Here is a 57,671-nt window from a genome sequence, read left to right on the forward strand (position 1 = left end):
TCCTGAGCCAAGATCAAACTCTCCAAAAAAAGTTTGTTTATCATAATTGATCGAGTCAATTACATTCTTAGCTACTAAAAGCACGCTAGCTTTTAGATTATTAATAGAAAAAACAGGGTATGTTTTTCCTTACATACTGGTTGTTTTGTTCAGTTTTCAAGGAGCAAATCTTGTTAACTTTTAATTTAGCGTCAACTCTTATATTATATCGTATCAACAGTTCATTGTCAACACTTTTTTATAAAAGTTTTTAAGTTAACTTGCTGTTGTTAAATCAGCGACTTTACTAATATATCATGCTGAGCTATTAGAGTCAAGTCTTTTTTTCGTTTGCTGTCTTCTTTCGTTTTTAGCAACGAAATATAATTTACCATGGTTTTAACCATTAATCAAGCTTTTAATGTTACCACATTATGGAAATTGAGTGTGCGTATTATTTATAGAACTAATAGTTATCAAATAGCTTCTATATATTAATACTTTAGTCCCCTAGCTTTAATACCAAATTGCATTCACAAATGTATGGTTATCGCCGAATAAAGCTTCCATACATACAATCTATTAAAAAAGGGCGCTCCCTTATGGGAACACCCTAAACATTACTTATTTCTCATTTGTGGAAACAACAAGACATCACGTATAGACGGAGAGTTAGTTAAAAGCATCACTAGGCGGTCAATTCCAATACCTAAGCCACCAGTTGGAGCCATTCCGTATTCAAGAGCTTCTACGAAATCCTCATCCATCATATGAGCTTCATCATTACCTTCTTCTCTTTCCTTCAACTGTGATTCGAATCTTTCTCGTTGATCGATTGGGTCATTCAATTCACTAAAGGCATTGGCATGCTCCCTAGCAACAATAAATAACTCAAATCGATCTGTAAAACGCTCATCTTCTTTATTTTTCTTTGCCAGTGGTGAAATTTCAACTGGATGTCCATAAACAAAGGTAGGTTGAATCAATTTCTCTTCAACTCTTTGCTCAAAAAATTCATTTACAACATGGCCAAATGTCATGGTCTCTTTAATTTCAATGCCATTTTCTTTAGCTAGTTGTCGAGCTTCCTCATCACTCATATGTTTCCAAAAATCCACCCCAGTATATTGCTTTACAGCATCTACCATATGAAGTCTTTGCCATTTTGGCTTTAAGTCTACTTCATATTCTCCGTAAGTAACCGTAGTTGTACCAAGTACTTCCTCGGCAATATGTGCAATCATATTCTCCGTAAGCTCCATAATATCATGGTAGTCTGCATATGCCTCATATAGCTCGAGCATCGTAAACTCCGGATTATGCCTAGTAGATACACCTTCGTTACGGAAAACTCTGCCAATCTCATATACCTTCTCTAGTCCACCAACAATCAAACGTTTTAAATGAAGCTCGATAGCAATACGCATATATAAAGGAATATCTAGTGCATTATGATGTGTAATAAATGGTCTTGCTGCTGCACCACCAGGAATACTATGCATCATTGGCGTTTCTACTTCTAAATAGCCCTGTGAATCTAAATAATTCCGGATTGCACGTATTATTTTACTGCGGGTAACAAAGGTTTCCCTGCTATCCATGTTGGTGATTAAATCCAAATATCGTTGGCGGTAGCGCTGCTCAACATCCTTTAAACCATGATATTTTTCTGGTAATGGTCTGAGTGATTTAGTAAGCAGGTGAAAATCTGTTACCTTAACAGAAAGCTCACCAACATTTGTTTTAAACATGACACCAGAAACACCTACAATATCACCAAGATCTGTTGAATTAAAAATTTCATATGCATCTTCTCCAATTGCATCCTTACGTACATACAACTGAATTTGTCCACTTAAATCTTGCATATGTGCAAAGCCCGCTTTTCCTTTTCCACGCTTTGTCATCATTCTTCCAGCAATCGTTACATGATGCTCTGTTTCCTCTAACTCTTCTTTTGAAAACTCGCCATATTGATCATGTAACTCTTGTGCTAGATTTGTTCTTACAAATTTACCTCCAAATGGGTCAAGCCCCTTTGTACGATATGTATCTAATTTTTCTCGCCGAACCCGCATATGTTCATTTAATTCTTCCGACATGAACGATCACTCCATTGTATTATTTTATATAAGTATAAGTTCAGATAAGTTAACAACATTATCATCATTATGTCAATATAAACCCCATTTTACACCTTGTAAGGCTTCCTCTTCAACTAATCAAACAACAGCTAATTGAAAAAGTAAATAAACCCTGCATTTTTCCAGGTTAAAGCGTCACGGTTTCGCTTTTTACGTTTTGAAAATTACATGCATCCCCTTTACCTTAATATAGAGAATGCCATCATTAACTTATTATGATAGAAGGTTTATAGCAAAACAATCTGCCAGTCATTAACCAGCAGATTGTTGCTTTAACCTTCTATAGGATGAATCCTTCCTTTATCCGTAGAGCTCGTTTTTATCGATATGTAACGTTGCCGCAATATCGTCTAGTAGCTCCTCTGGAACTTGACTTGTACCTCGTTCCCATGCACCGACACGGTTAACACTTATCCCTAATGCATCAGCAAATTCAATTTGCGTGTATCCCTTTAGTTTTCGAAAGGCCTTCATACGCCGTCCTATTCTACCGTTCCATACCCTAATTTCACTTTTGTCTTTAGCTGGGAGATTGGATAAAAGCTCTGCAACCGTTTTATGTAAGGATGGAATTTGTAAATTTGAAGCTATTTCATGAAGAGGAATTAAGACAAATCCCCGTTCATGCATTCTAGGATGCGGAATAATTAGCCGTTCTGAATGCCTGCTCTCTTTATTGTAAAGCAAAATATCAACATCAATTGTTCGCGGTCCAAAGCGAATCACTCGTTTTCTACCTAATTCTTGTTCAATATGTTGGCACACTGTCAATAAGTCATCAGCTGACAGGTCCGTATATATTTCCAAAACCATATTTAAAAAATCATCCTGATCCGTATAGCCAACAGGTGCCGTTTCATAAATGGAAGATTTTTTGATAATTTCTATCGTATCTTGCCCCTCAAGCAAACGGATAGCGTCATCTAAATAGGTTAGTCTTGGTTCAATATTGGTTCCTAATGCAAGGTAAGCTTTATTCATGGCTTTTCTCCCGATAAATCTCAACTGCTACCGATTCGTAATGACCTGGAATGGGAGGGTCAGGCTTTATAAGCTTCACCGTACACGCCTCTAACAAAGAAAAGGAATGTAATAGATCGGAAGCAATTGTTTCCGCAACCGCTTCAAGCAAATTTTTTGCCTTACCCTCTACTATTTTTTTTACATGTAAAAAAACCTCGCCGTAATCAATCGATTTGTTCATATCATCTGTTTTTCCTGCTTGCTCTGTCGATAAAAATAATTCAACATCGACATGAAAACGTTGACCTAATTTATTTTCTTCTGGTAAAAGTCCATGATAACCATAAAACTGCATATTTTTTAATATAATTTTATCCATCATTATTCCTCCACCCGTAACATGGCATCCATCATTTTAGCCAGTTCTACATGTAATTTTACATTATGAACACGGACCATCTGTGCTCCCTTCATAATCCCAAGACATGTGGTTGCCCCTGTACCATTATCTCGTTCCACAGGTGGCAAATCCAAAACACTTCCTATAAACCGCTTCCTAGAAGTCGCCAATAATAGAGGATATCCCATTTTGGTTAGCTTTTCCAGATTATTCATAACTACTAAATTGTGATGAGCATTTTTCGCAAAACCAATACCAGGATCAAGAATAATATTTTCTTTTGGAACTCCTGCTTTTATTGCAATACGAATACTCTCTTCTAAGTCGCGCTTCATATCTTCCATAATAGAGATGTAATCTTCATTCGTGCGATTATGCATGAGGATAATTGGAACATTATATTCTGCAGCAACTTTTGCTATTTCTGGCTCCCTTTTTGCACCCCATACATCATTAATAATATCTGCACCCGCTTCTACTGCTTGCCTTGCTGTTTCTGCCTTATACGTATCAATAGAGATAGGGATCTTCACCGCTTCTTTTACTGCCTTAATCATTGGAAGTACTCGCCGAAGCTCTTCTTCTACAGATATTGGATCATGATCCGGTCGTGTAGATTCTCCGCCAATATCAATAATATCTGCACCATACCGTTCCATTTCTACTGCCTGCTCAACTGCCTTTTCCACTGTTGTATAATTTCCTCCATCAGAAAAAGAATCAGGAGTAACATTTAATATTCCCATAACATGTGTTCGACTTGATAAATCATAGGTTTTGGTCGCAGTTTTAAGTAACGTCATTATGTGCCTTGTCCTTTCTAAATAAAAATATCTAGTACCATCCTACCATAAGAAAAAAGGGCTAGCATCCATTTTTAGATGCTAACCCTTTAATCCTAAAGTTTATTCCTCATCAAATTGATAAAGTGGGGTAGAAAGATATCGTTCACCATTATCAGGGAAAACGGCAAGTACTTTCTTTCCTTTCCCTAATTCCTTGGCAACCTTTTTCGCCGCAGCAACTGCAGCACCAGCAGAAATCCCACCTAAAATTCCATTTGTTTTAGCAACTTCTCTGGAGGTTTCAAATGCTACCTCATTGGAAATTTGAATAACGTCATCATAAATCTGTGTATTCAATACCGTTGGAACAAATCCTGCTCCAAGTCCTTGAATTTTATGTGGTCCTGGATTTCCTCCAGATAATACTGGGGAATCTGTAGGTTCAACCGCATAGATTTTAATATCCTTAAAGCTATCTTTTAGTACTTTTCCTGCCCCCGTTACAGTTCCACCTGTTCCAACACCAGAAACAAAAGCATCTAGTCCATCCTTCATTTGTTCCACTATTTCTTTACCAGTTGTACGGGCATGTACCTCTGGATTGGCTATATTTTCAAATTGCTGTGGCATGAAGTAGCCTTTTTCTTTTACTAACTCCTCTGCCTTTTTGATTGCACCTTTCATTCCATCTGGACCTGGTGTCAAAATTAATTCAGCACCATATGCACGTAAAATATTACGACGTTCTTTACTCATGGTCTCTGGCATGACAATCACAGTCTTATAACCTTTTGCAGCAGCAACCATCGCTAAACCAATCCCTGTATTTCCACTCGTTGGTTCTACAATTGTACCGCCCTCTTTAAGTATTCCTTCCTCTTCAGCTGCTTCAATCATAGCAAGTGCAATACGGTCCTTTACGGAACTTCCTGGGTTAAAAAACTCTAACTTTACATAAATATCTGCGCTATTTTCATCTGTTATATTGTTTAGTTTTACAATCGGTGTTTGGCCAATTAGTCCTACTATACTTTCTGTAACTCTCAATTAGACTACCTCCTCATTTAATTCCTACTAAACTGATAGGATTTATTTATAATGTAATTCTAATAGGGGCTACTGTCAACTAATTTATCCACTTTTAGACGATTAAATCACATATATCTATTTTATTCCTCATATACCCATTTGATATCTAATTTATCCCATAAAGGGTCTGCTATTAAATTTTGATTTTTTGACTGTAAGGCAAGCTCATGCTCAATATACGGTTTTAATTCATCATAACTAAAACTTATCTTTGGGAGGCTAGTATGAAGGTATAGGATTGCTACCCCATTATCTACCTGAAATGGCTTACTATACGAATAATCTTTTAAATCCTTTGCAACATCGATATAATTGGCTGGGAGAAACTCTGTATTCACAGAATTAAACCCTAAATAACCACCTTGCTCTTTCGTATCTTCATCAATAGAATATTCCTTAGCAAGCAAATCAAACCTTGAGCCACCTTCAAGTTCCTTATATACTTTATTCGCTGTATCCATATCAGAAACTAAGATATGAGATAATTGAAGAGACTCTTCAAACTGATACTGCCCATTATATTTGTCATAGTAGCTTCTAATATCAGCTTCAGGTACTGAAACCCCTTCAGCTAAAAGTGCTTCAAGCTGATAACGATATATGATATCCTCTCGCCACTTTTCTTCTAGCTCCTTCTGCTCCGTTTCCGTGGTAAGACCATGCATACTTGTTAATAAAGCAATATCCCTTTCAATCACTTTTTCATCAACCGTTATTTTCTGTTCCTTTGCTAGCTTTTCAACTACCTCGTGATCAATCATATTTTTCAATTGTTTCTTTCCATAATTACTTCTTACAGCTTTCATCCATTCTTTAAATGAAATTTCCTTTCCAGCAATTGTTGCTACTGGCTTTTTTATATCTATGTTTGACTCTTCATCAATAGACTCATCTGCGTTATCAGTTTTCCAAAATATCATTGTTGCAACATTTGTTATAAGGAGTACAACAATTATACTCAGCAATAGTTTTTTTGACATAGTTTACTCCTCCACAGCTTCGCTTTCCTTTTTACGCTTATAATAAAGCACGTAGTTCATCTTCCGTGAATGTATATGTTTCATTACAAAAATGACAAGATGCTTCAGCACCATGATCCTCTTCAATCATTTTCTCAATTTCTTCTTTACCTAAGCCTAGAATGGCGTTTTCTAGACGCTCTTTTGAACATTTACATTTAAACATGACAGGCATTTTCTCATGAATCTTCAGGGACTCCCCTGCAAAAAGCTGCTCTAATATCTCTTCTGGTGTTTTTCCTTCCTGAACAAGGGATGAGATTGGTGGGAAGGATTGTATTCTTTTTTCAAGTTTATCAATTACAGCATCCTCCGCTCCAGGCATTACCTGAACAATAAACCCGCCACTTGCTAGAATTGTTTGGTCTGGATTTACCAAAACCCCAGCACCTACCGCTGAAGGAACCTGTTCAGAAGTGGCAAAGTAGTAGGTGAAGTCTTCACTTATTTCACCTGATACAATAGGAACCTGTCCCGTGAAGAAATCCCTTAAGCCTAAATCCTTCACTACACTTAAGCTACCAGTAGTTCCCACGGCTCTACTTACATCTAGCTTTCCTTTTGCATTTAGATCAAAATCAACATGGGGATTTGTAACATACCCTCTTACTTCTCTTCTTGCATTGGCATCAGCTACGATTGCCCCAATGGGTCCGCCGCCTTCCACCTTCACAGTTATTGAATCATCACCCTTTAACATCGCACCCATCATCGCAGCTATCGTTATCGTGCGTCCCATAGCAGCTGAGGCAGTTGCCCATGTATCCTGGCGTCTTCTTGCCTCTTCAACAGTATTTGTTGAACGAATTGCATATGCACGAACCATCCCATTAAACGTCGTAGCCTTTATTAAATAATCTGACATGTCATATATCTCCTTTGTCACGTAATATCCAGTTTATCAACCGCTTTTGATTAGAAATAGTAATCTTTTTTAGTCTTTAATACTATACCAAAATAAAAACCGTAATGGAAATTGCAAAACTGGTTTATTCATTAAATTAGAAAAGCAGCCTAGTTCGGCTGCTTTTTAAGTTATTCGTTTTTTGTATCGTCTTCTCGCTTTGATTCTTCCACTTCAATGCGAAGCTTTTCGTCTGCCTTTTGCTTCGCTTCCCCGTAAGAATCAACTGTATCTTCATCCCTTTTGGAATGAATATTTACTTTAACTTCATTTTCCTCGTCTAATTCATCCTCTGGATCTGGAAGAACACCATGGTCAAATAATGATCTAATTTGTCTTGCATCTAGTGTTTCTACCTTTAGTAAGGTCTGTGCAATTAACTCTAACTTGTCACGGTTTTCTGTTAGAATTGTCTTCGCTCGATTGTAGCAATAATCAATAAAGTTCTTCATTTCTTGATCGATTTCATGAGCGATTGCATCACTATAGTTTTGCTCATTATTAATGTCTCTTCCTAAGAAGACTTCTCCGCCACCGCTACTGTATTGTAATGGACCTAGTTTATCACTCATACCATATTCAGTAATCATTTTACGAGCAATGTTTGTAGCGCGTTGGAAGTCGTTTGATGCTCCAGTACTTACTTCACCAAAGGTAATTTCCTCTGCAACACGACCACCTAGTAAACCAGTGATTTTATCAAACAACTCTGGCTTCGTCATAAAGTAACGGTCTTCTTTCGGAAGCATAACCGCATACCCGCCTGCTTGACCACGAGGGACAATAGTAACCTTATGAACAATATCAGCATCATCAAGGACCATTCCAATAATGGTATGACCGCTCTCGTGATATGCCACAATATTACGTTCCTTCTCAGAAATCACTCGATTCTTCTTAGCTGGACCAGCAATTACACGATCAATTGCTTCATCCACATCTGTCATATCTATTTCCTTCTTATCTTGACGGGCAGCAACTAGTGCAGCTTCGTTTAGAAGGTTTTCTAAATCGGCACCAGAGAAACCTGGTGTACGCATAGCAATCGTTTTTAAATCGATAGAAGCATTCAACGGTTTATTTTTTGCGTGTACCTTTAATACTTCCTGACGTCCCTTTACATCAGGACGGTCAACCGTAATTTGTCTATCAAAACGGCCTGGACGAAGTAACGCAGGATCTAAAATATCTGGTCTGTTTGTCGCAGCGATAATGATAATCCCTTCATTTGCTCCGAATCCATCCATTTCAACTAATAATTGGTTTAGTGTTTGCTCACGCTCATCATGGCCACCACCTAAACCAGCACCACGCTGACGACCTACTGCATCAATCTCATCAATAAAGATGATACATGGCGCATTCTTCTTGGCGTTCTCGAATAAGTCACGAACACGTGAAGCACCGACACCAACAAACATTTCCACAAAGTCAGAACCACTAATAGAGAAGAATGGAACTCCTGCCTCTCCAGCAACTGCTCGTGCTAATAAGGTTTTACCGGTTCCTGGAGGTCCGACTAGCAAGACTCCTTTCGGTATTCTTGCACCAATAGCAGAGAATTTTCTTGGGTCCTTTAAGAACTCAACCACTTCCACTAGCTCTTGCTTCTCTTCATCAGCACCTGCTACATCCGTAAAACGGACCTTCTTCTTTTCTTCACTATACATTTTAGCCTTACTTTTACCGAAGTTCATTACACGGCCGCCACCGCCACCTTGTGCTTGACTAAGTAAAAAGAAGAATAATAGCCCAATAATTAAAAATGGAATCATTGTCGTAAGTAAGGTTACCCAAATGCTCGGTTGATCCATTTGCTTCGTATTATTTAGGACCTTTTGCTCTCTAGCCTTAAGCGTTATATCAGCAATAATGTCATCATTATCAGGTACTTGTGCGATAAATTGTTTATCCTTTTCAAGCTTACCTGTAATACGCATGATGCCATTTACCGGCTGCATGGTCATTTCTTTAATTTCGCCTTTTTCAAGTGATTGCATAAACTGATTAACGTCAATTTCCTCTGCTTGTTCATGCTGACCACTTATGAGACTAATTACAAATATAATAACGAGAAATATCATTAAGTAGAAAAAAGCACTTCGAAATACTCGATTCATTGCCTACCTCCTCCCAGACGGGAAAAACTATTAACAATAGTATCATATAAAATTTAAATTTTACAACTAATTGCTCTATCTGTTATGTTACATTTTTAGCAATTTAAACGACTTCTATCGTTTATTCTTCTCCACCATAAACTTCCGGTTTTAGGACACCGATATATGGCAAGTTACGATACTTCTCATCATAATCTAATCCATATCCGACTACAAACTCATCTGGCACCTCAAAACCAACAATATCTGCCTTTATATTAGCTGTTCTGCCAGTTGGCTTATCAAGCAGTGTTACTATCTTGACGGAATTTGCTTTACGATACTTAAATAAGTCCACTAAATAGCTTAATGTTAAGCCACTGTCGATGATGTCTTCAATAATTAGTAAATCCCGGCCTTCAACTTTTGTGTTTAGATCCTTTAAAATCTTCACTTCACCAGAAGACTTCATATTCGTACCACCATAGCTAGATACGTCCATAAAATCCATTTCCAAATAGGTCTCTATCTCACGTAACACATCAGACATAAATGGTAGTGCACCTTTTAATACACCAATTGCCAGCGGAAAACGACCTTCATATTCCTTTGTCAATTGTTGACCGATTTCTTTACATTTTGCAGCTATTTCCTCTTCTGTAATTAAAATCTCTTTAATGTCGTTATGCACAATAATCCTCCTAGAATTTGCCTTGTTCATATTTTAAATGTATATATAAGGAACGGTCTTTATTAGGAATGGCCGTTGCATCTTTTTTCTTCAATCCGACAAGCCAAACTATTTCGCCTTTATTATCCGTTATAATGGGCCACCTATTCCGCTCATACAAAGGTATCTTTTCGTCAATAAAAATATCTTTAATCTTCTTACTACCATTTAGCCCCTTCCAGCTCATTCTATCTCCGTCACGACGAGTTCGGACTTGAAGCGGTAACTCCACCTTGTCTTTTAAGCAAACATATGTATTTTCATCCTGAAAAGGGATTTCGCTTTTAAAAGAAGCTATTATTTTTGCTCCGTTTGGTAACTGCGTTTCCCCAGGGATAGTAATAACCGACTCAAATTCGGACGCAATCTCATCTTGCCTGAAGGAAAAGATAAGTTTATTATATGTTTTTTCTACCTTTAAATGACGGGGAAAATCAATCTGAGCGTTACTTTTATCATTTCTTATTAGTGAAAAGAAATGATCCTCATGAACATAGGATAAATCCTTTGGCAAGTCATCATATAGATAGTTTAATATTAGATGAAAGGCACGTCTTTGTAAAGCAGATGCACGTGCTGAAAAGTCCTCAATGGAAAGCATAACCTTTTTAGGATTCTCTTCAAATTGCACTACCTCTTCCACCAGCATTTGAGCTTCAAACTGCAAAAAATCTTCGTCCGCTTGTAGTGTCTCACTTAAATTCTGGATCGTACGATGAACACTTTCATTTTTATTTTTTAATAATGGTATTACATTTTTACGGAAGAAGTTGCGTGTATAATCAGTTCCTTCATTAGAAGGATCGATTCTAGGGATTATGCCGTTCTCTTGACAATATTTCTCTAATTGAATTTTTGTTACACATAAAAACGGGCGAATAATATACCCCCCTGCAAAATTCCGCTTCACAGGAATACCAGAAAATGAACTGGATTCGGCTGTACGCACTAACCGCATTAGCATCGTTTCTACCTGATCATCACCATGGTGACCAAATGCCAGATAATCAGCTTTTAAACGACTCATTTGCTCTTCGAAAAACTGGTACCGTAGCTTTCGTGCTGCAAGTTGTGTTCCAATATGTTCCTTATGCTTATATTCCTTGACATTTACCGATGTACCAACAAATTCTATCTCCCATTCTCGGCACTTTTCCTCTACATACGCCAAGTCCTGTTTACTTTCCTCTCCCCTTAATTGATGGTCAACAGAAAGAGCAACTAAGCGTAAATCATATGCTTGTTGTATTGTTTTTAAAAAATGTAAAAGCGCCATCGAATCAGGCCCACCTGAGACGGCTATTAATATAGTAGCATGAGGCTTTATTAATTGATGTTTAGCCATAAATGACAAAACTTCTTCTTTCACCTAATACACCTTCTCATTCCTTGATATTCCTTCATTTTATCATAGATAGTTTTATCTATTAAGGAATTAACAAGGAGGATAGATAATAGCCTAGAGCAACTAATAAAAAACCGACTACTTCGAGTGCTAAAGGTTTATGTTGTTGCTTGTTTGTTCTTGTGGTATTTGCTTTTATATGTTTTTGTTGCTCCTGGTGAATAGCCATTGATATCTCTTGCTTCATCTCTGTACTCGTTAAATACTTTCCCAAAATAGCTTTTTTTAAACAATCACGATATGGTTCAAGTGCACGAACATCCTGAAGTCTCCTTAATAAGGTTACCTGTGGGTTTTTTCCTTTTGTAAATTTATTTGGATAAAAGATACTTAGGAATACCATTGTTAAAGCAAAGAGGTCATAGCTTGGCTCTGCCTTTCTTGTGCCAAGCCCCCAGTATCCTCGATCATAAAACTCCGTATATTCCTTAATTGCTCGACCAATCAGTGTAGTTCCGCCTACATCAATCCATCTCACCTTCGTAGGGGAAGATGATACTAATAAGTTTTCTTCCTTTAAATCACCAAATACCCAGCCAGCTTCATGAAGTTCCTCTAAATCACTCAACAACTGAAGTAGAAAGACACCAATCCATTCCCTCCCATTCTGCTTTATAAACGCCTGAAGGGAAGTCCCACGTATATATTCCATTACATAAAATGAAAAAGTAGTACCTTGAGGTGTCACCCAATCATCGACATCCAATAAAGAAGGTCCAAGACTTTTTCCTTGGACCTTAGCTAGTGATTTTAATACGTTTACTTCCATGGTCATGGATGCACCTTTATCACTTATTTTTAATGCTGCCTTCTTTCCATTCGCATCACATAAATAAACGGATCCAATTGCACCTTTTCCTAGTTGACGAATGATAACATAGCGGTTTTGATGCCATTTACCTAATATCGTAACTCCTGGCCTTAAAAGTGAATCATGCGTTTTCGATGTCTTGTTCATCATTATGTCGGAAGCTCCTTAGCAAATTCTTTTTTCCGAATTGATACATTGCTTCTCGAATTGCTGGGCCGGTCGGGGTTATTCCACCACTTGTAAGCTTTGGAAAAACGGATGAAATCGAATCAAGCTTAGGTGACCAGTCTAGTACCTTATCAATATCCTTTCGCTTACCAGGAAAATTATAAATGGAGAAACGATTTCTACCGACACGTGAGTTTAAACTTATCGATAAGTCAAATAGTGCTTCCTTCACAGTTGGTAGTTTATCATGCATACTTGCACTAGTATCAATTAACACTAATACTTCTAAATCACAGGTTTCGCCAAGGTCTTCAACAACCTCCATAATTTCTCCACGCTTTTCTGGATCTAAATCTTCCATTGTGTGTTCTTCACCTAGAATTTGCTTTAGCTCTGTATTCACAAATCCTTGAAGTGTTTGTGTCATCCCTTGTTTTGTAACCATTTGAACCGTTTGAGAGAGGGCTTGTTTATATACTAATTGACTTACACCGCCACCAGCTAAGGCGATTTCTTCAACCTCTTGTAGTCCTTCTGGTTCCTCTGTTTGATCATCCTCTAAAATGCCAATGACATTAACTGTAATACCTTGCTGATATGCTAACGCAGCTGTTGCTTGTGGATCCTCACCCTTGTTGGAACATCCATCAGTGATTAATAGAATTTGTTTTAAAGTCCCCTTCTTCAATATGAACACCTCCATGTTATTCCATTACCATCATCGACAAAAACGCACGGAAGTATACATAGTTTATGAGGAATCTATTAGTTATAGTGCCTTTGTTTGATAGATTGGGAAAGTTGCCCATTCTGGAATATTCTTCTTAACCTTTGCAACTAATACCGTCATATCGTCCTCTATCTCACCAGAGCGGGTACGGATAACCTCCTCTAGTAATAAATCAGCAATTTCTTGCGGATGATCTGTCTCCATTTCCCGAATCTTGCGTTTCAGCCATATATCTGTATTTTCCACATGCTTAGGGCCATCAAAAATACCGTCACTCATCATAATCAGTATATCCTCTGATTGTAATTGTTCATTCACTATATCTACATCAAATTCGCGAATTATTCCCATTGGTAAATTACTTGCTTCTATCTTAATTAACTGATCTCCACGCTTTACAAAGCTCGGTGTTGACCCAATCTTCAAAAATCGAACAAATGCATTATGCAAATTAATAACGGCTAAATCTAGCGTTGCAAACATCTCATCCGTGGTTCGTAGTGCTAAAATCGAATTAATAGATTTAATTGCCACCTTCTCTGGTATACCCGTCTGAAGTATTTGTTGTAAAAGCCTTAAGGTTTCTGTACTTTCTTCACTGGCTCGAATACCATTACCCATTCCGTCACTAATCGCCATCGCATATTTACCTGCACCAAGCTCCATCATAGTATAGCTATCACCGGAAATCACTCCACCACCTTTTGCAGCGTGAGAAACCCCAGTCTCCACTGTGAACTCTTTAGCTGAACCAAATGCTAGAAATGAGTAGCCATTCGGAAATGGAGAAATATCCTCCTGCTTCACGACAATGGTTTCATTTAAGATATCAGATAACACGGGGGCTATCAGCTTACCTCCTTCCCCATGATAGTCATAAAAAGAAGCAGTCATTTCGATATCAACATTACCTTTATCTAACCTATATATATCTAGTTTTTCTAGCTCAATCCCGATAGACTTTAAGGCATGAATAATTTGTATTTCTTGGTTTTCATGTTGCTCCCTTTCCTTTAATATCTCCTTTGCAAAATCCTCCATTACATCAGATACTCCTTGGAGCTGTTCAGCCACAAGCTTCTTACTTTCGGATACCTGTCGTCGAAGTTTGCGATTTGCTTCAAAATAAGAAATCTCCTCCTTCATGGTATCCATTACTTTACGAGATTTAATACAATGATTTTCAAACTCTCGTACTAACTTTCTAGAAGGATCATGACCTGTTTCAATATCTCCCTTAAGCTCTCCCATTAGATTGTATGTATAATCAAACTGCTGTTGCCAGCAACGCTCCTTCATAAAGCAGCTTTGACAGGTCTTCTCTGTAACATTGCTTAAAAAGTAATCTGTCTCGCGCTGTGATTCTGCATCCTCTATCGAATAATGCTCTGCAGTTGAAAAACTATTTGATAATGCTTTAAACACTTGCGAAAATTGCTCCACTCGTTTGGCTGTTACATTACGGACCTTTTGTAAATATTGTTCTTGCTCATTCGTGTGCTCTTCTGTACCAGGTATGTAACGCGATAATTGCTTAATCCAGCTAGCTGGTGTAAGTAAAAATAGTAGTATGGAAAATGACGATTCTATTAATGATGGTAATAAGGAATTCGAATCACCGTATATCCCTACTAAAAATGTTCCAACTAATAAACCAGCACCTACACCAACCTTCTTCCCATCCTTTAGTAAACCACCTAGTAGACCAGAGAAAGCTAGTAAACTCATTTGATAAAGATTAGCAACATTCGCTAATGATAAGATTAAACCAGCAACTACTCCAACTGTAGAACCAATTGCAGCACCACCGACAAAGGCAAACAATAATACAAAATAACGGGATAAAACTTGCTCTATCTGTGCACCATATACCTCCCAGCCAACAGTTCCCGTTAAGATAGACGCGATTAAGATAATCATGCAAACAATTTCTTCGTTTTTTAATGCAGGTCGATAACGTTTTTGTGATAATAATGGAGCACTTTGCATAAAGATTAATACTAGAACCGTACCTAGTATCCCTTCTACGAATAGCAGCATCCATTCGTAGGAGGTAAGCTCTCCATAAAAGGAGTAAAGACATATTCTTGGACAAGCGGTAGAAAGGAAAACAATAATCGGCATTTTTACTTGTTGATTTTTCATCCCTTTACATATCGAAGCCAAAATCAGAAAGAGAAACATTGCAATACCAACAAACAACCCATGCGATAATGAGATGGTAAAAGCACCAATCATCGTTGCAAGCATTGTTTTTGCTACCCTTTCCTTTTGCATAAACCACAGCGTAGCTAAAAATGCGACAGCAAATGGAGATACAACCGATAATATAATAGCTCGTCCGAGTAAAAAGCCAACTAAGACATATAACCAACCATGATCGAGTAATACCTTTTTTCCAAGATGGTATAGTTTGACCCGGAGATTTTCAAAAAATGTAGCTTCTACCCCGATTGCTTTTGTTTGTGCTCTTGAAACTGATTCCATTAAACCACTCCTCAGGAATTTATTTATATATATTCGTCTCCTATAAATTGCTAGCCGATTGGAAGGTATCGGAATACTCTTTCATTACAGTAAAACACAAACAGTTATTTTTTTTTGTCAAAACAAGAGAGCTAATCTCATAAATCGTTCGACTCAAATCTAGGATGAAGGGGGCAATTCTACATATTCTTCAATAAACCTGCTTACTTTTGTCACGGTGGTCTTCCAGGTTAAATATAAAGGCACCCAAATGACGATGGGTGCCTAAGAAATAACTATATAAAGCGTTTTAAGTATTGGATTGCACCAATATGTAATCCTTCATGGAATACCGTTCTCATCAATACCTGTTCAATGGTAGACATCCCCATTTCCGTTGGGGGAAATTCCTCTTCTAAGCGGTGTCCGTACTTCTCTTTTATCTTCTCTGGTTGGCCTTGTAATAGTTCCTTTAACTCAGATAAATTTGGCGTTTCTTCTGTAAAGTTAGTAGGGCTTGTGCCAAACCCAAACCACCCGTTTAATTTTAACGTGTTATCGGATATCTCTTGTACGAATGACTCAATCCAAAGATATTGATCCAAGTAGATATGCCCTAGGTTCCATCGTATATTGTTATGAAACCCCTCAGGAATAATTTCCGCTTCCTCCTCGCTCACACCTTCAACAAGTCTCAAGGTTTCTTCCCGATATGTGCCTAGTTGTGTAAACAATACCTCATGTCGCTTTTTCATAGCTTCACTCTCCCTTATCCCAATAAATTCGACATAGTCAGAAAATATCCTCTTCATGAAAAAATATTGACACAAATGATTTGATAATGTAATATGTTTCTTGTTGGCTGAACGGATAGCATGTCTATCTTCACTAACAAACTTATCATATGGCGGCGTAGCTCAGCTGGCGAGAGCGTACGGTTCATACCCGTGAGGTCGTGGGTTCGATCCCCTCCGCCGCTATCTAAAAAAACCTGTTATCTATTCTAGATAACAGGTTTTTTGATTTATAACATTACGACTAAAATATAACAGCTACCATTATATTGGGTAGCTGCTTTACTAGACTTTTCTATTATAAATAATTTAGAGCATTATAAGGTAAACAGCTACTGCTATCCTCTTCTTGCACCTCGACCTCCACGTCTAGATTCAGTGTGCTTTTTCAAAGAGGCTAATCGGTCCTCAGAATCCTTTAAGAAACGATTCATCTTTGATTCGAAAGACTCTGTTCTTTCTCTAGAATTCTGACGTACTGGTTTTTCTTTTGCCTTCTTTATGGATAAACCAATTTTGCCGTCCTTTTCGACATTAATTACTTTAACCTCTACTTGATCTCCTACGGAAAGGTGTTCATTAATGTCTTTGACATAATTGTCAGCAACCTCACTAATATGAACAAGTCCTGTTGTACCTTCACCAAGCTCAACAAAAGCGCCAAAATTAGTGATACCGGTTACCTTTCCTTGCAGCTTGCTGCCTACTTCGATTGACATAAAAAAAATGCTCCTCCTTAAATTTTTTGAAGAATAGGAATCCGCTTTTCACGAATGCCTTTATACAATTTCACCTAAAGAATTATTCTATTTTATACTTTAAGTAAAAACTCTTTACTAATATATTATAGCGAAGCAATTAAAAGTGTGTCAATAAGACGTGTCATCCTCCGGTGTTTTAAAAATAAGTTCGCCCTTTCTGGATAAGAAATATTTTGTCCGGGCAATTTCCAGAATATATGCATCATCATTTAACAATTGTATTTCTTCTTTATAATTCTCTTCATCCTTTTTCATGCTCGCCAATTCTTCTTGAAGGTTCTGATATTCTTCTTTTTTCTCAGTGTAAAGGGATCGTTGTTGAAAATGATAAATCGCCATGCCAAACGTGATCATTGCAATAACGATGGTAAATAAGACGAGGCGACGAATCAGCCGTTGCTTTTTTCGCTTCTGCCTTAATATGTACGCATCATATTGATCATGATAAGTTGAATTGATTCTAGTAACTGTTTTCTTCTTTTGCATAGCGTCACCTCCACTTCGATGTTATATACGTTAAGCACCTCTTACATATATTCTGTATTTTACTACAAAATCCTGCTAAATGGTGCAAAAATAATTTGATTTTTTTTGGTAGAAGGCGATATACCAACATTGCGATCCATTTTATCGGTAAAAAGAGGACTTTTAAAGTGAATCCTATGACTATAAGTATCGTGTTAAAGAGGAGGATAACACTAGCAAATAAAAGCCGGAATATATACTTAATAGGGGCAACAACCGTCCATTGTAGGAGCTTAGTAAAGAATTGATAGATTCGTAAAATGATGGATATGATTCGCTCTAATATACGTTTATACAGATTGGAAAGTAGTGCTTGGTAGGTTGCAAACCCTAATAAACAAGCAACAAAAACATAGACTCTCAGCTCCCCAGCATTCACACTATATAACGTGTAATATAGTATAAACGTCTGGGTGAGCCAAAAGCTGATTTCCATAAAATAAAGAAAAAAAACATTATGTTTCCAATGCCTTTGAAACCGACGGAAGGTATCTAATGCCATCCCTAAATAAATGCCTCCAGTTATCATGGAGATCATCGTAATGAATTGGACACTGAGTGTCATCGGAATAGCTTGCTAAAGAATCCTTTAGCTTTCTCCTGATGATGTTCATCTACATAGGATACCTCATACACCTTCCCTTTGATGGAAACAACACCTTCACCAACATCTAAGTTCTTAAGCTGGAGATTTTGCCCACGAATAATTAGATAGCCCATAACGGTCTCAAGCAGAAATTCCTCGTTATCAAAGCTATCCACTTCCTTAACACCAGTAATTTCTAATAGTCTTCTATTATTCAGTTTTAAATGATGGTCCTTTTGCTCCACTCGCGTGCTATTTTCTTTATCATAATAGTTCATATCCGCTTCCTCCTTATCACTAATAATTTATGAAAGGAGGGACAAGTATAGAACTAGTTACTGCTCGATTTTTTCCTCATTTATGATTTTGTAAAGCATCTCTGCCTCTTCTTTTCGAACCGTTTCTTTTAAAGAAGTCACCTCTACTGTCACTAGCTTTTGTCCAAATCTTATTTCCAATTTATCACCTACAGCTACAGTTGAGGATGCCTTCGCCTGAGAACCATTAATGGATATCCTTCCTTGGTCAGCAACTTCTTTTGCCAGGGTACGTCTTTTAATTAAACGGGAAACCTTTAAAAATTTATCTAAACGCATATTTTTCTCACTCTCTTTCCTTTGCTTCATTCCAATAATAATCCATTTCCTCCAGATTGGAATGCATAATATCCTTCCCTTTTTCCTTTAGCTTCTCTTCAATATAGGAGAACCTGCGGGTAAACTTCTCATTTGTAAGAGAAAGTGCCTCTTCCGGATTTACTTGATAATATCGTGTTAAATTCGCTAATACAAATAAAACGTCACCAAGTTCCTTCTTTATCTCTTGTTCATTGTCAGCTGCTATAGCGCTTTTTACCTCGTCGATTTCTTCTTCAAGCTTCTTCCATATACCACGAGCATCCTCCCATTCAAACCCTACCTTTGCAGCAATATGCTGCAATTTATAAGCCTTTAATAGGGATGGTAGACTCCTCGGTATTCCTTCTAATATCGATTTTCTTTTTTCAGCCTTCTCCTTTTGCTTTAGTTCCTCCCAATTTACGGTAACTTCCTGCGATGAGTCAACCTTTACATTGGAAAAAACATGTGGGTGGCGGAAAATCATTTTATCCGTAATAGATTTAATCACATCATCAATAGAAAAGTAACCTTCATCCTCACCGATTTGACTATGGAGCATAACTTGCAGAAGTACATCCCCAAGCTCCTCCACTATTCCCTCATCGTCCTCAGCATTTATTGCATCAATTAATTCATAAACCTCTTCAATCGCATATTGTTTTAAGGATTCATGCGTTTGTTCCTTGTCCCATGGGCAGCCATCTGGTCCTCTTAACGTAGCAATTACTTCCCGTAACCGATTAAAGGTATGATTTAGTAGCTGATCTGGTACCGGAGGAACATAGACACTTGTTAGATTACTTACTTCTAGTGAACGATCTAATTCCTCTAATGGTATTGTTAGCATTTTTTCTTCGTGACTACCAGCAGCATCAAGGATTGTAACTGGATAATCAGGCGGTAAATCTTCTAATAATTGCAGCTTTACCTCTGAAGCAATAAATCGATCATATACCTGACAGAAGACAATATGCTGATGATAGTTTAAATCATTACGCTTAAACCCAGTTCCATCTACAAATTGAAGACCCTCAATTGGATCAATTTTTAAAGCGGTAAACAGCGCATCTAAATAGCTCTGTCCACCACGGATGTGTACCTCTACGTCATCCTGCTCTAATAATAGCTGTACCGTTTTCTCAGCAAGCATTGGGTGACCAGGTACTGCATATATAATCGGCTGTTCCTTTGCCTTTTCTAATAGTTGTCGAACAATTTCTTCGTAAACTGCATCAAAGGATTTATTTCTTTCATAAATTTCATCAAAAGGTGTAAATACCACACCCTCTGCTTCCAGTGATTGAATAACTGGATGATCTAGTGTACGAGCATATACTGGTGTGTTGTTCGTTGTTAGCCGCTTATAAATGCCTAAGGGTAACTGCTCCAAATCACCAGCACCCAAACCAACTACTTCAATTCTCTCCTTCATGATTACATCCTCCTATGATGTCGTATCAGCCTTGAACCAAATGGCAATAAACTTAATTCACTATCTAAAAATACGTTAAAACGAACCAACAACGATAAATAGGTTATCGCGCCAACGGTTGAAACGATCAAAATATAAATAAGCAGACCGAAACGTGATAAGTCATATGTACCTATTAATAACTCTGCTAACCATACAACGATTACCATACCAGAGATAGCAAGGACAAAACCAATCCATTTCATTTGTATTAATTTTTCCCCACCCATGATTCGCTTTAATCGGAATACAAGAGCAACGATTAAAAACAATAAGCTTAGTACAGTGGCGATTGCACTCCCGATAATTCCATAATGTGGTACCAAAAAAATATTAAATAGCCACTTGATAAGAAAGGCACTTAATATAAAGAGTGCTACCCATATCTCGTTGTCTAGTCCTTGTAGTACTGAACTAGCAGTAATCACAAGAGCACTTAATACTACTGCCACCATTAATATTGATAGACTTAAGGTTCCTTGATTATCCTGAAACAATAAACTATTCACCTTGGGAAATAGCATGATTAGTCCAATAGATGCCCCTGCAGCTAAAATAAAGCTAATTTTAAGGGCGCCACTGATTTGGGCACTTGTTTCCCTATACCTGTCGATAGTTCCTTTTCTAGAGATTGCTGGAACTAATGCTAAACCAAAGGAGGAGCCTAAAACTGCCCCAATTTGGATGAGTGGCTGTCCACGGTCAAAAACACCTTTTGCCTCCATAGCTTCAGTTGGGCTTAATCCATACTCGATAAGGCTAGGAACCATTGTAAATGCATCAGCAAACTGTAAAATAAGCAATATCATATGATTTAACGATGCAATTAAACCGAATACAATAATCGTTCTCCCATATTCCTTCCATGGGATAGTATATGTAACAAAGGAACTTGGTCTATCTTTTATGTAGAAGTATATCAAAATGCATAAAGCAAAAATGGAACCTCCAATAGATGCGATTCCTGCTGCAGGTCCTAATCGATATAGATCCCATCCACCATAGGAAACCATCACCGCTACCATAATAATAACGAATACCCGAACAACCTGTTCACCAATTTGCGAATAAGCAGTTGGCTTCATGAATGACTTCCCTTGAAAAATCCCTCTTAATAAAGCAGTAAACGGTACGATTAAAAAGACCATGCTAGCTAATTGATAGGCAAATACAAGTTGTTTATCACCGATTTTTGTTGCGATTGCATCTGCGTTTACAAATAAAAGAAATGAAAATGTTCCACAAATCAAAAATAGAATGAATAGGATAGGTAGCATAAAATATTTAAATGAAATACGATCTTTTTCAGCAGCAAGTTTCGAAATTGCTGTCGGAAACCCATAAAGAGCAAGTGCCATCGCAATACCAATAATAGGATATACCTGTTGATAGATGTAAAAGCCAATATCTCCGGTTAAATTTTGTAAAGGGATCCGATACCCCGCACTTAAAATTTTACTAATTAACCCCGCAACAGAAAGCAACAATGCTCCAGCTACAAATTTATTCGTTTCCATACAAAACGCCCTTTAGTCATAACGGTAAAATTACATCTTATTATAGCATAGCTACTATCACTAAAAAGGGCAAAAATCAGTTAGAAACACTAATTTTTGCCCTCACTACTTTTTATTCCATTTGTTTTGCTAAAAAGCTAGCAGCTGTTTCTAATGCCTTTTGCTCTACTTCACTGAGCTTCTCATCCTTTGATAGCATCACTAAACAACCAATCGGATCTCCGTTTGCAATGATAGTACTAATACAATACGATTTTACTTCTTCCTCTCTACCTGGTAGCAGCTCTAATGTTGTTGCCCCTGGCTCTAGCTTTTGTTGTCTAGATTCTATGGCCTTTTCAATGTTAGACCCAATGCTTTTGTTTAAATAGTCTTTTTTCGATTCACCTGCTACTGCGATGATTTCATCACGATCACATATAAATACCGGATGGTGCAGGGTGTCAAATAGCGCCTGTGCATATTCTGTTGCAAAATTTCCTAATTCATTGATAGGTGAGTATTTTTTTAAGATAACCTCCCCTTCTCGATCAATAAAAATCTCCAATGGGTCACCTTCACGGATTCGTAAAGTTCTTCTGATCTCTTTCGGGATGACTACTCTACCTAAATCATCGATCCGTCGTACAATTCCTGTTGCCTTCATGTATGAAGCCTCGCTTTCTTATGATGATTGTTGGTGCCAAATTTAGAAGCTTAGCCCTTTATGTTCTATTTTTTGATTAGCCCCGGATACTATGCATCCATTCCTAAGTACGATACACAACGTAATGTACTGTTTTTGTACCAACATGAGTTGTGTTTTAGTAGTATAAATCATCTTGGAAGAACTATACATGAAATACCATTTCTTGTTTTTACCGGTTAATTTTATCCATTTTGCCGATAAAGTCCTTCAGCACATCATAGCGCTTGTACTTTGTATCTCTTGAGAAGCGATAAACTACCTTTAATTTATTTTGCTCGGTTCCAAGAGCGATATCTCTACCATATTCATTTGCTAATTCAAAAATCTTCGCTCCATCAATTAACTGGCTTCTATCCTCTGAAAGCAATAACTCTATTTTCCCATTCTTTTCTAAAATAGATTCGATTCGTTCCTTTTTTGATAACCATCTTAATTCTGACACGATAAACAAATTTTCAACCTCTACTGGGAAGTCCCCGAAACGATCCAGTAATTCATCCTGCAGATCATGGATATCCTGTTTAGAGGTAATGGAATGAAATTGCTTATACATATCAATCTTTTGTTTTTCATCGGCAATATATGCTTCTGGAATATAAGCATCCATGGAAAGGGTTAGCTCAGGCTCAAATGGCTTAATTTCTTCCCTATCTTTTCCTTGCTTTCTTGCCTCAATCGCTTCCCTAAGCATCTCGTTATACATATCGAAACCAACGGAATCGATAAACCCATGCTGCTGTGCACCAAGTAGGTTTCCTGCGCCACGAATAGAGAGATCACGCATAGCAATTTTGAACCCTGATCCAAGCTCGGTAAATTCCTTAATGGCTTGTAGCCTTTTTTCTGCTACTTCAGAAAGCACCTTATCTTTTTTATACGTAAAGTATGCATAGGCAACACGGTTAGAACGACCAACACGACCACGAAGCTGATAAAGCTGACTAAGGCCCATACGATCTGCATCATAGATAATTAGCGTGTTTACATTTGGAATATCTACACCCGTTTCAATGATAGTTGTACTAACAAGAACATCAAATTCTCCTTCCAAAAAGCCGAACATGACATTCTCGAGCTCTGATTCATTCATTTGCCCATGCGCAAATGTTACACGAGCCTCTGGCACAAGCATGCCAATATCCCTTGCCATCTTATCAATACTTTCCACACGATTATATAAGAAAAACACCTGTCCACCTCGTGCCATTTCTCGTTCAATCGCTTCTCGAACTAATACTGGATTATATTCCAGAACATAGGTTTGAATTGGGAAACGATTCTCCGGTGGTGTTTCAATCACAGAAAGATCACGAACACCTAGCATAGACATATGAAGCGTACGTGGAATAGGAGTAGCGGTTAATGTTAATACATCGATATTTGTTTTCATCTGTTTAATTTTTTCTTTATGTTTTACACCAAATCGTTGTTCTTCATCGACGATTAAAAGTCCAAGGTCATGATATTCTACATCCTTGGATAAAATTCGGTGTGTTCCAATGACAATATCCACTAAACCACGCTTTAAGCCATCAATGGTTTCCTTCTGCTGTTTTGGAGTTCTAAATCTACTTAATAACCCAATACTTACAGGATAATCCTGAAATCTTTCTCGTACTGTTTCATAATGCTGTTGAGCAAGAATAGTGGTTGGTACCAATATAGCTACCTGCTTTCCATCAGCTACTGCTTTAAATGCCGCACGAATAGCTACTTCTGTCTTTCCATATCCTACATCACCACATAATAAGCGGTCCATTGGCCTTTCCTTTTCCATATCCTGCTTAATTTCCTCAATACACCGGAGCTGATCCTCTGTTTCTTGATACGCAAATGCTGCATCAAACTCCCGTTGCATTTCACCATCCCGAGAAAAAGCAAAGCCCTTCCTCGATTCTCTTTCTGCATACAGCTTAATTAGATCATCCGCGATATCCTCGACAGAGCTTTGCACCTTTCGTTTTACCTTTTTCCAATCACTGCCACCTAGTTTATATAGCTTTGGTTCCTTTCCTTCAGAGCCAACATATTTTTTAACTAAGTCTAACTGATCGATCGGAACGAAAAGCTTATCATCACCAGAATATTTTATCAGCATATAATCCTTATGCTTATCATTCACTTCTAAAGTTTCAATACCTAAATACCTACCAATACCATGATTAACATGAACGACATAATCGCCAACCTTTAATTCCTGGTAGTTCTGTATTCGTTCAGCATTGGAGATATTTTGTTTTTTTCGTGGTCGCTTGGATTTCTTCTTAAATAATTCATTTTCGGTAATAATCGCAAGCTTATGCATCGGTAATTCAATTCCGCTACTCATGTTTGCTACGACAATCGTAGGAATATCGACTGGAAGCTTTAAGGTATTCGATACCGCTGCATCAATGTCGTAGTCTGCTAATATCGAGTGAATCTTCTCCGCCCTTTTTTCATTTGGAGCAGCAATGACAACGGAGTAGTCGCCCTTTTCCCATCGTTTAAGTTCATTTTTGAACAAATGCATTTGACCATGAAATTCCTGCATCGCTCGTGAGGAAAGATTAATGATATTTTGTGGGCTCGTATTTGGAATATGTCGCAAAAATACCGACATATAGATTCGTGGGGTAGTAATCTTACCCCATACGGAATGCCAGTCATAAGAGAACTCACTACCAATAACCATCTTATTTGCTTCCAATAGACTACTGTACCATTCAGCCTCCTCATGGTCTAAATTGGTAGCAGTCTCATGAATCCTACTCATTTCATCAAAAATGATTAAGCCCCCAGAAGGTAAATAATCTAATAAACTAGCAGGGTTTTCATAGAAAAAGCCTACATATTTTTGCATTTCTGGGTAATGTTCTAAATTTCTTAATCGACTTATATCAGCCTCAATGGATTCTACTAAGGTTTCCTTTGCTTCGTTTGTCTTTAATTTCTTTAATGTTTTAGAAAATGCCTCTTCTAAACGATCTGCTCCTCTACCAATATCCTCATTGGTTAATAATAGTTCTGTCGCAGGACCAACACTTACCTCTTGTAGCCGTTCTAAAGAACGCTGTGTATCGGCATCAAAATAACGAATAGAGTCTACTTCATCATCGAATAACTCAATTCGGATTGGGTATGCCTCTGTAACTGGATAAATATCAATAATACCACCTCGTCGACTGAACTCTCCAGGAGCAGTAACCATAGAAGCATGTTCATAACCCATATCAATTAAAGAGCCTAAATAGCTGTTAATGTCAATTTCTTCACCTTCCGTGAAGGTTAATTGGTATTTACTCCAATAACGCTTTGGGGGTAAGATTCTTTTCAATGCTGCAACCGGCGCAATTAATATTCCTGAATTGCTCATAGACCATTTTGTTAATGCTTCTATTCGCTGGCTTCTTAGCTCTGGACTTGATATTGCTATTTCAGAAGCTATTAACTCATTTACCGGATATAAATGAACGTGATCTTCCTCTAAAAAAACGCTTAAATCGTCATATAATTGCTGTGCCTGTACTAACTGATAGGTGAGTAACAAAATTGGCCGCTTTGTGCTTGACTCTATTGCAGAAACAAGCATACTTCTAGCGGAGCCTGAAAGGCCTGCCACCATTTGCTCCTTTAATCCACCATCAACACCTGTAATAATGGATTGTATATCTTTCATGGATTGTAAATATTCATTCAAATCTTTCACTCTAATACCCCCATTGTTACCTTCCCTAAGCAACAAAACATATTGTTTGATGTATCGAAGGCTAACACAAACCTTTTCATATGCTGCTACTCCTCTAACTAAAGATGTCTACTAAACTGATTAGCATGCTCTTTAAAACTATTATAATAAGCGCAAAAATGCCTTGGTTTAAGCAACCAAAGCTTTTTACTTCTATCTCATTACTGTATAAAATAATCTAATTCATGATATTCCGGATGATGTCCTAACGACTCCTCGCAATTTTCGCAAATCGCTTGAATGTGAACATCCCCATTTGAATTATAGTGAATCATTTCTTTTTTTTCCTCATTTGTTAGCTTATTCCAACCAAGAGCATTGGTATCAACCATTGTCTCATTAATTTCACCGATTACATGCCCGCAATGTCTACATGTATAGACAATTGACATTTCAAAAACCTCCTCGGATAAACATGAACGATTAGTTATTAGGTTTATCCGAAAAGGAACAATTTATACGATGATTACTGAAATTCTATTCCTTATTGTTAAATTCATTCATTACTTCCTCAAATGGCGTCTCTAACCATCTAACACAGGCATCAGCTGCCTTTTCAACACTTTCTTGTACCATTGATTGCTGATCATCCGGAAAAGTACCAAGAACATAATCAACAACTGGTTGGGAATTAGTTGGACGACCTATTCCGATACGAATTCGCTTAAAGTCCTTTGTGCCAAGGTGATCAATAATGGAACGAATTCCATTATGTCCCCCATGACCACCCTTTTGACGTAATCGTATTTTTCCTGGAGGTAAATCTAAATCGTCATAGATTATAAGAACATCTTCTAAATCAATATTAAAGTAATCCATAAGTGGTCGAAGTGATTCGCCGGAGAGATTCATATAGGTTTGTGGTTTTAACAATAAAATCTTCTCACCGTTAATAGTTTCGATAGCATACTTACCTTTAAATTTATCTTTATTTAGCTGAAAATTATTCCGCGTTACTAGTTCATCAATCACCATAAAGCCTATATTATGTCTAGTAGACTCGTATTTTACTCCTGGATTTCCTAATCCAACAATACATTTCATCCTAAATCTTCCTTTTTCAAAATATGATGTGTATCAAAAGCACCCTATTATATAACCAATAATTTGCTAATCCGTGAAACATAGGGCTAGCAACCTTGGATTTCATTCACATTCTTTGAAAATACAATAATCCCTCCATATAAAGAGATATATATGGAGGGTTCTCTTATTTATGCTTTACATTATTATGTCATCTGTTAGTCTGCATTTGCATCTGTCTGTGCTTCACCAGTAAATTCAGGCTCTGCGCTCGTTTCCTCTGTACCTTCCATATCAGCATTTGTATTAGGTGCAAGGATACTTGCAATAACCGTATCTTTATCCTCTAATACTTGATATGCTGCTGACTTTGGAATTTCTGCTACAGAGACAATATCTCCAATGCTATGTGTTGAGATATCAATGGTAATTTCGCTTGGAATATCTGTTGGTTTAGCACGAACCTGTACCTCAAATAGTGGCTGTTGAACAACACCATTCTCAGGCTCCCCAATTAGTCGCACCGGGACAGCAGTATCCATTTCTTGTTCCATGTTCAAAACAAAGAAATCCGCATGTATTACCTGACCCTTAATTTTATCAGTCTGATATTCGTGTAGCATAACATTGACAGGAGCTTCTCCCTCAATGTTCAATGAGATAATGGCATTTTTACCTTCATCTCGTACAGTTTTCATAAGTTCCATACCATCAACTGCTATTGATTTAGATTCCTTTTCTTTTCCGTAGACGACACTTGGGACTTGTCCACTTTTTCTGAGCTTTTTAGTTGCCGACTTTGCATGATCTTCTCGTTTCATTGCTTTTAAGGTTACTGACATCATAATCATCCCTTTCAAATTAGTAAAACTAGAGTCATCCACTGTCACAAACTTTCTCGTATGAAATTTTTATCTAATTCAACCTTTGCATCTATAGTATGTTTACCCTAATCGAACTTCATTAAACATTAATCAAATAAAATACTAACGGATTGTTGTTCATGTACTCGAATGATTGCTTCACCAATTAGTGCTGCAACAGATAGCTGTGTGATTTTATCAATCATCTTATCCTTAGGCAATGGGATAGAATTTGTAATGACCAATTCCTTAATATTGGAGTTTTCAATACGTTCAATTGCTGGTCCTGATAGAACAGGGTGTGTACAACAAGCGTATACCTCTTTCGCACCGTTTTCAACTAACGCATTAGCTGCTAAGGTAATCGTTCCAGCAGTATCAATAATATCATCAATTAGGATGGCTGTTTTTCCTTCTACATTCCCAATAATATTCATAACCTCTGCCACATTTGGACGTGGTCTTCTCTTATCAATAATACCAATAGGCGCCTTCAATCGATCAGCCATTTTTCTTGCTCGTGTTACACCACCGTGATCTGGAGAAACAATGATAATATCATCGAAATTTTTTGCCTCAAAGTAATCTGATAATAGAGGAACTCCCTGTAAGTGATCAATAGGACGATCGAAAAATCCTTGAATTTGCGGAGCATGTAAATCTAATGTTATTACTCGGTCAGCACCAGCGGTTTCAATTAAATCAGCTACTAATTTCGCTGTAATTGGTTCCCTAGCACGTGCTTTTCGGTCCTGTCTCGCATACCCATAATATGGCATGACAACATTAATGGTTTTAGCTGATGCACGTTTTAGGGCATCTAGCATAATTAATAACTCCATAAGATGCTGGTTTACGGGTGAACTTGTTGATTGAACAACATATACATCACAGCCACGTACACTTTCTTCAATGTTAATCTGTACTTCCCCATCACTAAATGTCGTTACCGTACACTTCCCTAGTGAAATCCCTATATGGTCGGCAATTTCCTCGGCTAATTTTAGGTTCGAATTTAGTGAAAAAACCTTCATGTTTGAATTCTGGTATTGAGACATGAACTTACCCTCCGTTAATTTTTATCCTTAAGTCTGTTCTTTATTCTTGTAGCATAGCCTTCCTTATTCGCCTGTCTTGCACGTGCTACAGACAATGCATCTGCTGGTACATCCTTGGTAATTGTAGAACCTGCAGCAACATATGATCCTTTTCCAATTGTTACAGGAGCAATTAAATTTGAATTACAGCCAATAAATGCATCATCTTCAATGGTAGTTAAGTGTTTGTTTTTACCATCATAGTTCACTGTTATTGTACCACATCCGATGTTCACATTGCTCCCAACTTGCGCATCTCCGATATAGCTTAGATGAGAAACCTTACTTCCAACACCAAGTTCGGATTTTTTAATTTCTACAAAGTTACCGATCTTCACCTCATCAGCTATCACTGCATCTGGGCGAATATGAGCGAAAGGTCCTATTTTAACGCGCTCACCGATTTTACTATCTGTGGCCACACTTTGTTTAATAACGGTATCCTTACCAACCTCACAATTTACGATTTCACTGTTAGGACCAATTATTGCATTTTCACGAATAATAGAGGGACCAGAAATCATCGTTCCTGGGTAAATGACAACATCTGATTCAATTACAACATCAGTCTCAATATAAGTATTATCTGGATCGATAATGGTAACACCATTACGCATATGCATTTCATTGATACGACGCTTCATAAGCTTTTCTGCTTGCGCTAGTGCTAATCGATCATTGACACCTAATGTCTCATCGAAATCTGGGCATAAAAATGCCATAACCTTTTCCGATTTCTTTTTCAGTATTTCAATAACATCTGTTAAATAATATTCACCTTGAGCATTTTCATTTGTGACACTTCTTAATGCCTCAAATAATACTTCATTATCAAAGCAATAAGTGCCTGTATTAATCTCATCTACTAAGAGCTCTTCCGGACTCGCATCTTTTTGTTCGACAATCCGCTCTACCTCATGATTAGCATTTCGAATAACTCTTCCGTAACCATACGGTTTTTCAGCCTTAGCAGTTAATATGGTAGCCTTGGATCCTTCTTTTTCGTGAAATTCTACAAGCTTATGAAAGGTTTCTTCAGAAATGAGTGGTGTATCCCCACATACTACGATGGTAGTACCTTTTTTATCTTGTAATAATTCCTCAGCCTGCATCACTGCATGTCCAGTTCCAAGCTGTTCCTCTTGAAGCACATACTCGGACGTCTCACCAAGCTGCTCTTTTACTTTATCAGAGCCATAGCCTACTACAGTTACAATCTCCTCTAGTCCTACAGCTTTAACATGTTCCAACACATGCTGCACCATTGGTTTTCCTAAAACAGGATGCAGTACTTTATAGAGCTTTGATTTCATTCTTGTTCCTTGTCCAGCGGCAAGGATGATAGCATATCTCTTTGTCACGAGGAAATCCTCCAATACCTTAATTAGTGAGTAATTGCATTATATGCTTTCCATTTCCATTTTGACTATATCTCAAAAAACTGATGATTTCAACCGAAAGCAATAGGAGAAATGCTTATTTAATATATGTAAATGAGTCAATTTGTGGAAAAAACGGGGAAACAAAAAAAGAAGGCTAATCTTAAGGAGATTAGACCTCTAAGTTGTGTTGAAAAGGGTTTCATTTTTAGGAAGCGCCAGCCTCCTCATATTCCACTTCTTCACCCGCACGGCGATATTCTTCTAATACTGCATCTTGAATCTTAGAACGTGTATTAGAGTTTATCGGATGTGCGATATCTCTGAATTCACCATCAGGAGTTCGTTTAGAAGGCATTGCCACGAATAATCCATTATTTCCGTCGATAACTCGGATATCATGAACTACGAATTCCTGATCTAACGTAATAGATGCGATTGCACGCATTCTACCTTCCGTATTAACACGGCGTAATCTTACGTCAGTTACTTCCATGCTGTTTCACCACCTTTTCGTCTATAAGTTAATGTAAGTAATTCTACAAAAAATGTAAAAATCCTGCCTAGAATTGAAAAAAGTTTAATTATTTTCACAAAAACAAAAAAATAAGACCCTTTCTGTAAAAAAAGATCTTATTGCACATAATCTATTCAATGAAATTTCCTAATTGTACCGAGATGAAATTTTGCTTAATATCAACATTAGATATCTTCACTAAAGATGTATAATGATTAACAATTCGTTCCTCTTCTTCATCATCCGCTTCAGCAAGCACCCCAATAGCTCTTACATTTGCATCAAATTCCTTTAGCAGGCTTACCATTCCATTGATTGTTCCTCCTGCTTTCATGAAGTCGTCAATAATACAAACGTTAGAGCCCTCTGCTAAACTACGCTTCGGTAAAACCATGGTTTGAATTTTTCTTGAGGATCCCGAAACATAATTGATGCTGACCGATGATCCTTCTGTAACCTTAGGGTCCCTTCTTACAATGACAACCGGAACGTTTAAAAAGGAAGCAACCGCATAGGCTAGCGGAATTCCCTTCGTAGCAACTGTTACAACGACATCAATTTCCAAGTCGGAAAACTTAGATGCAAAAATACGCCCTATTTCCCGTACCGTACTGGGCTCTCCTAATATATCACTCATATACAAATATCCTCCTGGAAGGATACGATTGGGGTCCATTAATCGTTCACATAGCTTTTTAACAAACGCTATACCATTATTTCGCGAAGACTCAGGGATATACATCACACCACCTGCAGATCCAGCCGTTCGTTTTAAATAACCTAGACCCTCATCTTGAAATAGCTGGTCAATAATATCCAAGTCTTCACTGATAGATGCTTTAGCCGCATTATATTTTTCCGAAAACGAAGGTAAATTTTTATGTACTCTTGGATTTTCTAGAAAAAAGTTGGTCAAAGCAACTAACCGCCCGCTTCTCTTCATGCCTTCACCTCGAAAACCGAATTTTCTTATCTTAACTTAACACCATTATATGACTTTAGCAAGGGCTAGCCAATCAAACGAACCAAATATACCTCTTCACAAAAACCTTTCATGCTATTATAAATTCTCTGTGCTTTCGTTTCCTGTTCAACCAATCCGTAAACCGTCGGACCACTTCCACTCATTAAAACTCCCCTTGCCCCAGCAAGCATCATTTTTTCTTTGATTCGTTGAACCTCTGGGTGAAGAGAAATTGTAATGGGTTCTAATGCATTACCAATCATTTCACAAAGCATTGCAAAATTTTTATTATATAACGCCTGAACAACACCTTCTGTATTCGGGTGAATAATCTCGTCCATTTTCACTCGTTGAAAAACGGTTCGAGTAGATACCCCAATATCCGGTTTAGCCAAAATTACCCAGAAAGGTGGTGGTGAAGGTAATGGTTCAATAATTTCACCATACCCCTTCGCCATTCCAGTTGACCCGTAAACGCAAAATGGAATGTCCGAGCCTAATGTTGCCCCAAGCGCCGCCAGCTCTGCTGTAGGAATATTCATTTTCCATAATTTATTTAGTCCTCTTAAGACTGCGGCAGCATCCGTACTTCCGCCCCCCAAACCAGCTGATACAGGAATGACCTTTTCAATTTTTATATGTACACCCTTTGTTATATTATATTTTGTCTTAAAGGCCTTCGCTGCCTTATAAGCCAAATTCCGCTCATCATTTGGTACATACCGGCTCCATAAGGAAACCTCAATACGATCTTCCTGTATGGTATTCAACTCAATTCGGTCTGCTAAATCAACGGTCGTCATGATCATTTCGACATCATGATAACCATCATTCCGCTTTCCTAACACATCAAGAGAAAGGTTGATTTTAGCAGGTGCTTTTTCAAAATGAGTCATCTCCGTCACCTACTTTTTTCATGTATGGAAATTGTAACATATATTAAAAAAAGGTGGAAGCGACTGAGAGTATTGTATTTTTTGGGTGTGGTTATTTAGGTTTATTTTGAGAGCACACTCCCGAATCTTGAGTTCACTGTCCATTGGGCGCATATTTCGAGATCATCCCTCCTCACAAAAATACAGAGCAGACCGATTATGGTCTCCTCTGCATATTTTGCTCGGCTATTTCAATTGCACGCTTAACCATGTTCCCGGCATCCCTTGCCTTTATTCCGCCCCAGCCTTCTTTTTGCACAGTGTCGTAAAAGCCTAACTCTTTAGCAATTTCTTCTTTCAATTGGTCTGACATTATTCCACGTCTACCCATGAAAGAACAACCCCTTTCTGTTATAACTTGTTACGACATGCTTAGTTTTTACTATTTGTTCAGTCTATAACCAAGTAACTATTTGGAGGGTAAGGAAATAAAAGACAAAAAATAAGGACCAGTTCACCTTTAGGCTACTGGTCCATTACTACTGATTTTGTATTTTCATCATTGAAGTTAAGTTCTACTGTTTCTGTAAGAACGTCTGCGTAACTATATGACACACGTTCAAAAGCATTTTCTTCTTGGTCGAGTTCTACAATAAATACAGAAGGATACGTTTCAGCTAATACTCCCGATCTTTCTATCGTCTTCCTTCTGCCTCCGTTAGCTTTTAACGTCAGCCTTTTTCCAATCTGACCTTCAAGACCTTGTTTTATTTCAATTAAAGTTTTAGCCAATTCACTCCACCTCACTGTATTTTAACTATATCATAAGCTTGTATAAAAGTCAAATAAAATTTATATTATATCAATATTTGTTTTTCGATGTCAACAACTAAAATTACCCTATTGATGTTATTATGACAAATTGTTAACAAAATATGTATTTTATTTTTAAACTTTTTCTTTTTCGTGTCTTCTGCCAATGCGACAATCTTAATAAGGTTCATTACCATAACTTATATTCTTAACCCTTTTTTCTAATTCAATTAAATGTCATGCTGATTGGTTAAAGATATTTATTATGAAATCACTTTATCTTACATAGTACGAAATCTATAATGAAAGGAGGATGGTCGACTCAATTAAAAGGCTTTCTATTGAGTATTTAACGAAGGAAGTGAACGATATGGATAACCTTAAAACGATACTAACGAACCACTATGATATAGACATGGTTAATTATCGCAAGCAGCAAGGTGGATGGGCTGCTTTAGCTTATGAGGTGTCCGATGAAACAAAGAAATATTTTCTCAAAGCATACGAAAAAAGTAGAGCCTCTACTCCAAAATTAACAAAACGAATCGAACAATATGTTCCTATATTGATTTGGCTAAATAATAATAGTAATTTGCAGGGAAAAATTCCCACACCTTACCTAACTAATACAGGGATATATCTATGTGAAGACGAGGATAATATTTATTTACTATACGATTATATTGAGGGAGAAACCATTGGCGACAAGGAATTAACGGGTAGTCAAATTCAGCAGCTGACATATTTGATATCAGAACTACATGTTTATGGAGAAGATATACCCTTTGATACGAATGCAATAAAAGAAGACTATCATGTTCCTTTTTTAGAGCCTTTACGAAGCATAGTGGACAATAGAAATGCAAATGTTTCCATTGACGTTAGAAAACTGATCACCATGTATCGCTATGTGCTAAAGGAAACGATTGACAGGGTTGAAATACTATCAGAGCTATTAAAAACTAAAAATGGAAGGCTGGCCTTATGTCATACTGATTTGCATTACTGGAATTTAATGCAATCAGCGCAATTAATGTTAATCGATTGGGAAGGATTAAAATTAGCTCCTGTTGAAGCTGATATGATGTTCCTAGTCGACAAACCATATTTTGAAGCGTTCTTAAGTAAATACCAAAAAAGACATCCTCATTATTCGCTTGATCAGGATGCCTTGGAGTTTTATCAAAAAAGAAGAAGACTTGAGGACATATGGGAATTTACTGAACAGCTTTTGTATGATAATCCAGATAGTCAGGAACGTGTTACAGTGATCGATTATTTAAAAGAAGAACTAAAGTCGTTGGGTTAATAAAGACTCTTCACTCTCTAAAAGCTAGAGGAAGCGTCTTTTTACCTTTTGCAATTCAGAGGGATATTCTTATAAGAATATCTTTTTTCTAATCAAAATTTCTGCAATGAATAGATTAAGAAACCAGCATGACCACACCGCAATCGTGTAGGAAATTCCATAGGGTACATTCATAATTGTATGGGTAATGAGCACAATAATATAAATTGTCATATTGGCAAAGGAGAGAAAGAAGCTTCGAGTCATCCACTTACTATGTACAATTACTCTTTTCCGTTTAATATTCCAATAACCCATCATTGTCGTTCCAAGCCATAATGTATTTAAGATATGAAACCCTATTGTGCTAAGCCACCCTCCTGTTGCAAAGAAGGAGACATAGAATCCTGGAATAAAATTCAACATAATAAACAAGACGTATAATCGTCCATTCCAACGATGAAAGTTCATTGCGTTAACTCGTATTTTCTTCAATATTCCTAATGGCCCGGTAAGAAGGGATAGAATAGCTAGCAAAATATGAATACGAATCATAATTACCCATAAGGATTCATTTGATAAAATGTCATCCTTCTTCAATATAAATTTTTCAAATGTAGGATCAACCATGAAATTCTTTGAAAAAGTATGGAATACCCACATAATCGGAATAATGAGGACCATGATGAGCGTAAATTTTTTCATTCCATTTATTCCTCCATTGACTTATTAATAAAATAAACTACGATTTGTCATGATAAAAATAGCAGCAATAATGAATAAGCTAATTAACCATGCAAATCTTTTTAACGTTAACCTATGATTAGCTACTAGCTCCTCTGGATTCTCTGATCCAATAATCCTTTTCATGTTTTTTTGAATCATTCCCACCATGCCACCAATCATCAAAAGTAGTAAAATTGCTACTACTAACCATAATTTAGAAGGGTATGATCGATAAGCCATTATCATCCACCCTCCTGAAATGGTTAAAAAAATCAATGCATAATGCCCACTTCGAGTAAAATTCAAAACCGTTCTTATAATAGCCTTTAACTCATCCCCTGTTCTAGAAAACAACGTATTCATCACGAAGGGTAAAGCAAGAAAGGTTCCTAAAACTAAAGAACTTAGTACGTGGACAAATAGTAAAATCGAATACATCCTTCCCACACTCCTTTATGAAATACGATGTCCACTTAATTTGGATGATGGAAGCATTCCAGCTTTTGCAACCCCATGCATTTCATTTCCATCTACAGTGACGGTAAACTTTAACGTGAGATGCATGGGCTTTGTCACTTTCATGGTCCACTTTAAGGTATTTCCTTCTAATACGGGGTTATCTAACGTTACTAGTTCCTTGCCTTGCCTTGCTGTTCCAACTATCCGCCCATTTTCCGCTGATAAATGGAGTAATACGGATAATTTTCCAATAGGAGTAGAAATGGTGGTATCCCATACCCCTTGAAAATCGATTAATTCGTTTATTTGGTTTGATGATTCTAAAATAGGTGCTTCGAGGGAATCCTCTTTTTGGCTCTCATTCGGTGCATTTCCTTCTGCCCTCCAAATGGTTCCTCTTCGCTCGTATTCAAACAATTGCTCCACAGCATGTGCAATACGAGGACCCAGCTCTCGTTCCACTAAATAAAGGGCAAGATCTAGTCCTGAAGTGACACCACCTCCAGTAATGAGATCACCATCATCTACCACCCGTGCATGAATAGCGTTAGCACCAGTTGTGCTCAAAAGATCCATTCCCATATGATGTGAAACTGCATAACGTCCCTCTAGTAATCCGATCATTGCTAGGATAAGAGAGCCTCCACAAACAGTGGAAAGCAAGATGTCAGGATTGTGAAATGCCTCTGTTAGTAGATCGCTTAATTCCGTCTCTGTTGCTCGTTGTAGTTTAACTGGTATAGCGTCTGGATCATTTGCATCTACTGAACCAGATGCACCTGGGACAAGAATGATGCCACCTGATTGTGTAACTAATTTTTCACTTGCTCTTAGCTTCAGCTGATTTACTCCACTTGTCACCATTCGTTCCCCTTCAGCTGAGACAAGTTTAACGGTAACTTCTTCCTTTGCGTACATAGCTGCTGCAGTAAAAACTTCATAAGGTGCTATTGCATCTAATAAATCAAACCCATCGAACAATATAATTTGAACATGCATGCACAAGACCTCCGTATTGTTATCGATTTTTTAGTAGATTTCTTAAAAAGAGAATTCGTAGTTCCAAGGTAAAGAATAAGCATGAAGTATCTCAAATGAAGTTACATAAATATCACAAAACAATCACAATCCATCACAAAACGTACGTCCAACCTTGTTCCTAATTAGAAAAGTGATAAACTAAAGTTGATTCTAGTAGGCTTGTAGAAAAAAGGTGGGTTACGAATGACGGGAAACCAAACAGTTCTTGTTGTAGATGATGACAAGAGTATTGTCGAGCTATTACAGGATTTCCTTGAGAATGATGGATTTGATGTAAAAACGGCATACAGAGCTACTCAGGCATTGGATGTTCTAAAGCGAGAAATGATACAGTGTATTGTTCTAGACATTATGATGCCAGAACAAAATGGGTTTGATTTATGCCGACAAATTCGCGAGGAGAGCGATGTCCCTATCCTTTTTTTGAGTGCCCGAAGTGACGATGTGGATAAAATTCGAGGTTTTGCACTTGGAGGAGATGATTATATCGTCAAAACAGCTTCACCTGCTGAAATCGTAGCAAGAGTAAAGGCAGTATTACGCAGATCAAGTTCACAAGACTTTAATAGAAGGATATTAAATTATGGTCGTCTTACCATCGATATCTCCATGAGGGAAGTTTTCATCGAAGGTAAAAGTATCTCCCTGACACCGAAAGAATATGACTTATTACAATTATTTGCGAAACATCCGAAATTTGTTTTCTCATATGAACAACTACTTGATAAATTTTGGGAGGGAGTAGGCGATAAGCATACTGTTCGGGTACATATTAGTCGCCTTCGAGAGAAAATAGAAGCAGATCCTAATCATCCAGTATTCATCGTAAACGAATGGGGTATAGGTTATCGCTTTAAAGGAGAGTAAGATGAGAACGATACGAATCCGAACACTTACGATATATTGTATATTTCTTACGTTGCTCGTACCATGGTTGTTTTTTTTACCTGCTCACTTTATTACAACAAAGCAGCTCCATATCGATATGGATGATCTACAGAAGGAGCAGCTGGAAGACACGATTCATCTCGTAGATGAAAATACACATAACTGGACGAACCCTAATTGGCAACGCCAATTTAAACACCATTTACAACAAATGAACATGGATGTATCCATTCAATCTCAGTCAAATCAGGTTATTTTTCAATCCACATCCAAACCTAACAAACCATTTATGAAAACAGAACATTTCTCCGTCATACAGGATGGGGAACTGTTAGGTAGGGTGACAATATCGTATACAAACTCTAGAATAATTCCAATGATTGCCGCTATCGGTGGACTGATTCTCTCCATTATCATCATTGCATGTGTCGTACGATTCTATATTCTGAAGCCACTGGAAAGGCTGAGCTATTGTGCAAGGCAAATAGCAGAGGGAGATCTGGATGTGAACTTACCTAAATCATTCATTAAGGAAGTCGCTGATGTCAATGAGGGATTTAGCGTTATGGTAAAAGGGTTAAAAGAGGCGTTTCAGAAACAAGCAGCGTTAGAGGAAGAACGTCGTTTCGTTATTGCTGCTGTTGCCCATGACTTACGAACGCCATTATTCGCTTTACGTGGTTATTTAGCTGGACTTGATCAGGGCATTGCGGATTCACCGGAAAAGAGAGCAAAGTATATCGCTGTATGCAAAGAAAAGTCGCAGCAGCTCGATTGCCTAGTAGAAGACCTGTTCACCTATACAAAAACGGACTACCAAGAAATGAAGCTGAAGAAATCGACTGTTTACCTTACACAGTTAATACAACTTTCCATTGAAAATCTTACCCCAAATGCTCAAGAGAAGAATATTTCTATTGTCTTGAATAAGTCGGAGGATGATGGAAATATCTTCGGGGATTCCCACTTGCTAGGTAGAGCAATTAATAATTTAATGGACAATGCGGTAAGGCATACACCTTTTGGTGGTAATATTTTTGTTCATAGTTATCAAGCTGATGGCAAACACATATTTACTTTACGTGATACAGGGGAAGGCTTCTCCACGGAGGAGCTGAAGCGAGCATTTGAACCCTTATATCGGGGAGAAGTATCGAGAAACCGCCATACTGGAGGAAGTGGGTTAGGATTAACGATCGCACAACGGATTATTAGGCATCACGGCGGGGACATCGTCTTAAAAAATCACCCTGAGGGCGGTGCGATTGTTACAGGTTGGATACCTTTGGACCCCAAATTGCCATCATAATTCCGATAACCTTTATGCGGTATAAGGAAAAAGTGGCTTTTCTAGACTCCTTAGAAGGGGGGCAAGCGATTACTTCACTTTTTGTATATTTTTAGCGGTCCACAAGAACGGGGACAAAATGAGGAAGGTATACTTGTAGAAATATTCAGAGGAGCATGCAATTAGTTAGTTATATGATAATAGAACCCGACTAGCCACGATGGCCTGTCGAGCTCTATTCCACTGTCTATTCTTTGGTAGGGGGCTCACTGGAATCGGGTTCACCTTCCTCTGTTAAATACGGAAGTCCAGTACGCATTAGTCCTCGGGTTTCAACTCCCCCCATGCCCTTTTCACCAGTTAATGTATTACGGAGTGCATCCCATACACTTACCTTCTCCATAAATGGTGTATAGGCGACTTTAGCTGCTATATACACGGGATCTAAAGCGTGGATATTAATTCGAAGTGGTGAGCTTGCGAAGTTTGCCCCAGCTCGAATTAAGGATTCAAAGTGAGATTGACATGCACCTGCAAAAATAACAAGCTGGTCTAAGTGAGGTATTCGTTTCCTTGCCTCACGGACCGTTTCAGCAAAATATTTTGAATGCCTGTAGGCACGTATGTCATCCTTTGATCCTTTACTTTTAGAAAATGAATCATGGCCAGTAATGACAATAATATCGGGCTGAATTTTTTCTAGTAGTGTAACGATTTGAAATGGCATTTCTTTTTCATTTACATGAACCCCATGTACCTGTAAACCTAAGCGTTGGTATAATGCGATACATTTTCTTAAGTATATTGGGTCACCATCTAAATGCAATACCTTTGCAGGCAATTGGAAGTAATCGGCATATTGATAGCCATCCGTTGATTGGAAATCTCGTTTCTCCTTCATTAGCTGATAATCCTGACGGAAGAGACGATAGGAAAATTCCTCTTTTTCCTTTCCCTCCTTCCTTCTATTCTGTAATTCCCTTTCCTCCACCTTCACTAAGTCATCTAATGGTGCATCTGCTTCCAAACGAATATCTTCACCATGTAAGATAGCTTTTTCTTGGGTAATCGATGATATGCGAAATAATAAATCATGATTATAGGATTTTCTGGTTACTAATTCACCTGCTACTCTGCGTTCCATATATCCACCTCACAGCTTTCAAAGGCTAGAAAGCATTCTACCCTATAGCGTATGAGTACCATGCCTAATACGTGCTTTAAAGCAATATAAAAAGCGAATGGTTTCGTAATCCATCCGCTACGCTTCATTTTGTTGATTATAGAAGGCATTTGCCAGCACACTAAATTCTTTCATATCAAGGGATTCCCCGCGCCTTGTTCCATCAATACCAATTGAATCTAAGATAGCATTTATTTTTTCCTTTTCGAACATACCTTTAAAATGGCTTGTTAAGTTATTTCTTAACGTTTTCCTTCTCTGTGCAAAACACGCCTGCACAAGTGTGAAAAAGTAATCTTCATCCTCCACGAAGACTGGAGGCTCTTCCCTAGCAACGAGTCTTAAGATACTCGAGTCTACATTTGGCTGTGGCATAAATACTGTTTTAGGTACATTCATGACCACTTTAGCTTCTGTATAATATTGAACAGCAATCGATAAAGACCCATAGCTTTTCGTATTAGGTGATGCTGCCATACGGTCAGCAACTTCCTTTTGAATCATTACTGTTATACTATCGACTGGTAGCCTTTCCCGCAAAAGCTTCATTAAAATTGGGGTCGTAATATAATAAGGCAAATTTGCTACGATATGAATGGTTTGATCGGTGGAGAAATTTTCCCTTATAATCTCATGTACATTAGCCTTTAATATATCTTCATGGATAATTTGAACATTTTCATAATCATGAAGTGTTTCCTCTAAAATCGGTAATAGGCGTCCATCTATTTCAAAAGCAACTACCTTGCTCGAATGAATCGCTAATTGCTCTGTTAATGCGCCAATCCCTGGACCAATTTCAATGGTTCCTGATTGCTTGTCAATTCCCGCATGGTTGATGATGTTTTGCAAAACATTCACATCGACTAAGAAATTCTGGCCAAGGCTTTTTTTGAAGGTAAATTGATAAGTTTGTAAAATTTCTTTTGTACGATTTGGTGTTGCAATATACTTCTTATCCATGAATGTCCTCCTGCTCTATTGTAAGCATTGCCTCTTCAAATTGCTCTTTCGTAATTTGAAACATCATTAGACGCTTTAATAGCTGTTTTCCATTAGTATGTCCGATTTGTAATAGCTCCCCTAGTTTTTCTCGCTTTCGACTTGCACCAGGTCCACCGATAAGCTGGTGATGTATTAAATCCTCTTTTGTAATGTTGATTTGTTCCAGATTTGCTAATTCATGCACATCTTCTAGCGCCTGTCTAATTGCTTCCACCGTCGCATGTTCTATTCCTAAGCTTTTATTGTTCGGATGCTTTGCTCTTGCTTTATCCTTTGTTAAAAAAGCATGCTTACATCCAGGTACAGCCTGATCAATGATATGTCGAATTCGTTCGCCAGGATAATCAGGGTCCGTGAAAATAATTACACCACGTTTTTCCTTTGCATGTTTAATTTGCTGCAAGGTCTTTTGATTAATAGCAGAACCATTTGTTTCAATTGTATCAGCATCAACAGCTTGCTTGATTTTTGCTGTATCATCTTTTCCTTCTACAACAATTATTTCTTTTATCCTCAAGAATTGTTCCTCACTTTGTCAAAAATAAAATATGCTCTTACCACTATAACATGGTAAGAGCATGAATTTCATTTAATCTAGAATAATTACTTTAACTTTTCTTACTCCCCACTTGTAAGCATCTGCTTTTGTTGGGACATGTATATCGATTCGATTGCCTTTGATATGACCACCTGTATCTCCAGCAATAGCTTCCCCATAGCCCTCAACCCAAACTCTTGTTCCAAGTGGAATAACACTTGGGTCTACGGCAATTAATTTTGTGTTAGGGTTCGCCTTTAAATTTATTCCAGTAGCAGTATTTCCTGAGCATCCATTACAATAAGCAGTAAATGCACTTGCTGTCATTGTAAACTCTCTCCCACCACTACTAGAAAGCGCTACTAGGTTTTTTGATTCCTTGGTGCCTACGACAACAATGCGGTTTTCACTTTCTTTTGTAACTTTTTCTTTTAGTAGTTCCCGCTTAACTTCTTTACCATTTTCATATGTCACTTCATAGGTTTTTAGCACGGCTCCGTCTGAACCTGATGCAAGGACCTTTTCACTGCCTTTTTCTAGAGAACTATCTTTACGAGTTTCTGTTTTAAAAGCAATAGTGTCCTTTACTTCTTCTGTCTTTTTCTCAATTCGAACGATGGAGATCGTACTGTCCTTTTGAACGGTCTTTTCTATTTCTGGTTCTACTTTATCAAGCTCTGTTAGTACAATATTATTCTTCTTTAACAGTTCTTCTACAGTGCCGCCAGTTGACCAGGCTTTTACCTTTTTACCACCATCATCAATCGTTACCTCAAAAGCTTGATGAATCGTTAATGTTATATCATCGTTTATAGCTCCTGTTAACGAATGAGAAATGTCATCACGATCAGTGATAGAAATATTATTCTCTTTTAGAAACGCTTCAACAGTATCAGCAACTGTATAATACATCTTCTTGTTTCCATCAATTGAAAGCATTACTTTGTTGGCTTTTTTATATGCTATTTCCATTCCATTTATAATTTTAGTATTTATATCATGTGAAATGAAATCGTGATCTCCTACTGTAATACCTACTTCTTCAAGCAATTCCTTAATCGTATCGGCATGGGTGTCAATAGTCCTAACTTCTCCATTTTCTGAAAATACTACTTCTCGCTCGGTTGCCTGAAAGATTAGTATAGTAGTAAATGTAGCTAGTGCTGCGATGCCGATACATGACATAACCAGCTTCCGTCTCGAGGCCGGCAATAGCTTTGAAAGAATTCGCATGCATCTTGCCTCCTTATTCGAATTGATTATATAGACACTATTATGTAAAAGTAAATGGTAATAGGATTACGGTCTCTTTACAATTTGGTTACAATGGGTAATTCAACCATAATATTCCAACCCGTTTAAAAGCTGAGAACGCTTGCTACTACTAGAACGGTAGAACTATTACAAAAGCAAAAAGACTAGAATTTTTTTCTAGTCTTTTTTATCTATAATTAGTATCTTTTTTACTTTTTAGCGATTAATTTGAAATAGTTTAAAGGCATTTTCAGTTGTTTTTTTACTCAATTCTTCTAAAGAAATACCCCTTAATTCTGCTATTTTTTCTGCCACTAGTTTAACATAAGATGGCTCATTTCGTTTTCCCCGATTTGGATGTGGAGCTAAATATGGTGCATCTGTTTCCACTAATAAACGATCGATCGGGACTTCTACAGCTACCTCCTTCGGTAAAGGCGCATTTTTAAAGGTTACTGGTCCTCCCAATGAAATATAGAAGTTCATATCCAGACACTGCTGTACATATTGTACGGAATCATTATAGCAGTGCATAATTCCTCCCACCTCGGATGCCCCTTCTTCCTCAAGTATCTGAAGAATATCTTCTGTTGCTTCTCGATTATGAATGATAATTGGCATGTTAACTTTTTTTGCTAGCTGAATTTGTTTCCGAAATACTTCCTTTTGGACATCCTTTGGGGACTTATCCCAATGATAGTCAAGCCCCATTTCACCAATAGCGACAACCTTTGGATGATGTGATAATTCCTCTATCCAAGCTAAATCCTCATCGGTCATATCAACCGCATCTACAGGATGCCAACCGACCGCCGCGTAAATCGTATCGTATTGCTCGGCAATTTCGATGGCAAGTGGAATGGTCTCTCGATCAAAGCCAACAACTACCATATACTGTACACCATTGGCAAATGCACGATGAATTACTTCGTCACGATCTTCGATAAATTGTGTTGCATTCATATGAACATGTGTGTCAAAAAGCATCGTAATTATCCTTTCTACTTAGAAAATCATAGGGATGCCAAAGCTTGAGCATCCGTTCATGTTAAAACCTTTAAAAAAGGTCAGAATTCTACATTTGTAGATACTGACCTCTTTTGTTTTTCTATCCTTATTTTACAATAGATCCATTTGGTAGTGATTCTTCGACAGTTGCTAGAGAAAGCTTGCCGTTCTCATCCTCACCAGATAAAATCATACCCTCTGAAAGCTCGCCACGTAATTTTACAGGTTTTAAGTTTGTCACACAGATAACTTTTTTTCCTACCATTTCTTCCGGTGTATAAAATTTCGCGATACCGGAGATAACCTGACGTTTTTCTGTTCCTAGATCAAGCTGTAATTTTAGTAGTTTATCTGCTTTTTCCATTTTTTCCGCATGAATAACCTCTGCTACGCGCATATCTAGCTTCATAAAGTCGTCATAGACTATTTCTGCTTTCTTATCTTCGGTTGTTTTTTCTTCTACTTTTGGTCCTTGCATCATCGCTTTGATTGCTGCTACTTCTTCTTTGACATCTAGTCGTGGGAACAGTGGGCTACCTTTTACTACAGCCGTCCCTGCTTTAATTTGCCCTAGTTTATAGACACTATCCCATTCTTTTAAGGCGTCCTCTTGAATACCTAGTTGTCTAAATATTTCAGCTGGTGACTCGGTTAAAAATGGTTGTAGCATAACAGCGACAATACGTAAGGAATCTGCTAAATGGGCCATTACATTACCAAGTCTATCTTTATTTGCCTCATCCTTCGCAAGCACCCATGGCTGTGTCTCATCAATATATTTATTCGTTCTACTAATTAATGACCAAATGGTAGAGAGTGCGACAGAAAACTGCATGTCTTCAAGTGCTTCTTCTACCTGTGTAATCGATTCTTTAATAGTAGCTTCAAGGGATTGATCTACCTCGGTCTCGCCAAGCTGATACGCTGGTAACTTTCCATCAAAGTACTTCTCAATCATTGCTACCGTACGATTAAGCAGGTTCCCTAAATCATTCGCTAAGTCAAAATTTGTCCGCTCTACAAAACCTTCTGGAGTAAATACACCATCAGATCCAAATGGTACCTCACGAAGCAAATAATAACGTAAGGCATCTAAACCATAACGATCAATAAGGCTTACTGGATCGACAACATTCCCCTTTGATTTAGACATTTTTCCATCTTTCATTAAGATCCATCCATGAGCAAATACCTTTTTCGGTAATGGTAAATCTAAAGCCATTAACATGATTGGCCAATAAATCGTATGGAAACGAACGATTTCCTTACTCATTAAATGAACATCTGCTGGCCAATATTTCCTAAACTTCTCATCATTCTCTGTTCCATAGCCGAGTGCAGTAATATAATTACTTAATGCATCAATCCATACATAAATAACATGCTTCGGGTTACCAGGTACCTTGATACCCCAATCAAATGTCGTACGAGAAACGGCCAAGTCCTCTAAACCCGGCTTGATAAAGTTATTTAACATTTCATTTTTACGGCTTTCAGGCTGTATAAATTCTGGATGCTCGTCATAATATTTTACAAGGCGGTCTACATATTTACTCATTTTAAAGAAGTAGGATTCTTCCTTCACCATTTCTACCTTACCGCCACAGTCAGGACAATGTCCATCTACTAATTGCCGCTCCGTAAAGAAGGATTCATCAGAGGTACAGTACCAGCCCTCATATTCGTCTAAATAGATATCCCCCTGCTTAACCAATTGATCAAAAATCTTGGCAACTACCTTTGTATGACGTTCCTGTGTTGTCCGGATAAAATCGTCATTTGTTATTTTGAGCTTTTTCCATAAATCTTGAATACCACTTACAATCTCATCCACATATTCCTGTGGCGTAACGCCTTTTTCTTCTGCTTTACGTTGAATTTTTTGACCATGCTCGTCCGTACCTGTTAAATACATGACATCATAGCCACGCATACGCTTATAACGTGAAATAGCATCCCCTGCAACAGTAGAGTACGCATGCCCTATATGTAATTTACCACTAGGATAATAAATAGGTGTTGTAATATAAAAAGTTTTCTTCTCACCCATTCTATTACCTCCTCGTCATATTTGATGATTCAATGATTCTTCTATTGTATCTATTTTAACAATAGATTTCCATATTTGTTTATTAGAAAGGCTCTTTCATGCAATTATTCTCCGAATTCTCTATTGTTAATCCCTCCCTTTTTTATAAAAACGATTGGAAAATATTATTGAATTTATAAGAAAATGGTTTAGTTCTATCGTATAAGGGGTAAGAAAAGAATGTTATTCATAAAATTTTCCTATTATTTCTTGTTTTTTCTGAATATAATTGACGATAATAGGATATTTTTGCTAATATTAAGCAAAAGAAATGTCGAAAAGTGACGATTTATGTGTGAATTATTAGGAGGAGGGGAAAGTATTATGAAATCAACTGGCATTGTTAGAAAAGTAGATGAGTTGGGAAGAGTCGTAATTCCAATAGAGTTACGACGGACATTGGACATAAACATTAAAGATCCATTAGAAATTTACGTTGACAATGACAAGGTCATATTAAAGAAGTATCAACCAAATATGGCCTGTCAAATTACTGGTGAATCCTCTGATGAGAATATCGCATTGGCAGACGGTAAAATTGTTTTAAGTCCAGAGGGCGCCAAGCTTCTCATACAAGAAATTCAATCACGTTTTAAATAAGCTATGAAAAAAAGTTATGAAAAACATAAAAAAAGGCCAAACTGAATAGATTTGGCTCTTTTTTTACGTTTTTCAGGAAAATTTTACTCTTTTATGTGATAGCTTTGATATACGTCACGCTTTGGTAAGCCTCTATCCTTAGCAACCTGTTTAATAGCATCCTTACTAGATAGACCTTTTTCGTTCATATAATATTCAACATGCTCCACTACAGTTAAACCATCCCACCAATTATCTTCTATATTTATTGGCTCTTCAGAACTACCTTCTACTACAATACAGAATTCACCTTTTAGCTCTTGGTCCTCAGCCCAACCTACCAGCTCTTCCACTGTACCTCGAACAAATTCCTCAAATCGCTTTGTCAATTCACGAGCAATAGCGATTCTCCTATTTCCCAGTGTTTTAGAAATTGTCCTTAACGTATCCTTTATTCGATAAGGGGATTCGTAAAATAATAGAGTCGCTTTCAACCTACCTAGACGGTCAAGCTCAGCCTCCTTATCTTTTTGTTTTCTCGGCAAAAATCCATAGAATAGAAATTCCTTACTAGATAACCCTGAACCAACTAACGCACATAAGGCTGCATTTGCTCCAGGTAAAACAACAACAGAATATTGATGCTGGATAGCTGCTTCTACGATCTCAAACCCTGGGTCTGAGATTGCCGGCATGCCTGCATCACTAACAATAGCAATCGATTCTCCATTTGCTAACCGTTCTAACAGTTGCTTTTCCCTTTCCAGTTTATTGTGCTCATGATAACTAAGAAGTGGTGTAGCTATTTCAAAATGATTCAGTAGCTTTTTCGTATTTCTAGTATCTTCTGCAGCAATTACAGAGACTGTTTGTAAGGTAGAAAGAGCACGATGGGTTATATCCTCTAAATTTCCTATCGGTGTTGGAACCACATATAACGTTCCTTCTTCTCGCGGCTCAAAGCTCTTTTGAATCAGCATAATGCATAACCTCTTTCAATTTATCACGTATTAATTGAAACTTACCTTTTCTTGTTAATTGCTTAATTTCATATTCTCGCTTCATTGCAGCTTCCTTTGTTGGATATCTTTCTACAAACATCACTTGAAAGGGGCCTCGACCACGTGTATATTTAGCACCTTTTCCAGACTCATGCATTTTTAGGCGATGCTCAAGATCATTCGTGTAACCTGTATATAGCGTGTTATCATTGCATTTTAAGATATAGACAGTATGTTCTTCCTCAGTCATAAATAATCTCCTTTGCTTCATCTGTATAGGTTCCATCGTCCTTATAGATAATTAATGGTGGTAGGATATGTAAATCTGCTTTCCCATCACGAATTCCCTCTATTAATAGCATATTCGCTTCACGTCCTTTTTTTGGATAGACAAGACGTAAACGCTTGGGCTCAATTTTATGTTCTCTAAATGTCATTATGATATCGACAAGTCTACCTGGGCGATGTACCATAGCGACCTTACCACCTGGTTTCACATATAATTTACATGCCTTCACCGCATCCTCTAAGGTACAATATAGCTCATGTCTCGCAATGGTTAAGTACTCATTTTGATTATACTCCGTACGCTGAGGTGTTTTAAAATAAGGTGGATTACAGGTTACTGTATCAAAGCTACTATGCTGAAGCTGATCCTTTAAATTACGGATATCACCATGTATCATCGTTATTTTCTCTGTTAAATCATTTAGTTCAATACTGCGCTTTGCCATACTTATGATACGGTCCTGAATTTCTACTCCAATAATCGATGCTCTTGTATGTCTTGAAAGCAAGAGTGGAATTGCCCCATTCCCACTACATAGGTCTAATATAGACCCTCTACTTATTGGTATAGACGCAAAATTTGCTAATAATACGGCATCAAGGGAAAAGGAGAAGGCAGTAGGACTTTGAATAATTTGTAAGCTTTCATCTGCGACTAGATAGTCTAGTCGTTCATCATCATATAGTTGAACCATGGAAATTCCCTTTCTTATTGATTTTCAACATTATTTTATTTAATTATCTAAAGCAATACTCATAGATAGTTGCTTCGGCCAAACCCGTGGTCCGAATACACTCCGCTAATTTTGGCTATGTGACTGTTTTAACAAAAAGATATGGGTAAAATATTCTAAAAGAAAAAAGCTGCTTGGTATTCTCCAAACAGCTTTATTATACGTTATTTTGTTTTGCTAAGAAAATCTAAACAAAACATACAGTCCTCGTTTCTGCGGGGACTGCCAAATTCCAAGTTACAAATGTGAAATCCTTCTTCATATAATCGAGCTAGGTTATCATAACCTTCACTCGGCACCTTCAACGATTCCATTTCCTCACCTACTTTATCCTGAGCTGCTTCTTCCAGCTCTAATCTGTTCCGCAGATGATGATTTTCCATGGATAGTCGATGGTTTTCCTCAAGTAGGTCACTTAACTTTCCTTTTAGCTCTCCTAGCTGTTCATACAGTTCGCCAATTTGTTTTTCCATATCTGATACTTGATCAAATAACTGTCTTTTTTGCAATTCGACTCACTCCGTTATTCTTGGCCCTGAGCTGTAACAATTCCTTCTTCGATGAGTTCATCCAAGGTATATTCAATAGTTCGTTCAATTTCCGGGATTTCTATTTGAATGACACGATCCAGAATATTTAAACCGACAACATGACCCTCCCCGTGAGGTGTTTTCACATGCTCACCTAAATCAGGTAGTTCTCTCTTAGCTGCCTCATATTCATCGTTCTCGTATTTTAGACAACACATTAACCTGCCACATAATCCAGATATTTTTGCTGGATTAAGAGAAAGGTTTTGATCCTTCGCCATTTTAATAGAAACTGGCTCGAAATCTCCTAAAAATGTAGAACAGCATAGCATTCTACCACAGGGACCAATTCCACCTAGCATTTTGGCTTCGTCACGAACACCAATTTGCCTTAATTCTATTCTTGTTTTAAACATTGCAGCTAAGTCCTTAACAAGCTCACGAAAATCTACACGACCATCTGCTGTAAAATAAAAGATAATTTTATTTCGGTCGAAGGTATATTCGACATCAACCAAATTCATATCTAGGCCATGCTCTTCAATTTTATCCGTGCAAGCTCGGAATGCCTGGTCTGCATATTCCTTGTTCTCCATAACCGTTAATTTATCCTTGTCATTAGCAACACGGAGAACCTTTTTAAGAGGGAGAACAACATCCTCCTCATCGACTTCCTTCTTGGCAATTACTACCTTACCAAATTCGATTCCTCGTACCGTCTCGACAATCACATAACTATCATTCTCAATATCAAAGCCGGCAGGGTCAAAATAATATATTTTACCCGCTTTTTTAAAGCGGACGCCTATTACTCCTATCATATCATCACCTCTGTATTTGAAGTGTAACCTGTTCCATCACAAGTGTTGGATGAACATTTTGCTTCAATTTTTGTTTTGCCTTTAGCAAATCATGGAGGATAGCAATCAGTTTTTCCTGTGAAAAGGACATACCCATTTGCTCAAGGCGTTCATTTTGGTGAAAGAAAACAGAAGCATTTTCGATTCCAATTTGAAAATAAAGAATATCCTTAAACACTAAAAGCAATAAATCCAATCCTTGCTCTAGTTGAATTCGTTCCTTAAAATGCTGCATCCAATGATTATGTATAAATAAATATACATCATTTGAATTATCTGTAAATGTTTCTACTAATTGTACCACTAATTTTCGTGCTTCGGCAAACCACTCATCTTGACTTAACGAGATTGCCTCATCCAAATTATTGGTTAGTGCACTCATTAATTTAGCATTTGCCTCACTTAATCCTGCATCTAGTAGTCTTTGCTTTAAATGATACGGATTTAAAGGCTGCAAATCAATAACCTGACATCTTGAGCGAATAGTCGGCAAAATCGCTTGACTATTTTCCGTTAGCATGATGGCAGTCGTCTTTTTGTTCGGCTCCTCCAAGAACTTTAAAATACGGTTTGCAGCATTTGTTGTTAATGTATCTGCACCCTTTATAATATAAGCCTTTTGTTCCGATTCAAGACCTGAATATGTGAATTCCTTTTGTAGATTTTTAATCTGTTCTATCTTAATGGATTGTCCTTCTGGCTCAATCCAATGAACATCAGGATGATTTCTAGAATCTATTCGTTTACACGCATTGCATATTAAACAAGGATTAACACCAGATTTACTCTCACAGAACAATACCTTGGCAATTAGTGTAGCAATTGCTTCTTTTCCTGTCCCACGAGCACCCTGAATTAAATAAGCATGTGATATGCGGTCCTTTTGAATACTATTCGTTATTATTTTACTAGCCAAAGGCTGTATCTCAGCCACGTCAGACCACGATTTCATAGATTTCAATCCACCTTAAACAGCTTGTCCAACTATTACGTATATATATTAATCAGTAAACCCTTAATTTCACCTATTAACCCTAGTAGGTCTACTGACTTTTTTTCTTGATTCATAATTTCTTCTGTTAATTCCATTAACTTCTCATCTATTTGTTTAACGAGTGTTAGATTTCGGCTACTTCCTGTATAACTAAAGCTCAAAGACTTTTCGATATCCAGTCCATTCGTTACAGCTTCCTCTAAAAATCGTTTAATTAATCGTTTAAATTTCACTAAATCCTTAAACGCTCGAAACCGAGCCAATCGATCACCTTGCACAGTTATATCATTCATTAGCCTTTGTAATTCATTTTGTTGTAGCTTTTGGGTTTGGGACTGAACAATGGACTCAAAAGATAGCTGGTTATTTTTGGTTGTACGAACATTCTTTTGTGATGTATCCACCTGCTTTAACATTTCCTGACTTATTTTCACTGTTCAGCCCTCCTTAGACTTCTCTACCTTAATTTAAAACTGAAAAAAAGATTCAATTGGTAACACAAATACTGTTGCACCGCCAACTTCAACCTTAACTGGTCTTGGAATATAAGAATCCGCATTTCCGCCCATTGGTGAAATTGGTGCTACCATTTGTTCGCGGTGTGAGCAATTTTCCTTGATGATTTGAAGCACATCATCTACATACTCATCCTCACAGCCAATAATTAACGTCGTATTTCCTTCCTTCAAAAAACCACCGGTTGTTGCAAGCTTTGTAGATTGGTAATTGCTCTTTCCTAGTGCATCTGTTAAACGATTGGAATCCTTATCCTGAATTACCGCCATTACTAGTTTCATAAAAAACCCTCTCCTTTAATTGATTGTATTTAAAAAATGGGTTATTAATGATAAGCTGTCACTTTCTACCTTTTCCTTAGTTTGGTCTGCATTAATTACCTTAATACGTTCTGGAAATTGCTTAACTAGTATCTGATAGGCTTCGTACACTTTTTCGTGGAAAGCAATTTTTTCTAAATCTAATCGATTACGTTCTCGATCCTTGTTTGCCGCTATGCGCTCTAGCCCTTTACTTGGTTCAATATCAAAAAGTAAGGTTAGATCTGGCATCGCATTCTGGATGGCAAATTGATTGATGGTAAACACTTCATCCATCCCTAGATCTCTTGCATACCCTTGATAGGCAAGGCTACTATCAATAAATCTGTCACATAATATTACTTTCCCTTTTTCAAGCAATGGTAAAACCTTTTCCACTAGATGCTGTCTTCTAGCAGCTGCATATAATAATGCCTCTGTTCGCCCATCCATTGCCGTGTGGGTTGGATTTAAAATAATATCGCGAATCTTCTCCGCTATATCAATTCCGCCAGGCTCTCTTGTTGTGACCACATCATATCCTAATTCTTGTAGCTTCGTTCCCACAGAATGAAGGATTGACGTTTTTCCAGCACCCTCCACACCTTCAAATGTTATAAAATAACCACTCACCTTTTGTCTTCTCCTTTAGCTCATTCAAAAACTTCGATGCCTTGTTCGATATCGTGGTGTTGAAATGTTGCTCCTTGTTGTATTAAATGCCGAATTAGGCGAATTTGTTCTTCTGTAATTCGCTCCCCCTTTAAAATCACAGGTATTCCTGGGGGATATGGAATTACTGCTTCTGCAGCAATGTATCCTACTGTCTCCTCTAGTTTAGCTTTCTTCTTAGCTAACTTAAACATCTCATGATAGGAAACAGCTAGTTCTTGTATTGGTTCTTTAAATAATGTTCCTATCTCTATTGTAGCATGATTTGTCTTATATTTATATTGTTCGTTCATGTTTTTCACGATGTTTTCCACACGATTAAAATCCCGGAATTCTTCTAGTCCGTGTATAAATAAAACTTGCTTATCTGTTGCTAGCTCTGGGTATAGTAGATGCTTTTCAAATTCATGTGCTATTTCATAGCCAGATAAGCCTTCCTGAACCTGTAGTGTTATTTTCAATGGATCATGACTGGGCAACACATCCCAATCCTTTCCTTGGCTAAATAGTTGCCTTAACCGATGAGCACTAGTTAATATCGTATTTATTTTTTCCTTTGATAGTGAAGCTAGATAGGCTCTTGCTATATCAAGTGAGGCCATTAATGGATAGGATGGACTACTTGACTGAAGCATTTGTAAATAATGCTGTACACGATCCCTTGATAGTAAATCTGATTTCATATGTAAAAATGAAGCCATCGTCATTGCAGGTGCCATCTTATGTGCCGATTGAACCACTAAATCCGCCCCAAGCTCCACAGCAGAAATAGGAAAAGGATCACCAAGGCTAAAATGAACACCATGCGCTTCATCTACTAAGACAGGAATTTGGTATCGGTGGGCTAAATCAATCATATGCTTTAATGCATATGTATGACCAAAATAGTCAGGATACGTTAATACTAGTCCCTTTGCATCGGGATTTTCATGTAGTGCATTCTCCACCGTAGAATAATCTGGTGCGGTATAACGACAGACAGACTTGTCATATTCTGGACGAATAAAAATTGGCTTTGCACCACTCAGCTCCAGACCATTCATAATGGATTTATGGCAGTTCCGCTGCACAATAATTTTATCTCCTGGTGCGCAGGTTGATAAAATCATTGCCAAATTACCAGCCGTACTACCCCCAACCAGGAAAAATGTGTGATCAGCTTTAAAGTATTCCGCTGCCAATTTCTCCGCTTCGAAGATCACACCCTGTGCTGCATGTAAATCATCTAACCCTGTTAATTCAGTAACATCTAACGGTAAAATAAACTTAAAATATTCCCTCGCTTCTTCTAAAAAAACCGTCCCATTCTTATGTCCTGGTACATGGAAGGAGAATGGTTTTTTTTCCGCGAACTGTACTAGCTGATAGAACAGTGGCATTTCCTGATGGTTCATTCTCATGTTCCTCTCTGAAAAACTATTATTCTTATCATACCAACAAAAATAGCCTTTGTAATCCTAGTACAAAGGCTATTTCCAAAAAAATCTATGAAAGTATTGAGGGTCTATTAATATTTTTTAGCTTTTTTAAATAATAATTATATTTTTCCTCACGAGGCTCGGTATGAATGATATTATACTCGCACTCTGTACAAATAAACATATTGTATATATGGATTCCTTGATGTTTCTTTTCCTCACAAATCCCGCAATTCACGAACTCTACCAATCTTTCTTCCATTTTCCCCACCTCCGTTAAACTAATACTAGTTTGTCCATGTTTAACAGAAGCTATACTAGCAATCTCATGAAAATATTACGGAAGAATGATCATATGAATGGCAGCAAGTGAGGCTATTCCAAATAACCCTAAAAAACCTGATACAACTGCAGTAAAAATATTTATTGGAATATGTAATCCAAACGAGCCACCAAGCACATTAAAAAAGAATAAAAACAATATTCCAATCCCTAATTTAACGGTACCAGTTGCTAAAAATCGAAGTGGCTTAAAGGATGTCCCAACGAAAAGCAATAGAACAATAACAGCAACCATGATGGATATCACAACTTTAGGCTCCATCTTCATCAACTCCTTTTACTTGTCCCTAATAAGTAAATATGAAGTTGAGAAAGAAAAAAGAACAGTTATTATAATTCTATTCATTACAAAATAAAAACACCTACAAAAAATTTTTGTAAGTGTTTTTTAAAGCTATTTACTATATCGTACCGCACTAATCTTCCGGTGCTTTGCTTCCCGAAGTAAAAATAAATACTTGGATTGAGCAACCTTTTCACTACTTCTTCCCTCAAACGTTGGTTCAATCGATTGATTTATTAAGGATTTTATTTGTTTCCATTCTCTTTCGATGGAAAAAATAGCTTCAAGTAGCAGCTCATCGACCTCTCGCTTTTGTTTTCTTTTTTTTCTTCCCACAAGTGTCACCTTACCTTACAGTTCTCTCCTACCCTCTAATGCTTTTGATAATGTGACTTCATCTGCATATTCTAAATCGCCACCAACTGGTAACCCATGTGCAATTCTCGTTGTTTTGATACCAGATGGTTTTACTAATCGCGAAATATACATTGCAGTTGCTTCTCCCTCAATATTAGGGTTTGTTGCTAAAATTATTTCATTCACTTGTTCGTCCTTTAAACGATTTAACAAATCTGGAACATTTATGTCTTCAGGACCAATTCCATCCATCGGTGAAATGGCACCATGGAGCACATGATATTTTCCACGGTATTCCTTCATTTTCTCCATAGCAATGACATCCTTAGGATCCTGTACAACACAAATTACTGAGTTATCCCTTGATGGATCAGAACAAATCGCACAAGGATCCTGATCTGTAATATGGCCACAAACGGAGCAATGTGTCAGTTCCCGTTTTGCATTAACGAGTGAATTAGCAAACTCAAGTACATCATTATCTTTCATATTTAACACAAAAAAAGCCAGACGAACAGCCGTCTTAGGCCCAATACCTGGCAATTTTGTAAAGCTATCAATGAGCTTCGAAATCGGTTCTGGATAATACATGGTGTTTCCTCCTAGAAAAGCTAAAGGGCCAACCGCATTGTAACATCCGGACTGCACCTAAAGCTAAACATCATTGCTCCTAGAAAAGACCTGGAACATTCAATCCTTTGGTAAACTGACCCATTGTCTCATTAGTCTTCTCATCAATTTGCTTTAGTACATCATTGGTTGCAGCTATAATTAAATCCTGTAGCATTTCAATATCATCTGGATCAACAACTTCTTCTTTAATTACAACATCGGTAATTTCCTTTTTACCATTTGCTTTCACGGTTACCATCCCACCGCCAGCTGATGCTTCAAATTCCATTTCAAATAGTTCATCCTGAGCCTGCATCATTTTCTTCTGCATTTTTTGCATTTGCTTCATCATATTACCCATATTTCCCATACCTTTCATGGAAAACGCCTCCTTTTAGTTCAACTAATTAATCATGTATTTCGATCAAGTCATCTCCAAAAAGCTTTCTCGCTTCCTCCACTATTGGGTCACCGGTATTTTGCTCTTCAGTATTTGATGGCTCTTGATTCTTCAAATATTCATTACGCAATTCCTGCCAATCCTGGTTCGGAATTGGAATAATCGTTAACGGTTTATTTAACACGCTAGTTAATACAGACTCGACAAGCTCACGATTTTCTAAGAAAAGTGAACAGTGTATCTCATATTTAAATGCAACAACTAAAGCATTATCCGATGCAGCGGCAGGCTTTGAATCCTGTATCGTAGCATGTGCTGGTGCACTAGTTGTTTTTAACTTTCCTAAAAAGGCAGCCCACTGTGCTTGCACCTCTTTAAGTGCTGGCTTTTGCGCTTCTTTTAGTACATTTCGAATACGCTCATAAGGTATCTTATAGGTATTCTTTGATTTACTTGGTTGTTGCTTCCTTCTTTCAGGCTGCGACACAGCACCAGTTTGTACTGGAGCTTGTTTTAAATTCGTAATTTCTTTTTCAAGCTGTGCTAGCTTTTGGGTGAGCTGCATAACTGCTTCTGAAGAAACAGCATTTGTGCTTTCAGCTTGTGCTTGATATTGATTAGAAATGGTTATTATCGCAATTTCAATGAATACCTTTGGATTATTTGACCATTTCATTTCTTGCTGACATTGGTTTAATTCTAAAATAGCAGACTGAATCCATTTGTCAGTTACTTGCTCTGCTACTTTTTGAAAATCCTCATCAATCATTGCTCGTTCCAAAACTCCCTCTAATTGAGGTGCACTTCGATAGAGCAATAGATCACGTAAGAAATAAATGATATCATAAACAAATCGTGCTGGATCTTTTCCATTTTGAATCAGCTCATCGAGCATTTTTAAGGCTAGTTGTACGTCCTTCTGGTACATAGCAGAAACAATATTAGTTAATATTTTCTGAGATACTCCACCAGTAACCGCAAGAACATCCTCTAATTTCACTCCGTCCTCACTGTAGGAAATTGCTTGATCTAAAATACTAAGCGCATCCCGCATTCCACCATCAGCGGCAAGAGCTACAGCATCAAGTGCCTCTTTTGCTACCTCTA

The 57,671-nt window shown here is 37.5% G+C and carries 62 protein-coding genes and 1 tRNA gene (1 of these 63 running past the window's edge); 5 read left to right on the forward strand and 58 right to left on the reverse strand.

Annotation, left to right across the window (positions count from 1 at the left end; genetic code table 11):
• Positions 1-599: 599 nt before the first annotated feature.
• The 14 genes from lysS to KI338_RS13840 form a co-directional block, all read right to left on the reverse strand.
• Entirely contained in the window at positions 600-2,081 is a 1,482-nt protein-coding gene (gene lysS / locus KI338_RS13775) for a lysine--tRNA ligase (RefSeq protein ID WP_212921603.1), read from the reverse strand.
• A 342-nt stretch (positions 2,082-2,423) separates the two neighbouring features.
• Positions 2,424-3,104: a 2-amino-4-hydroxy-6-hydroxymethyldihydropteridine diphosphokinase gene (folK, locus tag KI338_RS13780; protein WP_212921604.1), complete on the reverse strand. Its 681-nt coding sequence runs from the start codon at positions 3,102-3,104 to the stop codon at positions 2,424-2,426.
• The gene (folB, locus tag KI338_RS13785; protein WP_212921835.1) at positions 3,097-3,465 is read right to left on the reverse strand and encodes a dihydroneopterin aldolase; all 369 of its coding nucleotides are present in this window, start codon (positions 3,463-3,465) and stop codon (positions 3,097-3,099) included. The genes folK and folB overlap by 8 nt, the downstream gene beginning before the upstream one ends.
• A 2-nt stretch (positions 3,466-3,467) precedes the next feature.
• The gene (gene folP, locus KI338_RS13790) at positions 3,468-4,289 is read right to left on the reverse strand and encodes a dihydropteroate synthase (protein WP_212921605.1); all 822 of its coding nucleotides are present in this window, start codon (positions 4,287-4,289) and stop codon (positions 3,468-3,470) included.
• Positions 4,290-4,391: 102 nt separating this feature from the next.
• Positions 4,392-5,318: a cysteine synthase A gene (cysK, locus tag KI338_RS13795; RefSeq protein ID WP_212921606.1), complete on the reverse strand. Its 927-nt coding sequence runs from the start codon at positions 5,316-5,318 to the stop codon at positions 4,392-4,394.
• A gap of 122 nt (positions 5,319-5,440) precedes the next feature.
• Positions 5,441-6,340: a peptidylprolyl isomerase gene (locus tag KI338_RS13800; RefSeq protein WP_212921607.1), complete on the reverse strand. Its 900-nt coding sequence runs from the start codon at positions 6,338-6,340 to the stop codon at positions 5,441-5,443.
• Between the two features lie 37 nt (positions 6,341-6,377).
• A complete protein-coding gene (hslO, locus tag KI338_RS13805; RefSeq protein WP_212921608.1) occupies positions 6,378-7,244 on the reverse strand; it encodes an Hsp33 family molecular chaperone HslO in 867 nt (288 codons plus the stop codon).
• Positions 7,245-7,414: 170 nt separating this feature from the next.
• Positions 7,415-9,403 (reverse strand): ATP-dependent zinc metalloprotease FtsH, encoded by a 1,989-nt coding sequence (gene ftsH / locus KI338_RS13810; RefSeq protein WP_212921609.1) that lies wholly within the window; start codon positions 9,401-9,403, stop codon positions 7,415-7,417.
• 121 nt (positions 9,404-9,524) lie between these two features.
• Complete coding sequence (gene hpt, locus KI338_RS13815; RefSeq protein WP_212921610.1) at positions 9,525-10,073, reverse strand: hypoxanthine phosphoribosyltransferase; 549 nt, start codon at positions 10,071-10,073, stop codon at positions 9,525-9,527.
• A gap of 10 nt (positions 10,074-10,083) precedes the next feature.
• Positions 10,084-11,481 carry a tRNA lysidine(34) synthetase TilS gene (gene tilS, locus KI338_RS13820; protein WP_212921611.1) on the reverse strand — a complete coding sequence of 466 codons (1,398 nt, stop codon included), beginning with the start codon at positions 11,479-11,481 and terminating at the stop codon, positions 10,084-10,086.
• A gap of 58 nt (positions 11,482-11,539) precedes the next feature.
• Entirely contained in the window at positions 11,540-12,475 is a 936-nt protein-coding gene (gene prkT, locus KI338_RS13825) for a serine/threonine protein kinase PrkT (RefSeq protein WP_212921836.1), read from the reverse strand.
• Positions 12,450-13,184, reverse strand: a complete 735-nt coding sequence (locus tag KI338_RS13830) for a VWA domain-containing protein (protein ID WP_212921612.1) — start codon at positions 13,182-13,184, stop codon at positions 12,450-12,452. The genes prkT and KI338_RS13830 overlap by 26 nt, the downstream gene beginning before the upstream one ends.
• A gap of 81 nt (positions 13,185-13,265) precedes the next feature.
• Complete coding sequence (gene spoIIE, locus KI338_RS13835) at positions 13,266-15,713, reverse strand: stage II sporulation protein E (RefSeq protein ID WP_212921613.1); 2,448 nt, start codon at positions 15,711-15,713, stop codon at positions 13,266-13,268.
• Between the two features lie 275 nt (positions 15,714-15,988).
• A complete protein-coding gene (locus KI338_RS13840; RefSeq protein WP_212921614.1) occupies positions 15,989-16,447 on the reverse strand; it encodes a DinB family protein in 459 nt (152 codons plus the stop codon).
• A gap of 151 nt (positions 16,448-16,598) precedes the next feature.
• On the opposite strand from KI338_RS13840, the gene KI338_RS13845 reads away from it, so the two are divergent.
• Positions 16,599-16,672: transfer RNA gene (locus KI338_RS13845), tRNA-Met, on the forward strand.
• Positions 16,673-16,824: 152 nt separating this feature from the next.
• On the opposite strand, the gene KI338_RS13850 is transcribed toward KI338_RS13845, so the two are convergent.
• The 19 genes from KI338_RS13850 to veg form a co-directional block, all read right to left on the reverse strand.
• On the reverse strand, positions 16,825-17,205 hold the full coding sequence (locus KI338_RS13850) for a S1 domain-containing RNA-binding protein (RefSeq protein WP_212921615.1): 381 nt from the start codon (positions 17,203-17,205) through the stop codon (positions 16,825-16,827).
• A gap of 150 nt (positions 17,206-17,355) precedes the next feature.
• Positions 17,356-17,733, reverse strand: a complete 378-nt coding sequence (locus tag KI338_RS13855) for an FtsB family cell division protein (RefSeq protein WP_212921616.1) — start codon at positions 17,731-17,733, stop codon at positions 17,356-17,358.
• A 4-nt stretch (positions 17,734-17,737) separates the two neighbouring features.
• On the reverse strand, positions 17,738-18,337 hold the full coding sequence (gene yabQ / locus KI338_RS13860; protein WP_212921617.1) for a spore cortex biosynthesis protein YabQ: 600 nt from the start codon (positions 18,335-18,337) through the stop codon (positions 17,738-17,740).
• Positions 18,334-18,636 (reverse strand): sporulation protein YabP, encoded by a 303-nt coding sequence (gene yabP, locus KI338_RS13865; protein ID WP_212921618.1) that lies wholly within the window; start codon positions 18,634-18,636, stop codon positions 18,334-18,336. Before yabP ends, yabQ begins: the two co-directional genes overlap by 4 nt.
• 57 nt (positions 18,637-18,693) lie before the next feature.
• A complete protein-coding gene (locus KI338_RS13870; RefSeq protein WP_212921837.1) occupies positions 18,694-18,954 on the reverse strand; it encodes an RNA-binding S4 domain-containing protein in 261 nt (86 codons plus the stop codon).
• A 7-nt stretch (positions 18,955-18,961) separates the two neighbouring features.
• Positions 18,962-20,410 (reverse strand): bifunctional methyltransferase/pyrophosphohydrolase YabN, encoded by a 1,449-nt coding sequence (gene yabN / locus KI338_RS13875; protein WP_212921619.1) that lies wholly within the window; start codon positions 20,408-20,410, stop codon positions 18,962-18,964.
• Between the two features lie 2 nt (positions 20,411-20,412).
• On the reverse strand, positions 20,413-21,966 hold the full coding sequence (locus tag KI338_RS13880) for a putative polysaccharide biosynthesis protein (RefSeq protein ID WP_212921620.1): 1,554 nt from the start codon (positions 21,964-21,966) through the stop codon (positions 20,413-20,415).
• A 112-nt stretch (positions 21,967-22,078) separates the two neighbouring features.
• Positions 22,079-22,612, reverse strand: a complete 534-nt coding sequence (spoVT, locus tag KI338_RS13885; protein WP_212921621.1) for a stage V sporulation protein T — start codon at positions 22,610-22,612, stop codon at positions 22,079-22,081.
• A 211-nt stretch (positions 22,613-22,823) separates the two neighbouring features.
• Entirely contained in the window at positions 22,824-26,342 is a 3,519-nt protein-coding gene (mfd, locus tag KI338_RS13890) for a transcription-repair coupling factor (RefSeq protein ID WP_212921622.1), read from the reverse strand.
• Positions 26,343-26,542: 200 nt separating this feature from the next.
• Positions 26,543-26,773: an anti-sigma-F factor Fin gene (gene fin / locus KI338_RS13895; RefSeq protein ID WP_212921623.1), complete on the reverse strand. Its 231-nt coding sequence runs from the start codon at positions 26,771-26,773 to the stop codon at positions 26,543-26,545.
• A gap of 85 nt (positions 26,774-26,858) precedes the next feature.
• Positions 26,859-27,425: an aminoacyl-tRNA hydrolase gene (pth, locus tag KI338_RS13900; protein WP_212921624.1), complete on the reverse strand. Its 567-nt coding sequence runs from the start codon at positions 27,423-27,425 to the stop codon at positions 26,859-26,861.
• Positions 27,426-27,622: 197 nt separating this feature from the next.
• Positions 27,623-28,294, reverse strand: coding sequence for a 50S ribosomal protein L25/general stress protein Ctc (locus KI338_RS13905; protein ID WP_306345318.1), 672 nt, complete (start codon positions 28,292-28,294; stop codon positions 27,623-27,625).
• Positions 28,295-28,374: 80 nt separating this feature from the next.
• Complete coding sequence (locus tag KI338_RS13910; RefSeq protein ID WP_280530758.1) at positions 28,375-29,325, reverse strand: ribose-phosphate diphosphokinase; 951 nt, start codon at positions 29,323-29,325, stop codon at positions 28,375-28,377.
• 14 nt (positions 29,326-29,339) lie between these two features.
• The gene (gene glmU, locus KI338_RS13915; RefSeq protein WP_212921625.1) at positions 29,340-30,725 is read right to left on the reverse strand and encodes a bifunctional UDP-N-acetylglucosamine diphosphorylase/glucosamine-1-phosphate N-acetyltransferase GlmU; all 1,386 of its coding nucleotides are present in this window, start codon (positions 30,723-30,725) and stop codon (positions 29,340-29,342) included.
• Positions 30,726-30,951: 226 nt separating this feature from the next.
• Entirely contained in the window at positions 30,952-31,239 is a 288-nt protein-coding gene (gene spoVG, locus KI338_RS13920; protein ID WP_047980716.1) for a septation regulator SpoVG, read from the reverse strand.
• 151 nt (positions 31,240-31,390) lie between these two features.
• Entirely contained in the window at positions 31,391-32,203 is an 813-nt protein-coding gene (gene purR / locus KI338_RS13925; protein WP_212921626.1) for a pur operon repressor, read from the reverse strand.
• A 65-nt stretch (positions 32,204-32,268) separates the two neighbouring features.
• Positions 32,269-33,120, reverse strand: coding sequence for a 4-(cytidine 5'-diphospho)-2-C-methyl-D-erythritol kinase (ispE, locus tag KI338_RS13930; protein WP_212921627.1), 852 nt, complete (start codon positions 33,118-33,120; stop codon positions 32,269-32,271).
• 196 nt (positions 33,121-33,316) lie between these two features.
• On the reverse strand, positions 33,317-33,490 hold the full coding sequence (locus KI338_RS13935) for a small, acid-soluble spore protein, alpha/beta type (RefSeq protein WP_212921628.1): 174 nt from the start codon (positions 33,488-33,490) through the stop codon (positions 33,317-33,319).
• A 134-nt stretch (positions 33,491-33,624) separates the two neighbouring features.
• Complete coding sequence (veg, locus tag KI338_RS13940) at positions 33,625-33,891, reverse strand: biofilm formation stimulator Veg (protein ID WP_212921629.1); 267 nt, start codon at positions 33,889-33,891, stop codon at positions 33,625-33,627.
• Positions 33,892-34,225: 334 nt separating this feature from the next.
• Between veg and KI338_RS13945 the strand changes: the two genes are divergently transcribed.
• Positions 34,226-35,221 carry an aminoglycoside phosphotransferase family protein gene (locus tag KI338_RS13945; protein ID WP_306345319.1) on the forward strand — a complete coding sequence of 332 codons (996 nt, stop codon included), beginning with the start codon at positions 34,226-34,228 and terminating at the stop codon, positions 35,219-35,221.
• A 69-nt stretch (positions 35,222-35,290) separates the two neighbouring features.
• Here KI338_RS13945 and KI338_RS13950 read toward each other — a convergent pair whose 3' ends face one another.
• From KI338_RS13950 to KI338_RS13960, 3 genes are read right to left on the reverse strand one after another with little or no spacing between them, the layout of a single operon-like run.
• The gene (locus KI338_RS13950) at positions 35,291-35,905 is read right to left on the reverse strand and encodes a DUF2306 domain-containing protein (protein ID WP_212921630.1); all 615 of its coding nucleotides are present in this window, start codon (positions 35,903-35,905) and stop codon (positions 35,291-35,293) included.
• A gap of 24 nt (positions 35,906-35,929) precedes the next feature.
• Positions 35,930-36,364, reverse strand: a complete 435-nt coding sequence (locus KI338_RS13955; RefSeq protein WP_212921631.1) for a DUF2269 family protein — start codon at positions 36,362-36,364, stop codon at positions 35,930-35,932.
• A gap of 15 nt (positions 36,365-36,379) precedes the next feature.
• Positions 36,380-37,384: a DJ-1/PfpI family protein gene (locus tag KI338_RS13960; RefSeq protein ID WP_212921632.1), complete on the reverse strand. Its 1,005-nt coding sequence runs from the start codon at positions 37,382-37,384 to the stop codon at positions 36,380-36,382.
• 225 nt (positions 37,385-37,609) lie between these two features.
• Here KI338_RS13960 and KI338_RS13965 point away from each other — a divergent pair, with 225 nt between their 5' ends.
• Both KI338_RS13965 and KI338_RS13970 read left to right on the forward strand, forming a co-directional pair.
• Positions 37,610-38,293, forward strand: a complete 684-nt coding sequence (locus KI338_RS13965; RefSeq protein WP_212921633.1) for a response regulator transcription factor — start codon at positions 37,610-37,612, stop codon at positions 38,291-38,293.
• A gap of 1 nt (position 38,294) precedes the next feature.
• The gene (locus KI338_RS13970; protein WP_212921634.1) at positions 38,295-39,623 is read left to right on the forward strand and encodes a HAMP domain-containing sensor histidine kinase; all 1,329 of its coding nucleotides are present in this window, start codon (positions 38,295-38,297) and stop codon (positions 39,621-39,623) included.
• A gap of 226 nt (positions 39,624-39,849) precedes the next feature.
• On the opposite strand, the gene yabG is transcribed toward KI338_RS13970, so the two are convergent.
• From yabG to metG, 6 genes are all read right to left on the reverse strand, one after another.
• Positions 39,850-40,746: a sporulation peptidase YabG gene (gene yabG / locus KI338_RS13975; protein WP_212921635.1), complete on the reverse strand. Its 897-nt coding sequence runs from the start codon at positions 40,744-40,746 to the stop codon at positions 39,850-39,852.
• A 117-nt stretch (positions 40,747-40,863) separates the two neighbouring features.
• Positions 40,864-41,748 carry a 16S rRNA (adenine(1518)-N(6)/adenine(1519)-N(6))-dimethyltransferase RsmA gene (gene rsmA / locus KI338_RS13980; protein WP_212921636.1) on the reverse strand — a complete coding sequence of 295 codons (885 nt, stop codon included), beginning with the start codon at positions 41,746-41,748 and terminating at the stop codon, positions 40,864-40,866.
• Complete coding sequence (gene rnmV / locus KI338_RS13985) at positions 41,741-42,307, reverse strand: ribonuclease M5 (RefSeq protein ID WP_212921637.1); 567 nt, start codon at positions 42,305-42,307, stop codon at positions 41,741-41,743. The genes rsmA and rnmV overlap by 8 nt, the downstream gene beginning before the upstream one ends.
• 72 nt (positions 42,308-42,379) lie before the next feature.
• Entirely contained in the window at positions 42,380-43,561 is a 1,182-nt protein-coding gene (locus KI338_RS13990; RefSeq protein WP_212921638.1) for a resuscitation-promoting factor, read from the reverse strand.
• A gap of 237 nt (positions 43,562-43,798) precedes the next feature.
• The gene (locus KI338_RS13995; protein WP_212921639.1) at positions 43,799-44,569 is read right to left on the reverse strand and encodes a TatD family hydrolase; all 771 of its coding nucleotides are present in this window, start codon (positions 44,567-44,569) and stop codon (positions 43,799-43,801) included.
• A 127-nt stretch (positions 44,570-44,696) separates the two neighbouring features.
• The gene (gene metG, locus KI338_RS14000; RefSeq protein WP_212921640.1) at positions 44,697-46,640 is read right to left on the reverse strand and encodes a methionine--tRNA ligase; all 1,944 of its coding nucleotides are present in this window, start codon (positions 46,638-46,640) and stop codon (positions 44,697-44,699) included.
• 363 nt (positions 46,641-47,003) lie between these two features.
• Here metG and abrB point away from each other — a divergent pair, with 363 nt between their 5' ends.
• On the forward strand, positions 47,004-47,279 hold the full coding sequence (abrB, locus tag KI338_RS14005; RefSeq protein ID WP_212921641.1) for a transition state genes transcriptional regulator AbrB: 276 nt from the start codon (positions 47,004-47,006) through the stop codon (positions 47,277-47,279).
• 83 nt (positions 47,280-47,362) lie between these two features.
• Here abrB and rsmI read toward each other — a convergent pair whose 3' ends face one another.
• From rsmI to dnaX, 16 genes are all read right to left on the reverse strand, one after another.
• On the reverse strand, positions 47,363-48,238 hold the full coding sequence (gene rsmI / locus KI338_RS14010; RefSeq protein WP_212921642.1) for a 16S rRNA (cytidine(1402)-2'-O)-methyltransferase: 876 nt from the start codon (positions 48,236-48,238) through the stop codon (positions 47,363-47,365).
• Entirely contained in the window at positions 48,216-48,509 is a 294-nt protein-coding gene (locus KI338_RS14015; protein WP_212921643.1) for a GIY-YIG nuclease family protein, read from the reverse strand. The genes rsmI and KI338_RS14015 overlap by 23 nt, the downstream gene beginning before the upstream one ends.
• The gene (locus tag KI338_RS14020; protein WP_212921644.1) at positions 48,502-49,242 is read right to left on the reverse strand and encodes a tRNA1(Val) (adenine(37)-N6)-methyltransferase; all 741 of its coding nucleotides are present in this window, start codon (positions 49,240-49,242) and stop codon (positions 48,502-48,504) included. The genes KI338_RS14015 and KI338_RS14020 overlap by 8 nt, the downstream gene beginning before the upstream one ends.
• Before the next feature lie 203 nt (positions 49,243-49,445).
• Positions 49,446-49,754, reverse strand: a complete 309-nt coding sequence (gene yabA / locus KI338_RS14025) for a DNA replication initiation control protein YabA (RefSeq protein ID WP_373306349.1) — start codon at positions 49,752-49,754, stop codon at positions 49,446-49,448.
• A gap of 50 nt (positions 49,755-49,804) precedes the next feature.
• Positions 49,805-50,632, reverse strand: coding sequence for a PSP1 domain-containing protein (locus KI338_RS14030; protein ID WP_212921646.1), 828 nt, complete (start codon positions 50,630-50,632; stop codon positions 49,805-49,807).
• Positions 50,633-50,636: 4 nt separating this feature from the next.
• A complete protein-coding gene (holB, locus tag KI338_RS14035; protein ID WP_212921647.1) occupies positions 50,637-51,623 on the reverse strand; it encodes a DNA polymerase III subunit delta' in 987 nt (328 codons plus the stop codon).
• A 35-nt stretch (positions 51,624-51,658) separates the two neighbouring features.
• Positions 51,659-52,099 carry a YaaR family protein gene (locus KI338_RS14040; protein ID WP_212921648.1) on the reverse strand — a complete coding sequence of 147 codons (441 nt, stop codon included), beginning with the start codon at positions 52,097-52,099 and terminating at the stop codon, positions 51,659-51,661.
• A gap of 33 nt (positions 52,100-52,132) precedes the next feature.
• Complete coding sequence (darA, locus tag KI338_RS14045) at positions 52,133-52,462, reverse strand: cyclic di-AMP receptor DarA (protein ID WP_212921649.1); 330 nt, start codon at positions 52,460-52,462, stop codon at positions 52,133-52,135.
• A 15-nt stretch (positions 52,463-52,477) separates the two neighbouring features.
• Positions 52,478-53,113: a dTMP kinase gene (gene tmk / locus KI338_RS14050; protein WP_212921650.1), complete on the reverse strand. Its 636-nt coding sequence runs from the start codon at positions 53,111-53,113 to the stop codon at positions 52,478-52,480.
• Positions 53,114-53,133: 20 nt separating this feature from the next.
• Positions 53,134-54,546, reverse strand: a complete 1,413-nt coding sequence (locus KI338_RS14055; RefSeq protein ID WP_212921651.1) for an aminotransferase class I/II-fold pyridoxal phosphate-dependent enzyme — start codon at positions 54,544-54,546, stop codon at positions 53,134-53,136.
• A 91-nt stretch (positions 54,547-54,637) separates the two neighbouring features.
• Positions 54,638-54,832: a sigma factor G inhibitor Gin gene (locus tag KI338_RS14060; RefSeq protein ID WP_212921652.1), complete on the reverse strand. Its 195-nt coding sequence runs from the start codon at positions 54,830-54,832 to the stop codon at positions 54,638-54,640.
• 75 nt (positions 54,833-54,907) lie between these two features.
• Positions 54,908-55,174 (reverse strand): pro-sigmaK processing inhibitor BofA family protein, encoded by a 267-nt coding sequence (locus KI338_RS14065; protein WP_212921653.1) that lies wholly within the window; start codon positions 55,172-55,174, stop codon positions 54,908-54,910.
• 132 nt (positions 55,175-55,306) lie between these two features.
• Positions 55,307-55,531 (reverse strand): YaaL family protein, encoded by a 225-nt coding sequence (locus KI338_RS14070; protein ID WP_212921654.1) that lies wholly within the window; start codon positions 55,529-55,531, stop codon positions 55,307-55,309.
• Positions 55,532-55,546: 15 nt separating this feature from the next.
• On the reverse strand, positions 55,547-56,143 hold the full coding sequence (recR, locus tag KI338_RS14075; RefSeq protein WP_212921655.1) for a recombination mediator RecR: 597 nt from the start codon (positions 56,141-56,143) through the stop codon (positions 55,547-55,549).
• A gap of 79 nt (positions 56,144-56,222) precedes the next feature.
• Positions 56,223-56,543, reverse strand: a complete 321-nt coding sequence (locus KI338_RS14080) for a YbaB/EbfC family nucleoid-associated protein (protein WP_212921656.1) — start codon at positions 56,541-56,543, stop codon at positions 56,223-56,225.
• 28 nt (positions 56,544-56,571) lie between these two features.
• A protein-coding gene (gene dnaX / locus KI338_RS14085) for a DNA polymerase III subunit gamma/tau (protein WP_212921657.1) crosses the window boundary here: on the reverse strand, positions 56,572-57,671 show its 3' portion. 586 nt of this gene lie beyond the right edge of the window; only the last 1,100 of its 1,686 coding nucleotides appear in the window; its start codon lies beyond the right edge, outside the window — the gene reads right to left on this strand; its stop codon occupies positions 56,572-56,574.

Source organism: Ornithinibacillus bavariensis (genome assembly GCF_018333235.1).
GTDB classification, from domain to species: Bacteria; Bacillota; Bacilli; order Bacillales; family Amphibacillaceae; genus Ornithinibacillus; species Ornithinibacillus bavariensis.

What these genes read in the sequence shown, in the direction of transcription:
- lysS (WP_212921603.1), bottom strand. Translation starts at nt 2,081, where the DNA reads ATGTCGGAAGAATTAAATGAACATATGCGGGTTCGGCGAGAAAAATTA.
- folK (WP_212921604.1), bottom strand. Translation starts at nt 3,104, where the DNA reads ATGAATAAAGCTTACCTTGCATTAGGAACCAATATTGAACCAAGACTA.
- folB (WP_212921835.1), bottom strand. Translation starts at nt 3,465, where the DNA reads ATGGATAAAATTATATTAAAAAATATGCAGTTTTATGGTTATCATGGA.
- folP (WP_212921605.1), bottom strand. Translation starts at nt 4,289, where the DNA reads ATGACGTTACTTAAAACTGCGACCAAAACCTATGATTTATCAAGTCGA.
- KI338_RS13800 (WP_212921607.1), bottom strand. Translation starts at nt 6,340, where the DNA reads ATGTCAAAAAAACTATTGCTGAGTATAATTGTTGTACTCCTTATAACA.
- hslO (WP_212921608.1), bottom strand. Translation starts at nt 7,244, where the DNA reads ATGTCAGATTATTTAATAAAGGCTACGACGTTTAATGGGATGGTTCGT.
- ftsH (WP_212921609.1), bottom strand. Translation starts at nt 9,403, where the DNA reads ATGAATCGAGTATTTCGAAGTGCTTTTTTCTACTTAATGATATTTCTC.
- prkT (WP_212921836.1), bottom strand. Translation starts at nt 12,475, where the DNA reads ATGAACAAGACATCGAAAACGCATGATTCACTTTTAAGGCCAGGAGTT.
- spoIIE (WP_212921613.1), bottom strand. Translation starts at nt 15,713, where the DNA reads ATGGAATCAGTTTCAAGAGCACAAACAAAAGCAATCGGGGTAGAAGCT.
- KI338_RS13840 (WP_212921614.1), bottom strand. Translation starts at nt 16,447, where the DNA reads ATGAAAAAGCGACATGAGGTATTGTTTACACAACTAGGCACATATCGG.
- KI338_RS13850 (WP_212921615.1), bottom strand. Translation starts at nt 17,205, where the DNA reads ATGTCAATCGAAGTAGGCAGCAAGCTGCAAGGAAAGGTAACCGGTATC.
- KI338_RS13855 (WP_212921616.1), bottom strand. Translation starts at nt 17,733, where the DNA reads ATGCAAAAGAAGAAAACAGTTACTAGAATCAATTCAACTTATCATGAT.
- yabQ (WP_212921617.1), bottom strand. Translation starts at nt 18,337, where the DNA reads ATGACACTCAGTGTCCAATTCATTACGATGATCTCCATGATAACTGGA.
- yabP (WP_212921618.1), bottom strand. Translation starts at nt 18,636, where the DNA reads ATGAACTATTATGATAAAGAAAATAGCACGCGAGTGGAGCAAAAGGAC.
- KI338_RS13870 (WP_212921837.1), bottom strand. Translation starts at nt 18,954, where the DNA reads ATGCGTTTAGATAAATTTTTAAAGGTTTCCCGTTTAATTAAAAGACGT.
- yabN (WP_212921619.1), bottom strand. Translation starts at nt 20,410, where the DNA reads ATGAAGGAGAGAATTGAAGTAGTTGGTTTGGGTGCTGGTGATTTGGAG.
- KI338_RS13880 (WP_212921620.1), bottom strand. Translation starts at nt 21,966, where the DNA reads ATGGAAACGAATAAATTTGTAGCTGGAGCATTGTTGCTTTCTGTTGCG.
- spoVT (WP_212921621.1), bottom strand. Translation starts at nt 22,612, where the DNA reads ATGAAGGCAACAGGAATTGTACGACGGATCGATGATTTAGGTAGAGTA.
- fin (WP_212921623.1), bottom strand. Translation starts at nt 26,773, where the DNA reads ATGTCAATTGTCTATACATGTAGACATTGCGGGCATGTAATCGGTGAA.
- pth (WP_212921624.1), bottom strand. Translation starts at nt 27,425, where the DNA reads ATGAAATGTATTGTTGGATTAGGAAATCCAGGAGTAAAATACGAGTCT.
- KI338_RS13910 (WP_280530758.1), bottom strand. Translation starts at nt 29,325, where the DNA reads ATGTCTCAATACCAGAATTCAAACATGAAGGTTTTTTCACTAAATTCG.
- spoVG (WP_047980716.1), bottom strand. Translation starts at nt 31,239, where the DNA reads ATGGAAGTAACTGACGTAAGATTACGCCGTGTTAATACGGAAGGTAGA.
- purR (WP_212921626.1), bottom strand. Translation starts at nt 32,203, where the DNA reads ATGAAGAGAAGCGGGCGGTTAGTTGCTTTGACCAACTTTTTTCTAGAA.
- ispE (WP_212921627.1), bottom strand. Translation starts at nt 33,120, where the DNA reads ATGACTCATTTTGAAAAAGCACCTGCTAAAATCAACCTTTCTCTTGAT.
- KI338_RS13935 (WP_212921628.1), bottom strand. Translation starts at nt 33,490, where the DNA reads ATGGGTAGACGTGGAATAATGTCAGACCAATTGAAAGAAGAAATTGCT.
- KI338_RS13945 (WP_306345319.1), top strand. Translation starts at nt 34,226, where the DNA reads ATGGTCGACTCAATTAAAAGGCTTTCTATTGAGTATTTAACGAAGGAA.
- KI338_RS13950 (WP_212921630.1), bottom strand. Translation starts at nt 35,905, where the DNA reads ATGAAAAAATTTACGCTCATCATGGTCCTCATTATTCCGATTATGTGG.
- KI338_RS13955 (WP_212921631.1), bottom strand. Translation starts at nt 36,364, where the DNA reads ATGTATTCGATTTTACTATTTGTCCACGTACTAAGTTCTTTAGTTTTA.
- KI338_RS13960 (WP_212921632.1), bottom strand. Translation starts at nt 37,384, where the DNA reads ATGCATGTTCAAATTATATTGTTCGATGGGTTTGATTTATTAGATGCA.
- KI338_RS13965 (WP_212921633.1), top strand. Translation starts at nt 37,610, where the DNA reads ATGACGGGAAACCAAACAGTTCTTGTTGTAGATGATGACAAGAGTATT.
- KI338_RS13970 (WP_212921634.1), top strand. Translation starts at nt 38,295, where the DNA reads ATGAGAACGATACGAATCCGAACACTTACGATATATTGTATATTTCTT.
- yabG (WP_212921635.1), bottom strand. Translation starts at nt 40,746, where the DNA reads ATGGAACGCAGAGTAGCAGGTGAATTAGTAACCAGAAAATCCTATAAT.
- rsmA (WP_212921636.1), bottom strand. Translation starts at nt 41,748, where the DNA reads ATGGATAAGAAGTATATTGCAACACCAAATCGTACAAAAGAAATTTTA.
- KI338_RS13990 (WP_212921638.1), bottom strand. Translation starts at nt 43,561, where the DNA reads ATGCGAATTCTTTCAAAGCTATTGCCGGCCTCGAGACGGAAGCTGGTT.
- KI338_RS13995 (WP_212921639.1), bottom strand. Translation starts at nt 44,569, where the DNA reads ATGCTTTTTGACACACATGTTCATATGAATGCAACACAATTTATCGAA.
- metG (WP_212921640.1), bottom strand. Translation starts at nt 46,640, where the DNA reads ATGGGTGAGAAGAAAACTTTTTATATTACAACACCTATTTATTATCCT.
- abrB (WP_212921641.1), top strand. Translation starts at nt 47,004, where the DNA reads ATGAAATCAACTGGCATTGTTAGAAAAGTAGATGAGTTGGGAAGAGTC.
- rsmI (WP_212921642.1), bottom strand. Translation starts at nt 48,238, where the DNA reads ATGCTGATTCAAAAGAGCTTTGAGCCGCGAGAAGAAGGAACGTTATAT.
- KI338_RS14015 (WP_212921643.1), bottom strand. Translation starts at nt 48,509, where the DNA reads ATGACTGAGGAAGAACATACTGTCTATATCTTAAAATGCAATGATAAC.
- KI338_RS14020 (WP_212921644.1), bottom strand. Translation starts at nt 49,242, where the DNA reads ATGGTTCAACTATATGATGATGAACGACTAGACTATCTAGTCGCAGAT.
- yabA (WP_373306349.1), bottom strand. Translation starts at nt 49,754, where the DNA reads ATGGAAAAACAAATTGGCGAACTGTATGAACAGCTAGGAGAGCTAAAA.
- KI338_RS14030 (WP_212921646.1), bottom strand. Translation starts at nt 50,632, where the DNA reads ATGATAGGAGTAATAGGCGTCCGCTTTAAAAAAGCGGGTAAAATATAT.
- holB (WP_212921647.1), bottom strand. Translation starts at nt 51,623, where the DNA reads ATGAAATCGTGGTCTGACGTGGCTGAGATACAGCCTTTGGCTAGTAAA.
- darA (WP_212921649.1), bottom strand. Translation starts at nt 52,462, where the DNA reads ATGAAACTAGTAATGGCGGTAATTCAGGATAAGGATTCCAATCGTTTA.
- KI338_RS14055 (WP_212921651.1), bottom strand. Translation starts at nt 54,546, where the DNA reads ATGAACCATCAGGAAATGCCACTGTTCTATCAGCTAGTACAGTTCGCG.
- KI338_RS14060 (WP_212921652.1), bottom strand. Translation starts at nt 54,832, where the DNA reads ATGGAAGAAAGATTGGTAGAGTTCGTGAATTGCGGGATTTGTGAGGAA.
- KI338_RS14065 (WP_212921653.1), bottom strand. Translation starts at nt 55,174, where the DNA reads ATGGAGCCTAAAGTTGTGATATCCATCATGGTTGCTGTTATTGTTCTA.
- recR (WP_212921655.1), bottom strand. Translation starts at nt 56,143, where the DNA reads ATGTATTATCCAGAACCGATTTCGAAGCTCATTGATAGCTTTACAAAA.
- KI338_RS14080 (WP_212921656.1), bottom strand. Translation starts at nt 56,543, where the DNA reads ATGAAAGGTATGGGAAATATGGGTAATATGATGAAGCAAATGCAAAAA.